General features: G+C 33.1%; 60 protein-coding genes, 1 pseudogene and 1 riboswitch (1 of these 62 only partly in view). Of the genes and pseudogenes, 56 read left to right on the top strand and 5 right to left on the bottom strand.

Annotation, left to right across the window (positions count from 1 at the left end):
• From FLY87_RS08450 to thiC, 5 genes and pseudogenes are all read left to right on the top strand, one after another.
• A pseudogene (locus FLY87_RS08450) lies at positions 1–233 on the top strand (methyl-accepting chemotaxis protein); the annotation flags it as partial.
• A gap of 59 nt (positions 234–292) precedes the next feature.
• Positions 293–398: riboswitch (TPP riboswitch) on the top strand.
• A 50-nt stretch (positions 399–448) separates the two neighbouring features.
• Entirely contained in the window at positions 449–646 is a 198-nt protein-coding gene (gene thiS, locus FLY87_RS08445; protein ID WP_012546191.1) for a sulfur carrier protein ThiS, read from the top strand.
• Between the two features lies 1 nt (position 647).
• On the top strand, positions 648–1,421 hold the full coding sequence (locus FLY87_RS08440; protein ID WP_141266918.1) for a thiazole synthase: 774 nt from the start codon (positions 648–650) through the stop codon (positions 1,419–1,421).
• Entirely contained in the window at positions 1,418–2,038 is a 621-nt protein-coding gene (thiE, locus tag FLY87_RS08435; protein ID WP_141266916.1) for a thiamine phosphate synthase, read from the top strand. The genes FLY87_RS08440 and thiE overlap by 4 nt, the downstream gene beginning before the upstream one ends.
• Complete coding sequence (gene thiC / locus FLY87_RS08430) at positions 2,035–3,315, top strand: phosphomethylpyrimidine synthase ThiC (RefSeq protein ID WP_012546777.1); 1,281 nt, start codon at positions 2,035–2,037, stop codon at positions 3,313–3,315. Before thiE ends, thiC begins: the two co-directional genes overlap by 4 nt.
• Here thiC and FLY87_RS08425 read toward each other — a convergent pair.
• On the bottom strand, positions 3,295–4,263 hold the full coding sequence (locus FLY87_RS08425; RefSeq protein ID WP_141266914.1) for an NAD(P)-binding domain-containing protein: 969 nt from the start codon (positions 4,261–4,263) through the stop codon (positions 3,295–3,297). The two genes, thiC and FLY87_RS08425, sit on opposite strands and share 21 nt — an antisense overlap.
• Before the next feature lie 407 nt (positions 4,264–4,670).
• Here FLY87_RS08425 and FLY87_RS08420 point away from each other — a divergent pair, with 407 nt between their 5' ends.
• The 11 genes from FLY87_RS08420 to FLY87_RS08370 are packed head-to-tail and all read left to right on the top strand — an operon-like array spanning position 4,671 to position 14,743.
• A complete protein-coding gene (locus FLY87_RS08420) occupies positions 4,671–5,231 on the top strand; it encodes a type I restriction enzyme HsdR N-terminal domain-containing protein (protein WP_012545918.1) in 561 nt (186 codons plus the stop codon).
• Positions 5,228–6,943, top strand: a complete 1,716-nt coding sequence (locus FLY87_RS08415) for an NAD+ synthase (protein ID WP_028842704.1) — start codon at positions 5,228–5,230, stop codon at positions 6,941–6,943. Before FLY87_RS08420 ends, FLY87_RS08415 begins: the two co-directional genes overlap by 4 nt.
• Position 6,944: 1 nt before the next feature.
• A complete protein-coding gene (locus FLY87_RS08410; RefSeq protein WP_012545223.1) occupies positions 6,945–8,561 on the top strand; it encodes a restriction endonuclease subunit M in 1,617 nt (538 codons plus the stop codon).
• A 2-nt stretch (positions 8,562–8,563) separates the two neighbouring features.
• Positions 8,564–9,337: a TdeIII family type II restriction endonuclease gene (locus tag FLY87_RS08405; protein ID WP_141266912.1), complete on the top strand. Its 774-nt coding sequence runs from the start codon at positions 8,564–8,566 to the stop codon at positions 9,335–9,337.
• A 9-nt stretch (positions 9,338–9,346) separates the two neighbouring features.
• Positions 9,347–10,198 carry a site-specific DNA-methyltransferase gene (locus tag FLY87_RS08400; protein WP_141266910.1) on the top strand — a complete coding sequence of 284 codons (852 nt, stop codon included), beginning with the start codon at positions 9,347–9,349 and terminating at the stop codon, positions 10,196–10,198.
• Positions 10,182–11,249, top strand: coding sequence for a hypothetical protein (locus FLY87_RS08395; protein ID WP_141266908.1), 1,068 nt, complete (start codon positions 10,182–10,184; stop codon positions 11,247–11,249). Before FLY87_RS08400 ends, FLY87_RS08395 begins: the two co-directional genes overlap by 17 nt.
• Positions 11,250–11,258: 9 nt before the next feature.
• Positions 11,259–11,519 carry a hypothetical protein gene (locus tag FLY87_RS08390; protein ID WP_141266906.1) on the top strand — a complete coding sequence of 87 codons (261 nt, stop codon included), beginning with the start codon at positions 11,259–11,261 and terminating at the stop codon, positions 11,517–11,519.
• Positions 11,519–12,349, top strand: coding sequence for a 16S rRNA (cytidine(1402)-2'-O)-methyltransferase (gene rsmI, locus FLY87_RS08385; protein WP_141266904.1), 831 nt, complete (start codon positions 11,519–11,521; stop codon positions 12,347–12,349). The genes FLY87_RS08390 and rsmI overlap by 1 nt, the downstream gene beginning before the upstream one ends.
• Positions 12,349–13,356 (top strand): zinc-binding dehydrogenase, encoded by a 1,008-nt coding sequence (locus FLY87_RS08380; RefSeq protein ID WP_141266902.1) that lies wholly within the window; start codon positions 12,349–12,351, stop codon positions 13,354–13,356. Before rsmI ends, FLY87_RS08380 begins: the two co-directional genes overlap by 1 nt.
• Positions 13,353–14,195 (top strand): fumarate hydratase, encoded by an 843-nt coding sequence (locus FLY87_RS08375; protein WP_141266900.1) that lies wholly within the window; start codon positions 13,353–13,355, stop codon positions 14,193–14,195. The genes FLY87_RS08380 and FLY87_RS08375 overlap by 4 nt, the downstream gene beginning before the upstream one ends.
• Positions 14,192–14,743, top strand: coding sequence for a Fe-S-containing hydro-lyase (locus FLY87_RS08370; protein ID WP_141266898.1), 552 nt, complete (start codon positions 14,192–14,194; stop codon positions 14,741–14,743). Before FLY87_RS08375 ends, FLY87_RS08370 begins: the two co-directional genes overlap by 4 nt.
• A gap of 38 nt (positions 14,744–14,781) precedes the next feature.
• Here the strand turns inward: FLY87_RS08370 and FLY87_RS08365 are convergent, their stop codons facing one another.
• Together FLY87_RS08365 and dtd are read right to left on the bottom strand one after the other, a co-directional pair.
• The gene (locus FLY87_RS08365) at positions 14,782–16,026 is read right to left on the bottom strand and encodes a CCA tRNA nucleotidyltransferase (protein ID WP_141266896.1); all 1,245 of its coding nucleotides are present in this window, start codon (positions 16,024–16,026) and stop codon (positions 14,782–14,784) included.
• A 3-nt stretch (positions 16,027–16,029) separates the two neighbouring features.
• Positions 16,030–16,470 (bottom strand): D-aminoacyl-tRNA deacylase, encoded by a 441-nt coding sequence (dtd, locus tag FLY87_RS08360; RefSeq protein ID WP_012545012.1) that lies wholly within the window; start codon positions 16,468–16,470, stop codon positions 16,030–16,032.
• A 21-nt stretch (positions 16,471–16,491) separates the two neighbouring features.
• On the opposite strand from dtd, the gene FLY87_RS08355 reads away from it, so the two are divergent.
• Positions 16,492–17,556 (top strand): HD domain-containing phosphohydrolase, encoded by a 1,065-nt coding sequence (locus tag FLY87_RS08355; RefSeq protein ID WP_141266894.1) that lies wholly within the window; start codon positions 16,492–16,494, stop codon positions 17,554–17,556.
• 3 nt (positions 17,557–17,559) lie between these two features.
• Here FLY87_RS08355 and panC read toward each other — a convergent pair whose 3' ends face one another.
• Positions 17,560–18,402 carry a pantoate--beta-alanine ligase gene (panC, locus tag FLY87_RS08350; RefSeq protein WP_012546748.1) on the bottom strand — a complete coding sequence of 281 codons (843 nt, stop codon included), beginning with the start codon at positions 18,400–18,402 and terminating at the stop codon, positions 17,560–17,562.
• A 58-nt stretch (positions 18,403–18,460) separates the two neighbouring features.
• Here panC and FLY87_RS08345 point away from each other — a divergent pair, with 58 nt between their 5' ends.
• Positions 18,461–19,168, top strand: coding sequence for a YdcF family protein (locus FLY87_RS08345; RefSeq protein WP_141266892.1), 708 nt, complete (start codon positions 18,461–18,463; stop codon positions 19,166–19,168).
• A 9-nt stretch (positions 19,169–19,177) separates the two neighbouring features.
• On the opposite strand, the gene FLY87_RS08340 is transcribed toward FLY87_RS08345, so the two are convergent.
• Positions 19,178–20,248, bottom strand: a complete 1,071-nt coding sequence (locus tag FLY87_RS08340) for a glycosyltransferase (protein ID WP_141266890.1) — start codon at positions 20,246–20,248, stop codon at positions 19,178–19,180.
• 704 nt (positions 20,249–20,952) lie between these two features.
• Between FLY87_RS08340 and FLY87_RS08335 the strand changes: the two genes are divergently transcribed.
• From FLY87_RS08335 to FLY87_RS08155, 38 genes are all read left to right on the top strand, one after another.
• Positions 20,953–21,531, top strand: coding sequence for a winged helix-turn-helix transcriptional regulator (locus FLY87_RS08335; protein WP_141266888.1), 579 nt, complete (start codon positions 20,953–20,955; stop codon positions 21,529–21,531).
• Positions 21,519–21,998, top strand: coding sequence for a UpxY family transcription antiterminator (locus FLY87_RS08330; protein ID WP_181406018.1), 480 nt, complete (start codon positions 21,519–21,521; stop codon positions 21,996–21,998). The genes FLY87_RS08335 and FLY87_RS08330 overlap by 13 nt, the downstream gene beginning before the upstream one ends.
• Positions 21,999–22,124: 126 nt before the next feature.
• Entirely contained in the window at positions 22,125–22,586 is a 462-nt protein-coding gene (locus FLY87_RS08325; protein WP_141266886.1) for a nucleotidyltransferase domain-containing protein, read from the top strand.
• Positions 22,564–22,968, top strand: a complete 405-nt coding sequence (locus FLY87_RS08320; RefSeq protein WP_141266884.1) for a HEPN domain-containing protein — start codon at positions 22,564–22,566, stop codon at positions 22,966–22,968. Before FLY87_RS08325 ends, FLY87_RS08320 begins: the two co-directional genes overlap by 23 nt.
• 129 nt (positions 22,969–23,097) lie before the next feature.
• A complete protein-coding gene (locus FLY87_RS08315) occupies positions 23,098–23,316 on the top strand; it encodes a type II toxin-antitoxin system HicB family antitoxin (RefSeq protein ID WP_012546684.1) in 219 nt (72 codons plus the stop codon).
• Entirely contained in the window at positions 23,317–23,535 is a 219-nt protein-coding gene (locus FLY87_RS08310; RefSeq protein ID WP_164924812.1) for a type II toxin-antitoxin system HicA family toxin, read from the top strand. It abuts the gene before it with no gap.
• Positions 23,532–24,518 carry a UDP-glucose 4-epimerase GalE gene (gene galE / locus FLY87_RS08305; RefSeq protein WP_141266882.1) on the top strand — a complete coding sequence of 329 codons (987 nt, stop codon included), beginning with the start codon at positions 23,532–23,534 and terminating at the stop codon, positions 24,516–24,518. The genes FLY87_RS08310 and galE overlap by 4 nt, the downstream gene beginning before the upstream one ends.
• A gap of 361 nt (positions 24,519–24,879) precedes the next feature.
• On the top strand, positions 24,880–26,022 hold the full coding sequence (gene gmd / locus FLY87_RS08300; RefSeq protein WP_141266880.1) for a GDP-mannose 4,6-dehydratase: 1,143 nt from the start codon (positions 24,880–24,882) through the stop codon (positions 26,020–26,022).
• An 808-nt stretch (positions 26,023–26,830) separates the two neighbouring features.
• Positions 26,831–27,955, top strand: a complete 1,125-nt coding sequence (locus tag FLY87_RS08295; RefSeq protein ID WP_141266878.1) for a GDP-L-fucose synthase — start codon at positions 26,831–26,833, stop codon at positions 27,953–27,955.
• Between the two features lie 45 nt (positions 27,956–28,000).
• The gene (locus FLY87_RS08290; RefSeq protein ID WP_141266876.1) at positions 28,001–28,207 is read left to right on the top strand and encodes a DUF2281 domain-containing protein; all 207 of its coding nucleotides are present in this window, start codon (positions 28,001–28,003) and stop codon (positions 28,205–28,207) included.
• Positions 28,207–28,602 (top strand): PIN domain-containing protein, encoded by a 396-nt coding sequence (locus tag FLY87_RS08285; protein ID WP_141266874.1) that lies wholly within the window; start codon positions 28,207–28,209, stop codon positions 28,600–28,602. Before FLY87_RS08290 ends, FLY87_RS08285 begins: the two co-directional genes overlap by 1 nt.
• 247 nt (positions 28,603–28,849) lie before the next feature.
• Entirely contained in the window at positions 28,850–29,410 is a 561-nt protein-coding gene (locus FLY87_RS08275; RefSeq protein WP_141266872.1) for a hypothetical protein, read from the top strand.
• Positions 29,411–29,786: 376 nt separating this feature from the next.
• Positions 29,787–30,059 carry a HEPN domain-containing protein gene (locus FLY87_RS08270; protein ID WP_141266870.1) on the top strand — a complete coding sequence of 91 codons (273 nt, stop codon included), beginning with the start codon at positions 29,787–29,789 and terminating at the stop codon, positions 30,057–30,059.
• On the top strand, positions 30,056–30,187 hold the full coding sequence (locus FLY87_RS08265) for a hypothetical protein (RefSeq protein WP_181406017.1): 132 nt from the start codon (positions 30,056–30,058) through the stop codon (positions 30,185–30,187). The genes FLY87_RS08270 and FLY87_RS08265 overlap by 4 nt, the downstream gene beginning before the upstream one ends.
• 91 nt (positions 30,188–30,278) lie before the next feature.
• Positions 30,279–31,649 (top strand): flippase, encoded by a 1,371-nt coding sequence (locus tag FLY87_RS08260; RefSeq protein WP_141266866.1) that lies wholly within the window; start codon positions 30,279–30,281, stop codon positions 31,647–31,649.
• A gap of 5 nt (positions 31,650–31,654) precedes the next feature.
• On the top strand, positions 31,655–33,145 hold the full coding sequence (locus tag FLY87_RS08255) for a hypothetical protein (RefSeq protein ID WP_141266864.1): 1,491 nt from the start codon (positions 31,655–31,657) through the stop codon (positions 33,143–33,145).
• Between the two features lie 44 nt (positions 33,146–33,189).
• Positions 33,190–33,633, top strand: a complete 444-nt coding sequence (locus FLY87_RS08250) for a hypothetical protein (protein WP_181406016.1) — start codon at positions 33,190–33,192, stop codon at positions 33,631–33,633.
• A 277-nt stretch (positions 33,634–33,910) separates the two neighbouring features.
• A complete protein-coding gene (locus FLY87_RS10440; protein WP_373920418.1) occupies positions 33,911–34,153 on the top strand; it encodes a helix-turn-helix domain-containing protein in 243 nt (80 codons plus the stop codon).
• Positions 34,154–34,166: 13 nt separating this feature from the next.
• Complete coding sequence (locus tag FLY87_RS10435; protein ID WP_373920417.1) at positions 34,167–34,355, top strand: hypothetical protein; 189 nt, start codon at positions 34,167–34,169, stop codon at positions 34,353–34,355.
• Positions 34,356–34,424: 69 nt separating this feature from the next.
• Positions 34,425–35,024: a transposase gene (locus FLY87_RS10430; protein ID WP_373920416.1), complete on the top strand. Its 600-nt coding sequence runs from the start codon at positions 34,425–34,427 to the stop codon at positions 35,022–35,024.
• A 99-nt stretch (positions 35,025–35,123) separates the two neighbouring features.
• Positions 35,124–36,524: a flippase gene (locus FLY87_RS08240; protein WP_141266860.1), complete on the top strand. Its 1,401-nt coding sequence runs from the start codon at positions 35,124–35,126 to the stop codon at positions 36,522–36,524.
• A 2-nt stretch (positions 36,525–36,526) separates the two neighbouring features.
• Positions 36,527–36,955, top strand: coding sequence for a bifunctional 2-polyprenyl-6-hydroxyphenol methylase/3-demethylubiquinol 3-O-methyltransferase UbiG (locus FLY87_RS08235; RefSeq protein WP_141266858.1), 429 nt, complete (start codon positions 36,527–36,529; stop codon positions 36,953–36,955).
• 274 nt (positions 36,956–37,229) lie between these two features.
• Positions 37,230–37,628 (top strand): class I SAM-dependent methyltransferase, encoded by a 399-nt coding sequence (locus tag FLY87_RS08230; RefSeq protein WP_141266856.1) that lies wholly within the window; start codon positions 37,230–37,232, stop codon positions 37,626–37,628.
• Positions 37,625–38,008 (top strand): methyltransferase domain-containing protein, encoded by a 384-nt coding sequence (locus tag FLY87_RS08225; protein WP_181406015.1) that lies wholly within the window; start codon positions 37,625–37,627, stop codon positions 38,006–38,008. The genes FLY87_RS08230 and FLY87_RS08225 overlap by 4 nt, the downstream gene beginning before the upstream one ends.
• 1 nt (position 38,009) lies before the next feature.
• Positions 38,010–38,402 carry a bifunctional 2-polyprenyl-6-hydroxyphenol methylase/3-demethylubiquinol 3-O-methyltransferase UbiG gene (locus FLY87_RS08220; RefSeq protein ID WP_141266852.1) on the top strand — a complete coding sequence of 131 codons (393 nt, stop codon included), beginning with the start codon at positions 38,010–38,012 and terminating at the stop codon, positions 38,400–38,402.
• 4 nt (positions 38,403–38,406) lie between these two features.
• Positions 38,407–38,712 (top strand): hypothetical protein, encoded by a 306-nt coding sequence (locus FLY87_RS08215; protein ID WP_141266850.1) that lies wholly within the window; start codon positions 38,407–38,409, stop codon positions 38,710–38,712.
• Positions 38,713–39,879 carry a glycosyltransferase family 9 protein gene (locus FLY87_RS08210; RefSeq protein ID WP_141266848.1) on the top strand — a complete coding sequence of 389 codons (1,167 nt, stop codon included), beginning with the start codon at positions 38,713–38,715 and terminating at the stop codon, positions 39,877–39,879.
• Between the two features lie 355 nt (positions 39,880–40,234).
• Positions 40,235–41,182, top strand: coding sequence for a glycosyltransferase family 2 protein (locus tag FLY87_RS08205; RefSeq protein ID WP_141266846.1), 948 nt, complete (start codon positions 40,235–40,237; stop codon positions 41,180–41,182).
• A 14-nt stretch (positions 41,183–41,196) separates the two neighbouring features.
• On the top strand, positions 41,197–41,616 hold the full coding sequence (locus FLY87_RS08200) for a GtrA family protein (RefSeq protein ID WP_141266844.1): 420 nt from the start codon (positions 41,197–41,199) through the stop codon (positions 41,614–41,616).
• Positions 41,603–43,228, top strand: coding sequence for a hypothetical protein (locus FLY87_RS08195; RefSeq protein ID WP_141266842.1), 1,626 nt, complete (start codon positions 41,603–41,605; stop codon positions 43,226–43,228). The genes FLY87_RS08200 and FLY87_RS08195 overlap by 14 nt, the downstream gene beginning before the upstream one ends.
• 12 nt (positions 43,229–43,240) lie before the next feature.
• Complete coding sequence (locus tag FLY87_RS08190; protein ID WP_219995008.1) at positions 43,241–44,278, top strand: glycosyltransferase family 2 protein; 1,038 nt, start codon at positions 43,241–43,243, stop codon at positions 44,276–44,278.
• A 215-nt stretch (positions 44,279–44,493) separates the two neighbouring features.
• The gene (locus FLY87_RS08185) at positions 44,494–45,471 is read left to right on the top strand and encodes a hypothetical protein (protein WP_181406014.1); all 978 of its coding nucleotides are present in this window, start codon (positions 44,494–44,496) and stop codon (positions 45,469–45,471) included.
• Between the two features lie 177 nt (positions 45,472–45,648).
• The gene (locus tag FLY87_RS08180) at positions 45,649–46,593 is read left to right on the top strand and encodes a UDP-glucuronic acid decarboxylase family protein (RefSeq protein WP_141266838.1); all 945 of its coding nucleotides are present in this window, start codon (positions 45,649–45,651) and stop codon (positions 46,591–46,593) included.
• 1 nt (position 46,594) lies between these two features.
• On the top strand, positions 46,595–47,536 hold the full coding sequence (locus tag FLY87_RS08175) for a glycosyltransferase (protein ID WP_141266836.1): 942 nt from the start codon (positions 46,595–46,597) through the stop codon (positions 47,534–47,536).
• The gene (locus FLY87_RS08170; RefSeq protein ID WP_141266834.1) at positions 47,533–48,096 is read left to right on the top strand and encodes a bifunctional 2-polyprenyl-6-hydroxyphenol methylase/3-demethylubiquinol 3-O-methyltransferase UbiG; all 564 of its coding nucleotides are present in this window, start codon (positions 47,533–47,535) and stop codon (positions 48,094–48,096) included. Before FLY87_RS08175 ends, FLY87_RS08170 begins: the two co-directional genes overlap by 4 nt.
• A gap of 256 nt (positions 48,097–48,352) precedes the next feature.
• The gene (locus FLY87_RS08165; protein ID WP_141266832.1) at positions 48,353–50,158 is read left to right on the top strand and encodes a hypothetical protein; all 1,806 of its coding nucleotides are present in this window, start codon (positions 48,353–48,355) and stop codon (positions 50,156–50,158) included.
• 9 nt (positions 50,159–50,167) lie between these two features.
• Positions 50,168–50,773, top strand: coding sequence for a hypothetical protein (locus FLY87_RS08160; protein WP_219995007.1), 606 nt, complete (start codon positions 50,168–50,170; stop codon positions 50,771–50,773).
• A gap of 148 nt (positions 50,774–50,921) precedes the next feature.
• A protein-coding gene (locus FLY87_RS08155; RefSeq protein ID WP_141266830.1) for a hypothetical protein crosses the window boundary here: on the top strand, positions 50,922–51,171 show its 5' portion. It continues 749 nt past the right edge of the window; 250 of the gene's 999 nt are visible here — the first part of the coding sequence; its start codon is at positions 50,922–50,924; the stop codon falls past the right edge of the window.

Genomic DNA, 51,171 nt, shown 5'->3' with positions numbered 1-51,171 from the left:
TACTTGGGCAGATATTAAGCAAAGCACAAGAACTTCAGTCAATGATACAGCAGATAGCATCTGCAACAGAGGAGATGTCTTCAGTAACAGACCATATAACACAGGATATAGGAAGCATAGCAGAGGGTTCAAAGGAGATATCCCTTGCAGTGGATCAGTCAGCTCAGACAGCAAGTGATATTGCAAGATTGGGTGGAGAATTAAATACAGCAATAGGAAGATTTAAGGTTTAGTAATTTAAAATCACAAGATTGAGAACATTGACAGATTATGTTCTAAATTTATAGAATTAACTAATCCCTGGGGGAGGTCAAAAGACCTGAGAGTTCCCGATAAGGGAAGACCCCTTGAACCTGATCCGGATAATACCGGCGGAGGGAAAGGGAGAGACTGAGTAAAAAACAGCCTCTATCCTTCAGGGATAGAGGTTTTTTATTTAGGAGGTTTTATGAAGCTAAAACTAAATGGCAATGACATAGATGTGAAAGCGAAAACAATAGAAGAACTTTTAAAAGAGCTTGATATAAACCCTCAGAGAGTTGTTGTTGAAGTGAATCTTGAAATTATAAAAAGAGATAGATTTGCTGACTATAAAATAAAAGAAGGCGATTCTATAGAAATCGTTAATTTTGTTGGAGGAGGATAAAATGAATGACTCATTAGTAATAAGAGGAATTGAATTTAAATCAAGGCTATGGGTAGGTACAGGCAAGTATAAAAGCTTTGAAGAAACTGCTCGTGCAATAGAAGCCTCTGGAACAGACGTAGTTACGGTCGCGGTAAGAAGAGTGAATATTATAGACCGTTCAAAGGGAAACCTTCTTGACTATATTGATCCCAAAAAATACAAAATTCTACCAAACACCGCGGGTTGCTACACGGTTGAAGATGCTTTAAGATATGCAAGATTAGCAAGAGAAGCAGGTGTTTCAGACATGGTTAAGCTTGAGGTTATTGGAGATGAAAAAACACTTTTTCCAGATGTATGTGGACTTCTTAAAGCAACAGAGATTCTTGCAAAGGAAGGGTTTATTGTATTTCCATATACAAATGATGACCCAATAACAGCAAAGAGACTCGTTGATGCAGGTGCTGCTGCTGTTATGCCTCTTGGCGCGCCAATTGGTTCAGGGCTTGGTATAAGAAATCCATATAATATAAAGATAATTCTTGAAACTGTTAACATACCTGTAATTGTTGATGCAGGAGTTGGAACAGCATCTGATGTATCAATTGCTATGGAACTTGGTTGCGATGCTGTATTGGTAAACACTGCAATTGCTGGTGCAAAAGACCCTATTATGATGGCTGAGGCATTGAAACATGCGTGCATTGCGGGTAGATTAGCATACAGAGCAGGTAGAATTCCTAAAAAACTTTATGCATCAGCAAGTTCACCTATTGAGGGAATGCTTACATGAATTTTAAGCTTTATCTTATAAGTGATAGGAAGATTTTTCCCAATAAAGAAACTTTTTTCCGAGCAGTAGAAATTGCTTTGAAGGCAGGTATTAAGGCTTTGCAGTTGAGGGAGAAGGATTTGACAGCAAAGGAGCTTTACAATCTTGCAAAAAAATTGAGAGAGATAACTAAAAGAAATGATGCCATGCTATTCATAAATGACAGAATTGATATAGCTTTGGCTGTTGAAGCTGATGGAGTTCATCTTCCACAGAGTGGGTTTCCTCCTCGTATTGTAAGAGAAGTATGGAAAGATAGATTTCTAATAGGTGTATCAACTCACTCTATTGATGAGGCAAAGGAGGCATCAGAATGGGCTGATTTTATTACCTTCAGTCCTATTTTCCATACTCCATCAAAGGCTCACTATGGAGAACCTCAGGGAGTGGAAAAATTAAAGGAGGTTAAAGAATCTGTAAAATGCGAAGTTTTTGCACTTGGAGGAATTAAGCTGGAAAATGTTCATGAGTTAATTCCCTACTGTGACGGAATTGCTCTGATAAGTGGTATACTTGCTCAAAGGAATATTGAAGGAACAGTCAAAAAATTTAAAGAAATTTTAGGAGAAAACATATGACAAGAATAGAAATGGCTAAAAAAGGAATAATCACTGAGGAAGTAAGGCAGGTGGCCCAAGAGGAAGGAGTTTTTCCTGAAGAGCTTTCACAGAATATTGCAGAGGGAAGGGTTGTTATAACAAGAAATATTTTAAGGAATATAAAACCTCTCGGAATTGGTAAAGGACTTAGAACCAAGATAAATGCCAACATAGGAACTTCAAGAGACAAGACAGATATACAGGAGGAGCTTGAAAAGCTTGATATTGCTGTAAAATACGGAGCAGATGCGGTAATGGACCTTTCCACAGGAGGTCCGCTCACAGAAATGAGGAGGGCAATACTTAAGCATTCATCCGTAAGTATCGGGACTGTTCCAATTTATGAAGTTGCTGTGAGAGCAATTGAAAAATATGGAAATATTGTAAAAATGACAGTTGATGATATATTTAATGTTATAGAGGAACATGCAAAGGATGGAGTAGATTTTGTAACTGTTCACTGCGGAGTTACAAAAAAGATTGTTGAAATGCTTAAATCTGGTGACAGAGTTTTGCCAATTGTTAGCAGAGGAGGTTCAATACTTGCAGACTGGATATGCTATCATGACAAGGAAAATCCTCTTTATGAATACTTTGATAGGCTTCTTGAGCTTGCTAAAAAGTATGATCTAACACTTAGTCTTGGAGATGGATTAAGACCTGGATGCCTTGCCGATGCAACAGATAGATATCAATTAATTGAACTTATAACTATTGGCAAATTAAAAGACATAGCTATTTCAGAAGGAGTTCAATGCATAATTGAAGGTCCTGGGCATCTTCCTTTAAATCATGTTGAGACAAATATTAAGCTTCAGAAAAGCATTTGTAAAGAAGCACCATTTTATGTTTTGGGTCCACTTGTAACAGATTGTGCGATGGGTTATGACCATATTGCAGCAGCAATAGGTGGCGCTTTAGCAGGCATGTATGGTGCGGATTTTCTATGTTATGTAACTCCGTCAGAGCATATAAGACTTCCTGATAAAGAAGATGTGAAAGAGGGAGTTATTGCTTCACGGATAGCAGCTCATGCTGCAGACATTGCAAAAGGTTATGCAAAAGCGTGGCAGAGAGACAACAAAATGGCAGAGGCAAGGAGAAATTTTGACTGGCAGAGTCAGATTTCTCTATCCTTTGATCCAGACAAAGTTCATTCAATGCGTTCAGAAAGACCACCTCTTGAAGATGAAAAAGTATGCAGTATGTGTGGTGAGTTTTGTGCAATAAAAATTTCAAGACGAGCTGTTGAATAGAATGTGATACTTTTGAAGAATTCTTTCTACAGCTCTGTGAGCGGAGTTAAATGCGTAAATTATACTGCCTCTTTTGACTGCTACATCACCGATAAGAAAAACTCTTTCAAGATTGCTTTCTCCAAATTCATCAATATCTGGAAGCGAGTCTTTAAATTTTATGCCCATTTTCTCAAGAAGGTTTCTTGGCGTGCTTCCTCCAAGACAGTAAAAAATTTTTGAGAATACTTCGGTATGTCCATCATGGAATATAACTTTTACCGCTTCTTTTTCAGGCTCTAATGCTTTTATCTCTGTGCCCAAAAAAAAGGTTATTTGGTCTTTTCTCTTTTCAAGTTCTCTGAGATTTTCTTCATTTATTCTAAAAAAGTCAGGTCTTCTGTAAGATAAGTATACATCGCATTTTCCTGATAGAATACAGGCAAGTTCAGCAGCTGTATTTCCTCCTCCAACAATTAGTATTTTTTCTCCTTCTGGTAATTCTTTAGGAAGTTCAAAAAAAACTCTATTTTTTATTTCTTCAGGAATGGGATAGGATGGCTTTCTGGGTCTATCAAAAACTCCTGTAGCAATAACTACAACATATGCCTGGGCAACCGTATATGTTCCAGCTTTAATAATATAATATTGTCCAGACCTTTCAAGCCCGTTAATTTCCGTATTGTAAAAAATTTCTATTTTATAGTCGTTAATATATTTTTCAATTCTTTCAAGAAATTGTTCCTTTGTTTCTGTTTCAAAGGAACACACTCCCTCCGAAGTCATATTTATACCTTTGTAGTTTCTGTCCACTCTTTTACCTTCAGGATAGAGTCTTCTTATTGTATAACAAAAATTACCAGTCTTTTCAAAAATAGCGATATCTTTTATGCCCGCTGTTTTTAACTCTACTGCTGTAGCAATACCAGCAGGGCCTGCACCAATTATTGCAACGGATAGCTTTCTCATAAGTTTTTATTATACTTACAAAACCTGATTCTTTACAAACCCTTAATCTGACCTTTTATTTTGTTTATATTCAGAGATTCCTCGTCGCTAACGCTCCTCCAATGATACCTAAGCTGTCACTCTGAGGGGCGAAGTCCTGAAGAGTCTCCTTCCTTTTTCTATCACCCCGAGCCAAGCGAGGGCTCTACTCCTTTTGGAGGAGGAGATCCCTAGGCATAACATAAAAAATGCAAAGTTAGATGTACACCTAAGCTTGCGAAAGAGAGCATGAAAAAACAGGAAAAGGTTTTTTAGATTTCTATCGTCAAATTGTCCTGCGATGTTTGATTTTTTATCTGCTGTTGTTTAAAAATATTGAATAAATAACTTTGATATAATGTTAAAAAATTTCTCAGTAGGAGGCATTGATGGAAATACAACTCAATAAAACACCTGAGTCTCCAGAAGAGAGGAAAAAACTTATTGGGGATATTATCAAGGAAGAGGAGGAACTTTTTGCACAAAGTATTGGATATATTCAGAGGTTAATGATAGAAAGGTTAATAAATTGTGGCTATAAACTTAGTGATATGGAAATCAATAAAGGCTACGAAGTTATTGTATCAGATAAGGAAAAGTTTGTTACATCTGTTGATATTCTCTTAATCCTTGAAGGAAAGGTTGTATTTGCAATTAAATGTACTCCTGCTTCCATTGATTCATGGGAAAGATTCATGATTGCATTTTGTAGAGTAGTTGAACCCTATCAGATTCCTTTTGCTATGGTTACTGATGGGAAGGAGGGAAGGGTTATAGATGTGCTTACGGGCGAGGTTAAGGAAACAATGGATATTCCCTCAAAGCAAGAGTTTTTGAAAGTTTTGCCAGATATAAAATTCATTCCCTACAGTGAGGAAAGACTTCCAAAGGAAAGAAGAATACTTTATGCTTTTGATGCCATAAAGTGCTGTCCAACCTGTAATATATGAAAAAAATTAGATTAGCTCTATGTCAGATAAATCCTATAGTAGGTGATATAGAGGGTAATTTTAGTAAAATTCTATCATTTAAAGAAAAAGCTGTTAAAGAAAAGGCTGATATAATTGTTTTTCCAGAATTAATCCTCACAGGATATACTCCAGAAGATCTTCTTTTCTATCCATCCTTTATAAAAAAAGCAAATGAAGCCTTGAACAAATTGATTGAGAATGTAAAAGATTTTGTAATGATTCTTGGATTACCTGTAAAAGAAGAAGACCTCTATAACTCCGCAGTTATTTTAGCTGAACAAAAAGTAATAGATACCTACCATAAGATTTATCTTCCCAACTACAGTGTTTTTGATGAGATGCGATACTTCAAATCAGGCAAAAGAGCTCCTGTTTATGAATACAGCGGAGTTTTATTTGGAGTTAATATTTGTGAAGATATATTCCATCCTACATTACCAAGTCCTATTCAGGCATCCTCAGGAGCAGAGTTGATAATTAATATATCTGCTTCACCCTTTTATGCAGGCAAATTTGAAAAAAAACTAAGGATGCTTTCAACAAGAGCCTATGACATGGGAGTGTTTATTGCCTATTTAAATACAGTGGGTGGACAGGATGAGATTGTTTTTGATGGAAGAAGCATGGTTATTTCTCCTTCAGGAGAGATAATTACAATGGGCAAAGCCTTTGAAGAAGACTTTATAGTTGTTGACCTTGACCTTGAAGAGGTAACAAGGGTAAGAATGAGAGAACCTAAAATAAGATGGGAATCTGAATTTGAAAGGGCAGAGATAATAAAAATTTCAGGTGAGCAAAAAAAATCTTTAGCGGTACAGTCTCTTCAGCCTTCAGCCTTCAGCCTAAAGATTCTTAGCGAAGAAGAAGAAATATTCAAGGCTTTGAAAACAGGCTTAAGGGACTATGTAGAGAAAAACGGCTTTAGCAGAGTATGTCTTGGCTTAAGCGGAGGAATTGACTCTTCCTTTGTTGCTTTGGTTGCAACCGATGCATTGGGAAGTGATAGAGTTACAGGAGTTTTCATGCCTTCAAGATATACTTCAAGGGAAAGCAGAGAAGATGTTTATGAACTTGTAAAAAATCTCGGGATTGAGCTTATAGAGATTTCCATAGATGAGATTTTTGAGGAGTATCTCAGAAGGCTTGCGGATACTTTTAAAGGCTTGCCAGAAGATACAACTGAAGAGAATATTCAAAGCAGAATTCGCGGAAACATTCTTATGGCGCTTTCAAACAAATTCAGTTGGCTTGTAATTACAACAGGAAATAAATCAGAGATGGCAGTTGGCTATGCCACATTGTATGGTGACATGGCTGGTGGATTTGCAGTTATAAAAGATGTTTATAAAACACAGGTTTACACAGTGGCAAAATGGGCATCACGGGATAGAATTCCAGAAAGAATATTTAAAAAACCACCGTCAGCAGAGCTAAGACCTGGCCAGACTGATCAGGATACTTTACCACCCTATGAGATTCTTGATGAGATACTAAAAAGGCATATTGAAAAATGTATGAGTGAAGAAGAAATAGTGGAACAAGGATTTGACAGAGACACTGTGAGAAAAGTTTTAAGGATGGTTAAGAAAGCTGAATTTAAGCGTAGACAGTCACCTCCTGGAATAAAAATATCTCCTGTCTCCCTTGGCAAAGATTGGAGATTTCCGATTACGAATAGATTTGGAGAATGAGATGGAAAGTTATAAACAGCAAGTTTTGGATATTATAGAACAGAATATAAAATTAATCACTCCAAAAGAAGCCGCCCGATGGGCTACAGAATATCTTAAGAAAAATATTACTGTTTCAAATATAGCATATTTAATTCAATACGGAAGGCTCAAAAACTATGGAAGCAATGGAAATCCTCTCATAGATAAAGATGAATTAAAAGACTATTATGACTCCTTCAGAAACGAACTTTATCAAAAAAGTTCAATTTTTAAGGATATAAATTGGCATTTGTCTTTCAGTGAGTATAAAGAATCTGAAAGAACAAAACATGTTCACAGATTACATCCCTATAAGGGTAAATTCATTCCTCAGTTAGTGGAATATTTTCTTGATTCTCACACAGATGAGTTTAAAAAAGAAGTTTATTTCAAAAAAGATGATATTGTTTTAGACCCTTTTTGTGGGAGTGGAACAACGCTTGTTCAAGCAAATGAATTAGGAATTCATGCTGTTGGAATTGATGTTTCTTACTTTAATTCACTCATTAGCAACATAAAAATAAAAAAGCATGAAATTTCAAAAATATACAATGAAATAAAAAGATTGACTGATGAAATTGAAGATTTTAATAAGAATAGTAAAGTATCATCTTTTGAAAATGAACTAAACGAAGAACTTTCAAAATTTAACAACAAATATTTTCCATTTTCAGATTTTAAAATAGCAATTAGAAATAAAGAGATTGACGAGAACAAATACGCAAATGAAAGATTAAAAGATTTTCTTCCACTTTACTACAAATTAGTTAATAAATACAGTATAAAACTCAAACAGGATAGGGAAGATGCATTCATTGATAAGTGGTTTCTATCTACTGTAAGAGATGAAATAGAGTTTATGAAAGAGAAAGTTTTAGAAATAAATGATAAAGATGTTAAAAATGTAATCATGATAATTTTGAGTAGAACTGTTCGTTCCTGTAGAGCCACAACTCATTCAGATTTAGCAACTTTAAAAGAGCCTGTATTTGAACCCTATTATTGTAAAAAACATGGTAAGATTTGTAAGCCTATTTTTTCAATTATAAACTGGTGGAAAACATATACAGTAGATACCATTAAAAGATTGAGAGAGTTTGAAAAAATAAGAACCGATACTTTTCAGATATGTTTAACAGGAGATAGTAAAGCAATTGATATATTTGAACAAATTAAGAACATTAATCCTGATTTTGCTAACATACTAATAAATAAAAAATTCAGAGGTATATTTTCAAGCCCTCCCTATGTGGGATTGATTGATTACCATGAACAGCATGCATATGCCTATGAGATGTTCGGTTTTGAAAGAAGAGACGAATTGGAAATAGGACCTCTTTATAAGGGACAAGGAGAGGAAGCTAAAATGTCTTATATTAAAGGAATTGCTGATGTTTTAAAAAATTGCAAAAGATTTCTTCAAAAAAATTACGATATTTTCCTTGTTGCAAACGATAAATTTAATCTCTATCCCAAAATTGCTGAATTAGCAGGGATGCGAATAGTTGAAGAATTTAAAAGACCTGTTCTTAACAGGGTGGAAAAAAACAGAGAAACTCTATATTCAGAGTCAATTTTTCATTTAAAGGAAAAATAAATATGGAAATAGGTAGTGATATAAATGAAACAATTGAAAAAGTAATAATCAACAGTTTAAGAAAAAAATTTCAATCTTATAATCCAGAAACCTCTCATATGCCTTTCCATTACAGACTGCTTGGAAAAGACAGGATGACTTTATTTTCTTTCATCCAATCTTTAAATACCACTTTTGGCACATCAATTTTTGAACCAGTTGCAGAGACTTTAGCCAAGTTAAAACATAAACAAGCAAAAAGAAGGTATGTATTAGGCAATAAAATAAGCAAGGAAGCTCAAAAAGAAATCCAAAATATAATAAATGAATTAACAATTGGAAAAAATCCAGATAAAAAAGAAGAAATTGAGCGAATTAGAAGAGTCTGTCAAGAAGGAGAAATTGTCAAACTAAAAACAACGTTGGTTGATTTCTGTGTCATAAGCTATGACGATAATATTCATCTTTTTGATATTAAAACTGCAAAACCAAATATTGGTGAATTTAAGAGTTATAAAAGAACTCTTCTTGAGTGGCTCGCTATCTTTTTCTACGAAAATCCTGAGGCAAAGGTCAATTCATATATAGCAATTCCTTATAATCCCTATGAACCCAAACCCTATGAGCGTTGGACACTGAAAGGAATGCTTGATTTAGAAAATGAGTTGATGGTTGCGGAGGAATTCTGGAACTTTCTTGGTGGTGAAGGGGCTTATGAGGAAGTTTTAAATTGTTTTGAAAGGGCTGGAATAAAATTGAGACCAGAGATAGATGAATATTTTGCAAAATTTAAGTAGGAGAATGAGATGGGAACCTATCATAAACTGATAATTGGTGATGCTACCAGCATGAAAGAGATTGAAGATGAATCTGTTCATTTAATGATTACCTCTCCACCATACTTTAATGCTCCTTTTGATTATAAGGGACTGTTTAAAAGTTATGAGGCTTATCTTGAAATGATTCAAAAAGTTGCAGAAGAAACATACAGAGTTTTAAAGAAAGGCAGAGTAGCAGTTATAAATATTGACGACATGTTGATAGATGGTGAAAAATTTACAATTGTTGCTGATGTGACAAAGATTTTTCAGTCTGCAGGCTTTAAATATAGAGACAGAATCATCTGGAAAAAACCAGATGGCTACCTACGAATAAGCAGACGAAGTGGGGTGCTCCTTCAGAATCCTTATCCTATGTATTTTTATCCTGATAACCTTCTTGAAAGTATACTCATATTTCAGAAAGGCAAATTTAATTATAGTTCAGTGCCGAAGGATTTAAAGGAAGAGTCAAAAATTGATAAAAAAGAATTTTTAGAGAATAAATGGTATTCAACATTATGGGAGATGGTTAATGTTTTACCCAATTCTTCTTTGGAAAAGGATATAGCAGCATTTCCAGAGGAGTTACCTTATAGGATTATTAAACTGTTTTCTTATATAGGAGAAACAGTGTTGGATCCCTTTGCAGGTTCGGGAACAACAATGAAAGTAGCAAGAAAACTTGGTAGAAATAGTATAGGTATTGAAATAAATAAATCTTTGTTATCTGTGATAAAGAAAAAGCTTGGTTTTGAGGGACAACTTTCGCTGGGTGAACACGGGGATAGATTGGAAATTATAATTAGAGAGGAAGAAAAAGTTGAATATTTTTGCTGAAATAGAAGGGATACAATATACTCCTTTTGCATGTCGTACTTTAAAGGAATATAACCTCTCAAATTTAGAGGATGCTTTCAAGAAAAATGCTACTTTTATTTTAAATTTTGATAAAAATAATAAGTTCGCGCTAAGCTGGTGGGTATCACCAAAAAGAACCAGATCATATCCTTATGCAAGAGTTTATGATTCATTGGCTTTTCAGGGCAAAAGAGTAACTGTAATCCCTGTTCTAAAGGATGAGGGTAAGGATGGAGATCGTGATTTTATTCAATGGGACACAATTTCTTTAATGAGTTTGTTGGGTGTTTATGTAATCATATCCTATTACAAAGAAGCACAGAAAAATTTAAAATTTGAAAATAAAATTACCAATCAAAAGTTTGATTTTGAACACATAAAGCAAGAATTAAGAGCGATTTCTTCTTATCAGTCCGATGCCCTACACTGGAATATTACTCAAATTGAAAAAATAAGAGAGATTACTGAGAAGGCATTACAAAGTTACAGGAGAATTTCTAAAAAACTCAAAGTTAAATTACACTCTAAAAAAGAGATAGAAAAAAGAATCAAAGAAGTTCTTACTGAAAAAAATTCATTTATCAATTATTCCAGAGATTTAGCGGAAAAAGCTCAAATTAGAGAAATCAGAACCATTCAGCCTAAGGAGAGCGTAGAAGGACAAAAAGTTCAAATAACAATAAAAAACTATCTTGGGGGATATTATTTTTTTACATGTGATGAGGTTATTATTCAAGATGATAAAATTTATCTTATAGAATGCAAGCACAGCAAAAGATCTATACTACCATCAAAAGCGGACATTAAAGATGGACTTGTAAAAATGATACTTTATACAAATCTAAAAGATTTAAGGATAAATAATGAGAAATTTCAACATCGTTCAATATTAAAATTAACAACTTCACAAAATTTTGATATTGATAAGGTCAAAGAATTGAATTTTTTAAAGCAACTTCACAGGGAAAGCAGGCAGAACAATTTTTTAGTGTTCATAAAGGATACGGATCTGGAAAATCTTATTAAGTAGGAGGTTACAGTGAAGAGATTTTTAATTATTTTTCTGACTGTTTTATTTTTCTCATCCTGTATTTTTATTGACTATTCCTTTTCCCAGCCTCAGCCTCAGATTCAGGCAAGTAAAGACAAACTGCTTCAGTATGCAAAACCTAAAAAACCTGTTAAAATAAAGCTTCATAGGGATAAAAAGGGGGAATACAGTTGGGACATTACGGGCGAAAATGCTGATGAGATTATTAGGGCTGACAAGCGCCTCAGACAACTTCTTAAGGAGGAGTGATGCCGAGAGGCAGACTTTATATTGTTTCAACGCCAATTGGAAATCTTGAAGATATAACATTGAGGGCACTGGATACTTTAAAAAAAGTTGACTATATTGCCTGCGAAGATACTGAACATAGCCTCAAACTTCTCAACTACTACGAAATTAAAAAGCCTCTTATAAGTTACTGGTCTGAAAAAGAAAAGGTTCGGGCTGAGGAGATAATTCAAAAAATTAAAGCTGGTCACAATGTAGCCTTGATAACTGATGCGGGAACACCTGGAATATCAGACCCTGGAGCAGTTATTATATCAAGAGCAATTGAAGAAGACATAGAGATAATTCCTGTGCCAGGACCAACAGCCTTGATTGCTGCTTTAAGTATTTCAGGACTTAACACAGAAGAATTTACATTCATAGGTTTTCTTCCTGTAAAACAAACACAAAGAAGAAAGAAACTTCTTGAGCTTAGTTCTGAAAGAAGAACCCTTGTTTTTTATGAAGCTCCTCACAGGATACTCCAAAGTCTGGATGATATGCTTGAAGTATTTGGAGACAGAAGAATATGTGTAGCGAGGGAACTCACCAAAATGTTTGAGGAAGTACAGAGAGGAAGACTTTCTGAGGTATTAGAAAGACTTGAGGAGTCAAAAATAGCGGGTGAGTATGTTATAGTGATTGAGGGGGCTTTAGAAAAAGATAGAAGTATTGAGGAGGCTTTGAAAGAAGTCAGAGAACTAATGAAAAAAGGAAAAGGTAGAAAAGAAGCTGTTAAAATAGTATCAGAGTTGTACGGTTTAAGTAAAAAAGAGCTTTACGAGGAAAGCTTAAAAAAGGATGAAATATAATGAAAACAGCTTACTTAGTAAGCCCAAATAAAATAGAGATAGTTGAAAAACCGTTATCAATCTTAAAAGAAGGAGAAGTTTTAGTCCGAGTAAAAGCTGCACTTACTTGTGGAACAGATTTAAAAGCCTATTTGAGAGGACATCCTTTAATACCCATGCCAGGACCTTTTGGGCATGAATTTTCAGGAATTATTGAGAAAGTAGGAGATGCTGTAAACGGTTTCAAGGCAGGAGATGCGGTTATGCTTGTTCACACAGCACCGTGTGGAGAATGTTCTTACTGTAAGCATGGACTTTTTAATTTATGTGAGATTCTCACAAAAGACATGATGCTTGGAGCTTTTTCAGAATATATGGTGGTAAAGAAAAGAGTTGTTGAGATTAACATGTTTCACAAGCCTGAAGAGATATCCTTTGAAGAAGCAGCTTTTCTTGAACCTCTTTCATGTATAGTTCATGGAGTAAAGGCTCTTTCACCTTTAAAGAAAGATAAAGTTCTTGTAATTGGAACAGGTCCTGTAGGGCTACTTTTCCTTCAGGTTTTAAAAAGCATGAGTATTAGTGTAGCAGTTATGGGAAGGAATAAAAATAAGCTTAGTTTAGCTGAAAGCTTAGGTGCTGATAGAATTTATTATTCTGGAGAAGAACCTCTGGATTTTACAGATGGTTTTGGTTATGACAGAGTTGTTGAATGCACAGGACAGAAGGAAATTTGGCTACGCTCCATTGATTATGTTAGAAAAGGTGGCACTGTTCTGCTATTCGGTGGGCTTAAAACAGGCACTGAGGTTTGCTATGATGCTGGAAGAATTCATTATGATGAAATAACACTCAAAGGGGCTTTTCATTATAATCCTCAGGATGTTCGTGAAGCCTATGAATTGATTAAATCAAAAAAATTGAAACTAAAAGAGCTCATCTCAGGTAAAATATCTCTTTCAGAGATTTCTATTGCTTTTGAAAAACTATCAAGAGGAGAGGGTATTAAATATCTAATTGAGCCATGAGAAAGATAAAAAAAGAAGACATTGTAAACACAGTAAAGAAACTTTACATGGATGCGGTTATTTCTCTTCCAGAGGATGTCTCTAAGTGTTTGTTAGAAACTTATAAAAAAGAAGAGGGATTGGCTAAGGAAATCCTGAATCAACTTATTGAAAATCAAAAAATTGCTCTGCAAGATAGAGTTCCACTTTGTCAGGATACTGGAATAGCGGTGCTTTTTGTTGAATGGGGTTTCGAGGCGATATACGAAGATGGTGACCTAATGGAAGCTTTTAATGAAGGTATCCGGCTTGCTGTAAAAGAAGGGTATCTTAGAGCAAGCGTTGTTGATGACCCTGTTTTTGAAAGGAAAAATACAAAGGATAACACTCCATGCATAATTCATTTTGAGCCAGTCATGGGCGATAGAGTAAAAATAACTCTTGCTCCAAAAGGTGCTGGAAGTGAAAATATGTCTGCTCTGAGAATGCTTAAACCTGCACAGGGATTGAAGGGCGTGAAAGATTTTGTCATTGAAACAGTTAAAAATGCAGGAGGCAATCCCTGCCCACCAATTATTGTTGGAGTAGGAATTGGAGGCAACTTTGAAAAGTGCGCAATCTTGGCAAAAAAGGCTCTATTAAGAAAGGTGGGAGAGTCAAACAGAAATCCTGCCTATGCACAGCTTGAAAAAAAACTTCTTGAGGAAATAAATTCACTAAACATAGGTCCAATGGGCATAGGAGGTAAGATTACAGCCTTAGCTGTTCATATTGAGTATGCTCCATGCCACATTGCATCTCTTCCTGTAGCAGTAAACATACAGTGTCACTCTGCAAGGCATAAGGAGGCAGAGATATGAGCAGGCTAAAAACTGAAGGCATAAAGATAAAAATTGAAACACCCCTTACAGATGAAGTAATTGAGCAATTAAAAGCAGGTGACTTGGTTCTGATAAACGGATATGTGTATACAGCAAGAGATGCTGCACATAAAAGGCTCGTAGAGTTGATAAATAATAATACACCTCTACCCTTTGACTTAAAAGGACAGATTATCTACTATGTGGGACCAACACCTGCACCTCCAGGAAAAGCAATAGGCTCAGCAGGACCTACCACATCATCAAGAATGGATAGTTACACTCCGCTTCTGCTCTCATTAGGAATTAAAGGAATGATTGGTAAAGGTCAACGAAGTGAAGAAGTTATAAGAGCAATCAAAAAATACAAAGCTGTTTATTTTCTTGCCACAGGAGGAGCTGGAGCACTTCTTAGCAGACATATAGTTTCAGCAGAGGAAATAGCCTTTCCTGAACTGGGGACAGAGTCTATAAAAAAGTTACTTTTAAAGGACTTTCCTGCAATTGTAGCGATAGATTGTCATGGAGGAAATATTTTCAGGGAATAAGATTAAATCATATTTCCTGTTATTCTATCCTTTTTCTGTCATTCCGACAACCTGTTTTGCCCATATCTTCTCTTTATCTCCTCCAAAGCTTCCTCTTTTTTTGAAATTTTGCCCGCAAGAACAAGAGTTTCTATTCTTTCAATTATTTCGCCAACCAGAGGAGAGGGTTCAAATCCGAGAGAAAGGATGTCTTCTCCTTTAATGAGTGGAAGCTTTTTTTTGTTTTTGAGATAGACTTTTTTATAAAAGTTTTCAATTTCTCTGTAGAACCATGCTCTTGCCATTCCAAGAGGGTCTGTGCTTATACTATAAATAAGAACAGGATATAAAATATTTTCATAATTTCTGACAAATCTTACTTTGTCTAAAAGAGTTTCTACTTTTTTAATACTAACCCCAGCTTCTATTAGTTTTTCTACAAATCTTTCTTCCTTTTTTGATGGCTTAATCTGTTTTATGAAAGATAAAGCATGATGCTCAAAGATTCCTGTGAATTTAAGACAGGCTATAATGTTTGGATTAAAGGTAATTTTGTGATGAGTAAAGATTTTTTCTGGATTTCTTATCGCTTCCTCAATTATTATCAGTGCTTGAAGATTTGGTCTGATTTGTAATAAATCAGGCATTTTTAAAAATGCTTTGAATATCTCATCTCCTACCATCATTTCAACTGTTCTTACACTATTGTCCACTGAGAGAATTTTCCAGAGTTCCTCTTTAATTCTTTCTCTTGCTGTCACTTTCATGAGAAAGGCATTTTTTTTCAAGGCTTCACGAGTATTATTCTCTATGTCAAAGTTGACAGTAGCGTGAAATCTGTAAGCTCTCAGAATTCTCAGAGGGTCTGCTTTTAGATTTTCTTCCTTTACCATTTTTATTAATCTACTTTTTAAATCATCCATTCCCCCAAAGGGATCAATGAGGCTTTTAAGAGATAAGTCTGTAGCCATTGCATTTATTGTGAAATCTCGTTCGCTCAGGTCTGCTTCAATTGATTCTCCACTTAATTGAGCAAAGTCAATTGTTACATTATCTTTAACGACTCTACCTATTGAAAATACTTCATCAAGAAGAACAAAGGTTCCTCCTATTTTTCTTGAAAATTCTTTTGCGAGTTCTATTGAGTCACCTTTGATTGCAAAATCAATATCTTTTAAATCCCTCTTTAATAGCAAATCTCTCACAGAACCGCCCACAAGATAAGAGTTTTTGTAAAGTTTTTTTTCTTGTAAAAATTTCACTACTTCGTTAAAGTATTTATTCTCTCTCAGAGTTTCAAACATATCTCACCTCGTGTTTAATATAAATGTTACAGGACCTTCATTTATAAGGGAAACATGCATGAAACTTCTGAAAACGCCTTCTTTCACTGGAATACCTTTACTTCTAAGGCTGTCTATGAAATCCCTATAAAGTTTTTCTGCTTCTTCTGGTGGCATTGCTTTATCAAAGGAAGGGCGATTTCCTTTTTTGCAGTCTCCTGCAAGAGTAAACTCTGATACTACCATTATTTCTCCACCAACATCTTTTATGGAGAGGTTCATTTTAGAGTTGTTATCCTCAAAGATCCTTAGATTAACAACCTTGTCCGCAAGATATTCAACATCCTTTTTACTGTCTTTTTTGTCTATCCCCAAAAAAATAAGGATACCTTTTCCAATCTCTGATATTGTTTCCCCTCCAACTTCTACAGACGCTTTGTTTACTCTCTGCAACAGTGCAATCATTTTATGTTAATATATCATACCATGTTTGAAGAAGTCTCCAAAATTTTAGTAGTTGATGATGAAAGTATAAATTTAGAATTAATATCTGCTATTTTTGTAGATTCTCCACATATTAAGGTTCTTACTGCAAAAGACGGACTTGAAGCAATAGAAATTCTTAAAATACATACTCCAGATGTAATTGTTCTTGATATAAGAATGCCAAGAATGAACGGAATAGAAGTTTTAAATGTTTTAAAATCTGATCCTCACACATCTCATATTCCTGTTGTTGTTCTTTCTGGAGATGACAAAGAAAGAAAAAATGCTTTAAAAAATGGTGCCAATGATTTTATCCCGAAACCATTTGATGCAGAAGAGTTAAAACTCAGAGTTATTAATAATCTACAGGTCAAAAAATATCATGATTTAATAAAAAATATAAATGACGTATTACAGAAAGAAGTAATGAAAAAAACAAAAGAACTCCGTGAAGCTCTGGAACTCGCAAGAGAGGCAGAATATGAAATGGTTGTAAAACTTGGTATGATTTCTGAGTTTAGAGACGAAGAAACAGGGCAGCACATTAGAAGAATAAGTTATTACTCAAAATTACTTGCTCACTTAGCTGGTTTACCAGAATCGGAACAGAGTGTTATATTTTATGCATCTCCCTTGCATGATGTGGGAAAGGTTGGAATTCCGGATAATATCTTGAGAAAGCCAGGACCTTTAACCCATGAAGAGTTTGAAGTAATGAAACTTCATACTATTATAGGCGCTAAAATTCTGGATACAGATCCAAGATTTATTACCCTTCAAGCAGGAAAAATAATAGCAGAACAGCATCATGAAAAATGGGATGGTTCAGGATATCCTTATGGACTAAAAAAAGAGGAAATACATATTTATGCGAGAGTTGTTGTAGTATGTGATGTCTTTGATGCAATGACATCAGATAGGGTCTACAGACCAGCTTTTACTGTTGACCAAGCAATTGATATTATGAAAAAAAATATAGGAACTCACTTTGACCCGAATCTTTTTGATATTTTTATTAGCAATCTTGATGAATTTTTAAAAATAAAAGAAACATTTAAAGATTAAAAATTATTCAACAATAAGATTATCAATTAATCTCGTATCTCCAATTTTTAAAGCAACTGCAAGCAAATATTTATTTTGCCTTTCTTTAACTTCTTCAAGTGTTAACGGATCATAAACTCCTGCATATTGAATTTCTCTGATAAGTGGTTCATTTTTAAATATTTCATGCATTTTTAATTTTACATCTAAAGGCTTTTCCCCTTCGTTTAGAAGTCTTTCCCCCTCTTTTAAGGCTTTATATATAACAGTAGCTGATTGTCTTTCTTTCTCATTTAAATATAAATTTCTTGAACTCATTGCAAGACCGTCTTGTTCTCTTACAGTTGGGCATACAATTATTTCAACATCAAAATTCAAATCCTCAACCATTCTTCTAATTATCAATGATTGTTGATAATCTTTTTGTCCAAAATATGCTCTCAAAGGCTTTACTATGTTGAATAACTTACAGACAATTGTGGCAACACCGCGAAAATGCCCAGGTCTGAAGATGCCGCAGAGTTTATCGCTCAATCCTTCAACTACAACATATGTGCTATAGCCTTCTGGATAAAGAGAATTAACATCAGGCAAGAACAAATAATCAATTGCAAGAGCTTCAAGTTTTTCTTTATCTAATTCTACATCTCTTGGATATTTTTCATAGTCTTCGCCTTGAGCAAACTGTGTTGGATTTACAAAGATACTTACAATAACTATATCATTTTCTTCCTTTGCTCTTCTGATCAAAGATAAATGTCCTTCATGCAATGCTCCCATTGTTGGAATGAAACCTATGGATTTGCCTTTAAATCTTAATTCTTTACTTATTTCCCTCATTATTCTTGGAATTCTTATTACTTCCATAATGGTTTAATTATAACTTAATTTTGGATGTAATAGACAATTCTGGTATACTTAATTCATGTTTTTTCTGAAAAAAGTTATTACCTCTTTGATTTTGCCACCTGGTATTTTAATAATTATTTTTCTTTTAATTGCACTGTTAGAGAAAAGAAGAAATTTTATCCGTTATTTGGCTATTTTCTCGGCCTTATTGGTTTATCTAATCTCTATTGAACCTGTGAAAGATTTATTATTGTATCCTCTGGAAAAAAGTTACAGCGTTTCGGAAAAATTAGATGCTGATGCTATTGTTATACTTGGAGGAGGTGTTTATAGCTGGGCTTCCTTTCCAGAAGATTCGTCAAACAGGCTATTTACAGGATACTTGGTTTATAGGAAAACAAAACTTCCTATTATTGTGTCTGGAGGAGCTGTTGAAGGGAAAATTTCAGAAAGCGCAGCTATGGCTGCAATGTTAAAAGAATTTGGAGTTGAAGATAGCAAAATTATTGAGGAAAATAAAAGCAGAGATACTGCTCAGAATGCTTTATATGTTGCTAAGATATGCAAAGAAAAATCTTTTAAAAAGGTGATACTGGTTACATCAGCCTACCACATGAAAAGATCAGTTAAGTTTTTTAAGCAAGCAGGGCTTGAAGTTTTACCATATCCAGCAGATTTTAAACAAAGCAATCATTATAGTATTTATAGTTTTTTACCGAAATTCGGTAACTTTGCTCTTTCATCAAAAGCTATAAGAGAGTATATAGCTTTAATAGTATATTAAAACACTAATTCATTTAAGTTTTAGAATTTTTGGGGTTTTAAATTTTACAATTTTAAAGTAAAGCCATGCATAGAAAATCATAAAAATAATGCATGATAAAATCAGAAGCAGCTTATACTTCCAGAAAAGCAAAGCAGGAATTGTGCATAATATCTGCATTATCCATAAATAGGGTGAGGTTAATGAATTTCTGAGCCTTCTTTTTATTTTTCTGAATTTAGGTTTTACAATTCTTCTGTATATTAGTGTATGCAGATGTATGCTATCTGGGTTAAAAGGACTGAATGAGCGAGCAAATTTTCTTCTCCATATTGAAAAAACGGTTTCCCATATGGGATACATAAGAAGAAGAAAAGGAAACCATGCAGAAACCTGAGGGTGGTTATTAACTATTAAAACTCCGTTAAGTCCTGCAAGAAATCCTATAGTATAGGCACCTCCATCACCTAAAAAGATATTTCCAAAGGGATAGTTCCATAGAAAAAATCCCATTAAAGAGGCAAAAATACATAAATTAAGATAAAGCAAAAAAATATCACCAACTAAAAAAGAGACATAAGCATAAGATAAAAAAACAAGAATACCCACACCTGATGCAAGTCCATTAAATCCATCTATGATATTTACAGCATTTGAAACCCCAGCAAGAGCAAAAGATGTAAAGATGACTGAAAAGATGAAAATTGATTTAAGAGCATCATCAAAATATGGGATATCAACCCTTAGAAGATTTGCTTCAAGAAGAAAACAGGCAACCATACCAGATAAAAAGGCACAGGCAAGTCTCATTTTTGCACCAACTTTTTTTGTTATATCCTCTGCAATGCCTCCTAAAAATACAGGTATACAGGAAAGAATAATAAAAAGAAATTTATTTGAAAAATCTTTTTTAGCAATAAAAAAGGCAATACAAACAAAAATCAGAGATAAAAATATTGCAACACCTCCTGTTCTTGGAACTTGCCAATTATGAAACTTCTGTATTCCCTCAAACTTATCAAGATGGCTTTTATGTTTAATTCTTAGAAGAATGAGGCATAAAAGAAAGGATGACATAAAAGCAATAAGCAAATAAGGCATAAAACCTCCACATGCTTAATGAGCTTGTTCAAAAACTTGCAAGTTATTTAAAATCAATTTTGACAAGCCCTGTTATTTTTCATTTAGCTTCATCTGTCATTCCGAGCCGAAGGCGAGGAATCTCTTCTTCTTAAACGAAGGAGATCCCTCAGGCAAAGCCCTCGGGATGACCCTTTCGGGTCAGATTCCTCTGGGTCATTGAGACCCCTCAGAATGACAGTTAGTAATTGAATAACCTTTCTAAATATAATAGCATAATAGGTTATTATAGAAAATAATGTTCCAAAGCAAAAAGTTGCTTATTACAATCATAATTATATGCGATTATTCAATAAAAAGATGAAAGTCGCATTTGTTGGTAATTTTTTTCTGCCACCCGAGCGATTTTACTGTCACCTGAGCGATTTTACTGTCACCCCGAGCGTAAGCGAGGGGTCTACTCCTTCTATCATTTTGAGTGGTCTCAATGTTTTTCTTGTCATTCCGAACACCCTCAATGGGTGTGAGGAATCTCTGTCCTGTTTTCCCCTTGCAGAAAAAAGAGAAGGAGATTCCTCGTCGCTAACGCTATGAAGGTAAATCACTAAATAACGAGGCTTGTAGTTTAATGATTTTGTGTAAATTACAATTTTTTGAACAGTTTTTTATTAGATAAAGAGATAGTTTATTGACATGAAAATACATTTCATGTTATTGTTCAAATAATGAACAAATCATCAATAAACGATGAAATCTCCCTTCGTATTCTTGAACATATTCATGAAAGTCCATCAATAACCCAGAGAGACTTAGCATCAAAGCTTGGGATAGCTCTTGGACTTACAAATTCTTACATAAAGAGGCTATATAAAAAAGGCTATATAAAGATTAAAAACCTTACAGGTAAAAGGATAATCTACATGCTTACTCCAAAGGGTTTTACGGAAAAAGCTCGGCTTACGCTAAACTATATGGCAAGGTCTTTTAACTATTTTAAGGAAATAAAACAGCGAATAGATAAAACCTATGACCTGATGGTGTCATTGGGTATTAAAGATGTGGTTATCTGGGGAAATGATGAACTGGCAGAGCTCTGTTATATTGCATCAATAGGGCTTCCTATTAAAATAGTTGGAGTAGTAAGTCTAAATGGAGCTAAAAAATTTCATAATTTACCTGTCTATTCAAAGGCAGAAATAAGAAATACCCAATTTGATGCCATTCTTGTGGCAACTTTTGATGAAAAGGAGATTGCCGAACTAAAAAATATAGATGCTGAGGTTTATTATCTATGGCAGACTTAGCATTTAATTGGTATTGCATATATGTAAAATCAAGACATGAGTTTAAAGTATTTGATAGACTCACAAAGGCTGGCATAGAGGCATTTCTGCCTGCTGTTGAAAGGCTTAGAAGATGGAAGGACAGAAAAAAGCTCATTAAATTCCCGCTTTTCCCCGGCTATCTTTTTGTATGTATAGAGAAAAGCTATGAATTGATGCTTAAAGTGCTTAAAACTCCGGGGGTTGTCACTTTCATAAAAAATCCTTCTGGAGAGCCAGAGCTTGTGCCAGAGGAGGAAATAGTCCCACTTAGAAAAGCAATAGAAAACGGAAGAGAAATAGACCCGTATCCTTATCTCAAGGAAGGACAGAGGGTAAAAATAAAGAGCGGACCCCTTGCAGGAGCAACGGGAATACTGAAGAAAAAAGAGAAGCAGCATTTTTTTTATTCTCTCGATACATATGCTTCAGAGGTCTGTAAGTGTTAAAATAGATGCCTCTGAAGTAGAACTGGCTTAATACGTTTTTAGCCTGCTCGGTTACTACGGCTTTATCTTAATGCCCATGTAACTGAGGAGGCGGAGCATTGGGGAAAGAGGAGATTTGCCGATAAGATGAAAAAAATAAGGGGTTATAAAAAAAAATACATGAAAATCATAGAGCAGCTAAAAAACTTATGCTTAAATTACTACAAAGATAGATTGATCGCTGTTGTTGTTTTTGGTTCGGTAGCAAAGGGAATGTTTAGTCCTGTTTCAGATGTTGATTTACTGATAATTTTAAAAAACAGGAAGAGTCAGTATAGAGAATATTCGGATTATTATGATAACGTTGAAAGTAAAATATCGGTCGGAGATTTAATGGTTGAAATTAATCCAATTTTTAAATCTATCAGAGAACTAAGCATCAGAATCCCTTATCTGTGGAATACAGAATTCTTAATACTTTATGATAAAGAGAATTTTTTCAGAGATTTCTTAAAAAAACTTCAAGAATTCAAGGAAAAATTTTTAGTTTTTCATACCAATCCTTTTGACTATATAAAGGTATTAAATGATAAACAGGGAACTTTTTGAAGATCATATAAAAAGAGCAAAATTAAGATTCAGAATTTTAGGAGAATATCTGCAAGAAAAAGACTATGCGGATGTTATAAGAACATCTCAGGAAATCGTAGAACTCATTCAGAAGGCTATACTGATAAAAATCGGTATAAAACCTCCCAAATGGCATGAGGTAATAGATGTTATTCTTGAGAACAAAGAAAAATTATCAGATGATGTTAATCGTGAGTTAATGAAATTAAGAAAAGATTCAAAATGGCTAAGAAGTCAGAGAGAAATTGCTTTCTATGGTGATGTGGACTTTATACCAATTAAAGACTATACTTTGAAAGATGCCAGAAAAGCCATTTCAACTGCAGAAAAATTTTTAGAAATTATTGAAAAAATTAAGTAGAAAAGAAAGAAATCTCTTAAAGTTTTGTCTGACTCCACTTTGTTACGGCTTGGACAAAAAAGTGTCATTCCGAAAGGCTTGATGCCCCGAGGAATCTCTGTCATGATAAAATAAAAACGAGGAGATAAAATGAGATTTAAAGTGGTGATAATATATGATCCAGAATACGATGGCTATGTTGTTGATGTTCCAGAGCTTGTAGGATGCATGAGTCAGGGGAAAACAATAGATGAAGCTCTTGAGAATATAAAAGATGCAATTAGAGGATGGATAGAAGTAGAAAAAAAACACGGAAGATTTGACATTTTTGAAGAAAAGGAAGTGTTTCTTGGCGAGGTTACTGTTTAATTGGGGGCTTTGTCCAATATCTCAGGCAAAGAAGCAGTAAGAATTTTTCAAAAATTTGGTTATATACTTGATCATCAAACTGAAAGTCATATGATTCTTTATCACGAATCAAGGCCAACGCTTTCAATTCCAAATCATAAAGAATTAGCTCCAGGACTGTTAAGAGCTTTAATTAGAAAAAGCGGATTAACAGTGGAAGAATTTTTAAAGAACAAATGAACTCAAAGATTAAAATCCTTGTCACAGGTGGAGCAGGGTATATAGGAAGCCATGTAGTGAAGGCACTTGGTGAGAGAGGCTATCAGGTGCTCACCTATGACAATCTCTCATACGGATGCAGAGATTCAGTGCTTTATGGAGACCTTGTAGTTGCTGATTTGGCAGATAAAGAAAAGTTGAGGAGAGTATTTGAAGAATTCAAACCCGATGCGGTGATACACTTTGCTGCATCAATAGTAGTGCCAGAGTCTGTGAGAGAGCCAATTAAATATTACAGAAACAACTTTTGCAATACCCTTAACCTCATCGAGACATGCATAGAAAAGGGAGTGAAAAACTTTCTATTCTCATCTTCTGCTGCTGTTTACGGTATACCTGAAAAGTCTCCTGTTGATGAGACTGCGTCACTCGCTCCTATAAATCCCTACGGAAGGACAAAAGCAATGGTAGAGCATCTACTTGCTGACCTCTCTCAAGCAGAGGATTTCAGATACGTATCCCTTCGCTACTTCAACGTTGCAGGTGCTGACATTAGCGGAAGATTAGGGCAGAGAAGGCCAGATGCAACCCATCTTATCACGCTCGCTGTAAAAACTGCACTCGGTAAAAGACCCTTTCTTGAAATATATGGCACTGATTATCCTACAAGAGACGGAACATGTATCAGAGACTACATCCACGTAGATGATCTTGCCGAGGCACACTTATTGGCTTTGGAGTATTTGATACAGAATGGCAAAAGCGATATCTTCAACTGTGGATATGGTCATGGATACTCTGTTAGGGAAGTAGTGGATGCTACAAAGAGAGTTTCAGGCGTTGATTTCAAAGTAATAGAGACTACCCGTAGAGAAGGAGACCCTCCTGAACTTGTGGCAGACAGCAGAAAGATAAAGAACACTCTTAACTGGATGCCTAAATACGACGATATTCAATACATAGTAAAAACAGCCCTTGAATGGGAAAGAAAGCTGCCAAGATAAAAAGTCTTCCTTTGTCAGCCCGAGCGTTAGCGAGGGATCTCAGTAAAGGATGAGATTCCTCGTCGATTACGCTTCTCGGAATGACAAGTAAAGAAAGTCTCGGAAGGACAGGAATAGAGAAATGATAGTAATGGAGAAAAGTGAAGGCGCCCCTATTCTGTCACCCTGAGGCGAAGCCGAAGGGTCTCCTCCTTTTAAAAAAATGAGGAGATTCCTCGCTCCGCTTCGCTACTTCCGGAATGACAAAAAGAGTGTTCAGATTGATACAAATATAGGCGGAATGATAAGAAGAGGACACAGAATGACAAAGAGGAAAGTCTCAGAGTTAAAAAAGTTAAATTATTCCATGGGTGGATGATAGATGAAAAAAGCACTTATAACAGGCATAACAGGCCAGGACGGAAGCTATCTTGCAGAGTTTTTACTTTCAAAGGGCTATGAAGTTCATGGACTTATACGAAGGGCAAGCACCTTCAACACCCAGCGGATAGACCATATATACATTGACCCCCACCTGCCTGAAGCAAGACTATTTCTTCATTACGGAGACCTTTCTGATTCGGGACAGCTCGTGCATATTATATACAACATTCAACCCGATGAGATATATCATCTCGGAGCTCAGAGCCATGTACGCGTTAGTTTTGACATGCCTGAGTATACTGGTGACATTACTGCCCTTGGCACAACAAGACTTCTTGAGGCAATACGAAGAAGTGGTATAAAGACAAAGTTCTATCAGGCCTCCTCCTCAGAGATGTTTGGTGCATCTCCACCACCTCAGAACGAAAAAACACCTTTTTATCCAAGAAGTCCCTATGCGGCTGCAAAAGTATATGCCTACTGGATGACAGTAAATTACAGAGAGGCTTATAAACTTTTTGCCTGTAATGGCATTCTTTTTAATCATGAAAGCCCAAGAAGGGGAGAAACCTTTGTCACAAGAAAGATCACCAGAGCTCTTGCCCGTATTCTTGCGAGCAAACAGGATAAACTCTACCTTGGAAACCTTGAGGCAAAGAGAGACTGGGGTTTTGCCCCTGAATATGTGGAGATGATGTGGCTCATGCTCCAGCAGGATGAGCCCGATGACTATGTGGTGGGAACAGGAGAGAGTCATTCTGTGAGGGAATTTGTTGAAAAGGCTTTTTCTTATGCAGGGATTGAAATTGAATGGAGAGGCAAGGGCGTTGAAGAAAAGGGTATAATTGCCTCTGTTGATTATTCTATAAACTCAAATCTAAAGCCCGGTGATATAGTAATTGAAATAGACCCTAAATATTTTCGACCCACAGAAGTTGAACATCTTCAGGCAGATATTACGAAGGCAAAAGAGAGACTTGGCTGGCAACCAAGAACAACCTTTGATGAGCTTGTGAAAATAATGGTTGATTATGACATGAAGCTTGCAGGGATTGAACCAGTTGGAGAAGGTATTAAAATCTGTATTGAAAAAGGTTTTTGCTATACAAATCATGAATATTCAAAGGAAGGGAAAATCTGAAAGTATGCGGTGGAGATTCTTCATCGCTATCGCTCCTCAGAATGACAATGAAGAAACGTGCCTCAGAATGACGCCCATGGCGTTATCCTTGACATTTTTTGTAACCCTGATTCTTCTATTTGTCATCCCGAGAGTTAGCGAGGGCTCTCATCCTGAGGGCTTTGCCCGAAGGGTTTCAAAGAAGAGGAATTCTTCGCCTTCGGCTCAGAATGACAGCTCGGCTGTCACCCTGAGCGATAGCGAAGGGTCTCTTAAGGTTGAAATTATTCAACACTTTGTGACTTAGAATGACAGTTATGCCATCATACCAAGTAACCTCAGCGGTTGTGAGGAGTCTCTCACTTAGTTTATCTCTGAAAAAAGAGGAGGAGATTCCTCACTTCGTTCGGAATGACACTATTGTTACCCTGAGTGAAAGCAAAGGCTCTCCAAAAGATAGGATTTTTAGTCTCCAGCTCAGAACGGCAGGGAAAGGGAGGTCCTTTAACTTTTTTCAGGACTGCTTCGCTTTGGCTCGGAATGGTCGTTTCCACTTTGTCATTCCGAATTTTTTTGTATTCAGAACTTTTTCATCCGATTTTTTTGTCGTCTGGATTTTTTCATTCGGTTTTTTTTGTCATCTGGATTTTTTCATCCCGTTTTTTTTGTCATCCCGAGCGAAAGCGAGGGATCTCATCCTGAGGGCTTTGCCTGAAGGGGCTCAAAGAAGAAGGGATTCTTCGCCTTCGGCTCAGAATGACAGCTAGGCTGTCACCCTGAGCGATAGCGAAGGGTCTCCTACTAAATAGGAGCGAAAGGTTTAGAGAAAATGCACATAAACAGTAAAATAGCAGTTCTTGGAGCAAGTGGATTAGTAGGTTCTGCAATACTGAGAAAGCTTCTTGAAAGGGGCTACAAAAACATAATCGGAACCTACAAAAGCAGAAAACCTGCTTTAAAGGAAACTCCCCTCTTTCAGGTTAACCTTACTTCCCAGAGAGCTACAGAAGTGTTCTTTGAAACTCAGAGACCTGATTATGTTTTTTTATCAGCTGCAAAGGTTGGTGGCATTCTTGCAAACAATACCTACAGGGCAGACTTTATCTATGAAAACTTAGCCATAGCCATGAATGTGATTCATAGTTCCTATAAATACAGAGTAAAAAAACTCCTCAATCTTGGCTCCTCCTGTATCTATCCAAAACATGCCTCCCAGCCTATGAAAGAAGAATATCTTCTTACGGGCTCTCTTGAGCCAACAAATGAACCTTATGCTTTAGCAAAGATTTCAGCTATAAAGCTTTGCAGATACTATAATGAGCAGTATGGAACAAATTTCATCTCTCTGATGCCGACAAATCTTTATGGACCAAATGACAATTTCAATCTTGAGACATCCCATGCTTTACCTGCGCTTATAAGAAGGTTTCATCTGGCAAAAATGTTAGAAGAGGATAGCTTTGAAAAGATAAGGAGAGACTTTAAGAAGTATCCAATAGGTTTTGGCTTAGATAACAAAATAAACTTTGCAGACAAAGACTCATTATTAACCGTCCTTTCAGAGCTTGGAATTAACAGTTCTACATCCAAAGCAACTGTTACCCTCTGGGGATCTGGAGAGGTTTTCAGGGAGTTTCTTCATGTAGATGACCTTGCAGATGCCTGTCTGTATGTTATTGAAAAGGTGGATGCAGAAGAGATGAAATCTCACTGTGCAGATTATTTTTTAAATGTAGGAACAGGTGAGGATTTAAAAATAAGGGAGCTTGCAGAAATAATCAAGGGGATTGTGGGCTTTAAAGGGGAAATACACTTTGACCGCACAAAACCTGATGGCATGCCAAGAAAGCTTCTTGATGTAAGTAAAATCCGAAAACTTGGCTGGACCCATAAGATAAGTCTGGAAGATGGAATAAAAGGGACATATGAGTGGTATAAAGATTTTGTCATATAATTGTAATTTAATAGAAAGCTTTGATAAAATTTTAAGGTGAATAAAATGGATACTTTAATAGATATGATCAAAAAATTACCTCCAGAATATGAACAAGAGGTTCGTGACTTTATTGAGTTTTTATTAGAAAAAAAGAGAATCAAACAAAAAAAAGAGTTAACACTCTCATGGCGTGGGGCTTTACAGAATATTAAAGACAAATATACATCAGTGCAACTCCAACATAAAATATTAGAATTGTGGAATGATTAGTGTATCTAATTGATACCAATATAATCCTTGAATTGCTCTTAAACCAAACAAGAGCAGATGAAGTAGATAAATTTTTTCGCAATATCCAATTAGAAAAACTTAACTTAACTGATTTCTCACTTTTCTCACTTGGAATAATCTTAATAAAGAAAAGACAGTCTGTGATTTTTACTGAAATTATAAATGACCTTTTATTGAATGGTGGTATCCAATTATTAAGGCTTTCTTTGGAGGATTTTAAAGATATAGCAAAATTTGCAGATATTTTCAATCTTGACTTTGATGATGCTTATCAGTATACCACGGCTGAAAAATATAACTTAACAATTATCAGTTTTGATTCAGATTTTGATAGGACTGTAAGAGGTAGAAAAACCCCTGCAGACTTAGTTTAAAAAACCTGAAGGAACACCAAGAAAGCTTCTTGATGTCGGCAGGATACAAAAACTTGGCTGGACACATAAAGATAAGTCTGGAAGATGGAATAAAAGGGACATATGAGTGGTACAGAAAATTAAAAAGAGGTTTATGAGGAGAAATGAAACTGACTGTGATTTATTTTTGAGCTACAATTTAAGCCATAAGAATGTTTATGATAAAATTATAGGCAGATACCATTAAATATAAAAGGAGAGCAATGAGATGGAGTGGGAAAAGATAGCAGAAAAGATAAGGGATTTGGTATTAGGTGAGATAAAGAATGAGTTTAAGGATTTTAGAGCATCTGTAACAGGAGAGCTTTCTGGATTCAGGCTTGCAATAGAATCCCTAAATGCAAGGATGAGCTCAATAGAGTCAAGGCAGTCTAATATGGAGAATGAACTGAGAGATATCAGGCGGGCAATTGATGAAACAAATAGGAAGATAGACGAGGTGAGGGCTGAGCTAAAGGCTGAGATTATGGCAAACACTGCAAGGATAGATGAGACAAACAAGAGAATAGACGAGACGAACAAAAGGATAGATGAAACAAACAAGAGGATAGATGAGACAAACAGGAAGATAGATGAGACAAGGGCTGAGCTAAAGGCAGAGATTATGGCAAACACTGCAAGGATAGACGAGACGAATAAACGGATTGATGCCTTATATTTAGAGACATCTGAGATCAGGGGAGATTTAAAGAAGGCATTAACAGATAAAGAAATCATAAATGACCTCATCCTTAGAATTGAAAGACTTGAGACAAAGATTACTGTTTAAGCAAGTAACTAAATATATCTGCAAAAATAAGGAATGAGAAATCATTAATGGGACTTGAAAAAATTATAATGATATAAAATTTGAGGAAAGACTTAAAAAACCACATCCAGTTAACCCCCAACATTCAACATTGAGCTTTGAACTTTTAGCCTTGAACATGGATACTTCGGTTAAAAAATATAGATGGCTTAAAGACTGTTTAAATTTGATTGTATTAGCCAAGATTGACATTTGGTAAACAAAAAGTATGATTTTATATGAAGAGAGACTTTCCTAAAATTAAAGGCTATAAAAAAGCATACATGGGAGTTTTAAGGCAACTCAAAGACCTATGCTTAGCCTACTATAAGGATCCAAGAATATATAGAGATATTAAATGCTTAATAAAGAGCTTTCTGAAGACCGTTTAAAGAGAGCGAAATTGAGATTTAGAATTCTTAATGAATTCCTGAAAGAAAAAGATTATGCAGATGTAATAAGGACATGTCAGGAGATTGTGGAGATCATACAAAAGTCAATTCTCATTAAAATAGGTATAAACCCACCCAAATGGCAAGATGTAATTGATATTATTTTAGAAAACAAGGATAGATTGCCGTCCGACATTGCCATTGCCTTAAACAGACAGAAAAAGACTCCAAGTGGTTGAGAAGCCAGAGGGAAATTGCCTTTTATGGTGCAGCGGATTTTATTCCAGCAAAGGACTACACATTGAAAGAAGCCAAAAAAGCAATCTCTGTAGCAGAAAAAATTCTTAAGATTTCAGAGAGATTTTAAAAAGTAGGAGATAATTGGAAGCACATTACAAGTTTAAAAGAGAAGGATAAAAAGCCATATGAACGGTATAAGGGTTGAGGTCTTTTGACTCATGAATTTAATTTCAAGCAAAACATTGCAATTAAAATCTAAGATTTACAGTTTACTAACCCACACTGGCTTTCGTAAATACTTTGCCAACACAAGCTGGCTGATGGCAGAAAAGGTCTTTCGGATGGCGGTAGGCCTTTTTGTTGGTGTATGGATAGCGAGATATCTTGGACCGGAGCAATTTGGTTTGTTAAGTTATGCACAGGCATTTGTAGCTTTATTCAGTGCAATAGCAGGATTGGGATTGGATGGGATTGTGGTGAGGGAGCTTGTAAAAACACCTGAAAGAAGAGATGAGCTTCTTGGCACAGCCTTCTGGCTAAAAGTGCTAGGTGCTTTTGCTACATTGATAGTGATTGGAATTGCAGTCCAATTTACCTCCAATGATTCATTTACCAATCTCCTTATTTTTATCATAGCTTCATCCACAATATTTCAAGCTTTTAATGTAATTGATTTCTATTTTCAGGCGACTGTGCAGGGAAAGTATATAGCCTATGCAAATAGTATTAGCCTTTTTATTTCGAGTGTAGTTAAAATCGCACTGATATTATATAAAGCTCCATTGATTGCCTTTGCAATGTTAGCGTTATTTGATAATTTGATTTTAGCTCTGGGGTATGTTTATTTTTACATTAAACAAACCAGAGCATTAAGCATCCAATATCTCAAAATATCTACTGCTAAAAACTTATTACGAGATTCTTGGCCATTGATTTTTGGAAGTATTACTGCACTTATTTATATGAAAATCGATGTTCTACTGGTAAAAGAATTTCTTGGGAATAAAGAAGTTGGTTATTATATTGTGTCTCAAAGAATAAGTGAATCTTTTCTTTTTATAACAACTTCTATAACACAAGTAGCTTTTCCTGCTATTGTTAAAGCAAGACAAACTAATCTCAATTCATATATAGAAAAGATATATACAGTATATAAGATACTGGTAGCAATAGCTTTTCTTGTTTGCATGATTATAACATTATTTTCTAAATGGATAATTCTCTTCTTATTCAGTCCGATGTATGAACCTTCAATTAACGTTTTAAAATTATATGTGTGGACTACAATTTTTGTATTTCTAAGTAATGGTAGTTGGTTGTTTTATTGGAATGAAAACCTTCAATTTCTTGCATCTTTGCGCCTAATGATAGGAGCTATTTTGAATGTAATTTTGAATTTTATTTTGATACAAAAATATGGTCTTGCAGGAGCAGCGATTTCTTCGCTCATTTCATACTCAATCTCTTCATATTTTTTTAATGCTTTTAATAAAAGGCTAATTATTAACTTTAGACTTCAGACTTTAGCTTTATTCCATTTGTTAACTTTAACATTATGTTGTAAGAATTTTAATATAAAGAAAAGGTGAATGTCATGGAAAAATTTAAAATTCTAAAACTTAAAAGATATGAACTAGAGAAACAAAATGATTTTAGTGTAGATTATTTAACTTGCTATAGTTTAAAAAATGAGAATAGTTACATTTTAAAAATATATAATCAACCTAATTATTATAATGAACTTTATGAGAACAATTTGTTAGAAAAACTCAATAAAGCTAAATTAATTCCGCCTACAGAGTATGTGAAAGTCGAATTTGATAATGGTCAAATTCATTACGGATTTTTGCAAAAGAGAATATTTCCCATGACATATCCTTTTGAGTGGACACCATCTATGCTCAAAGATGCAGCTAATAAAATTTTAGAAATTGTTGAGTTAACCAATACTTTTGGCTTTACTTTAAAAGATGCCCATCCTTATAATTTAGTTTTTGATGAGTCTTTTTTACCATTATGGATAGATTTGGGTAGTTTTATTAGAATAGACATTAATAGTTCGAAAGAAAAAATTATTTTTCCTTCCTATCCAGAATTTTATGCACTGTTTTATGCACCTCTATTATTGGCTCAAGAAGGTTTGGTTAATATATCTAAAACTCTATATTCTGTTATTAATTACGATGTAAAGGAAATATTAATATTGGTGGAAAAAAAATTACGTTATTTTAGTGTATTTCCAAATAAGATAAAAGATAAATTAGTGCGTTATTATCTTAATTATAAATACGTAAATATGGTAAATGATTCAGAAATATTAAAAAAGCTAGATACTTTGAAATTTAGGTATCTATTAAAAACTTTTTTCTATATTTTAAAAATGTTTAAGTTTCCGTTTGCATTGAAATTTCATAAACTAAGAAAAGAAATAGAAGAGATTAACTTTAGTTTTGATACAGCATGGTTTAATTATTATGATAAAAATAAACTAGATCACGAGATTGTAAGTAACCCTATAGCTTTAATGAAGATACTTCCTCCACGTTTTATAATTATTTCGGATATCATTAAAAAAATTGGTGTAAAAGAAGTTATAGACTTAGGTGGTAATATAGGGCTTTTGGGATTTTATTTAATGAAACAAGGAATAGTAAAGAAATACATTAATATAGACACAGATGTTGGAGCTATAGACTTTTGTTATAATATTATAAAAAAGTTAGCATTTAAAAACTTTTATTGTGTTAATAGTAATTATTTTATTCCAAGTTCTCCATCTTTATTTAAATCTATTGAAGAAAGATTTAGAAGCGAATGTGTAGTTGTACTTGCTCTCACACATCATCTTATTCTTTCACAGAAGTTAAATATATCCTATATTCTTGATAAGATTTCAAAATTAACTGAAAAGTATGTTTTAATAGAGTTTATGCCTTTAGGGTTATGGGATGGGAAACAGGCACCACCTACTCCAGATTTTTACAATATTAATTGGTTTAGATCTAATTTTTTAAATTACTTTAAAGTACTTGAGGAAAGAGTATTAGAGGAAAATCGGATTCTTTTTGTTGGTTATAAAAAATAGAATTGATACATGTTCCCGACTTTTTTATTTAGAATGGACTAACTTTGGGTTGGGCTACATGGGCTAATCGCTGGAGATATTTTGATTTAAATATGAATAGCATGGATTCCACAGATTTTATTGATGAACTCATAACATATAAACCTTCCAATAAATATTGGAAAGATATATTTAAAAAAATGAAAGAAAATAAGATTGACTCATGGGGTTACATTTGGACATTTTATTTGTGGAAGAACAAAAAGATTAGCATAATTCCAAATGTTAATCTTGTTTCAAATATTGGCTTTGGGACCGATGGAACACATACATTAGATCCAACCTCAAAATTTTCCAACATGCCTAAGGCTGAAATGGTTTTAACTACACATCCAAATAAAATAGAGATAGATTTAGAAGCGGATGAATATACATCGAAAAAACAATTCAGCTACAAGCCTTTTCTTGTAAGAGCTTTTAATAAGTTGAAGAGAATATTGACAATATAAGATTTAGGAGGTTATTAAAATGCTCTCCCCACTATGTGAGAGTATACATATAAATAAGCTAACAAAAATTGATAAAAACCAATTGCTATATAGTTATAAGAAATTAACTAACATAGATTTTGGCTATTTAATTACTCAAGATATTTATACTTAACCCATTAAATAGTGGACACGATCAATTAGTAGAGTTTAAACTTTCTCAGATGAACAGAGGAAAAAAATTAAGAAAGGGGGGCAGTATAGATGAAACAAAGGAAATGGTCAGCAGAAGAAAAAAATGGCAATTGTTTTGGAAGGAATTAAAGGAACTAAATCTGTGGCTGATATTTGCAGAGAGCATAAAATCAGTCAGGCTCTTTATTATCGGTGGAGGGACAAATTTCTTGAAGGAGGCAAGAAAGCTTTAAACAATGCTCAAGTAGATGATAATGTTTACAGAGCAGAGAGAGAGAAACTTCAAAAAATCATAGGTAAGCAGGCAATCCAGATAGAGATATTAAAAAAACAGAAGAACTGTTAGGAAAAAAATAGAGATGGTCAAAAAGCTTAGTGGGGAGGGTTATTCAGTAAAAAACTGTTGTGAAGCAGTTGGGATATCAAGAAGCAGGTATTACAGCTTTCAGAAGCATAAGGAAAAAGAAAAATCTCAGAAAGTGGGCGGGGATGTATTAATACTGCAGAAGATAAAAACAATAAAGACGGAGCATCCATTTTGGGGTTAAAGAACAGTAACAGCATGGTTAAGGCAAAGGGAGGGTTTATTAATAAATCACAAGGCAGTAAGGAAAATAATGAAAGACACGGGATTACTTGCCATACAAACAGTTCACAAAGCAAAGAGAAAGGCAATCCAGAGAAAACCTCAGGCTATAAGAGCAAAACAAATCTGGGGAATAGACATGACAAAGTTCATGCTTATAGGTTGGGCATATTTAGTGATAGTGCTTGACTGGTATACAAAGAAAATAGTTGGATGGAATTTATCTTTAAGGAGCAGGAGTTTACAGTGGAAAGAAGCTATGGATATGGCTATACAGAGGGAATTTCCAGAAGGGGTAAGGGGCAAGGGATTAAAACTTGTAAGTGACAATGGCAGTCAGCCCACTTCAACATCTTTCATAAGAGAGATGGCATTGCTTGGGATTGAACAAATATTTACGTCTTATGATAATCCAAAGGGAAATGCAGAAACAGAGAGGATAATGCGAACGATCAAAGAGGAGTTAATATGGCTTAATGAGTTTTCAAACTTTGAAGAAGCCAGAGACAGAATAAGAGAGTGGATAACGAATGATTACAACAAGTTATATGTTCACAGTAAGCTCGGATATTTATCTGCTGAGGAATTTGAGTTAAAATATTATCTTGAGAGGGAAAGAAATGTTGCATAGAACTCTACAAATTGAAACACTAAAAAGTGTCCTCAAAAACGGGGTGCAGTACAGATAAAAAGCCATATGAACGGTATAAGGGTTGAGGTCTTTTGACTCATGAATTTAATTTCAAGCAAAACATTGCAATTAAAATCTAAGATTTACAGTTTACTAACCCACACTGGCTTTCGTAAATACTTTGCCAACACAAGCTGGCTGATGGCAGAAAAGGTCTTCCGAACAGGGGTAACTCTTTTTGTAGGCGTATGGGTTGCAAGATATCTTGGTCCTGAGCAATTTGGATTACTTTCCTATGCACAAAGCTTTGTCGCTCTTTTCACTGCCTTTGCCACTCTTGGACTTGATGGTATTGTAGTTAGAGAGCTTGTGAAAGACGAAAGTAGAAGAGAAGAACTTCTTGGAACTGCTTTTTGGTTAAAAGTCATTGGCTCCGTTGCCGTTCTGCTTATTCTCGCAGTAGCGGTTAATTTTACATCTAACGATAAATATACCAACATGCTTGTATTCATAATTGCGAGTGCAACCATATTTCAGAGTTTCAATGTGATTGATATGTATTTTCAGGCAAAAGTTTTAGGTAAATACATTGCCTTTGCTAACAGCTTAGCCTTATTTTTAGGTTCTTCAGTAAAGGTTGCATTGATTTTGAATCACGCTCCCCTTGAAGCATTTGCCTTGGCTGTAGTTTTTGACGGATTCATTTTGGCTATTGGATATGTGTATTTTTATGGACTGTCATTACGAGCGAAGCGAAGCAATCTTCACTCAGACATTCAAAATGCAAAGTTTTCCATTATCCCTTTAAAATTTAAAAGACAAACTGCTGTTTCACTTTTAAAAGATTCATGGCCCCTCATACTGAGCGGAATAGTTATAATGATATATATGAGAATTGATCAGGTCATGATCAAAGAGATGCTTGGTGCCGAAGCAGTTGGTCAGTATGCAGCAGCTGTCAGGATAAGTGAGGCTGTATTCTTTTTATTTCCTGTGATGATTAATTCTATGGCACCGGCTTTCTATAATTCTCTAAAAATTGATAATAAGACTATTTCTGAAAAAAGAATTAAAATTTTTTATAGCACAATTTTCTATTTGTGTTTAATTTGGTCAATATTTATCTTTATAATTAGCGATAAACTGATTTTATTATTGTATGGGCATAAATTTTCAGAGTCGATTAGCATTTTTAAAGTGCATGTTTTTTCAAATATTTTAGCTTTCATTGGCGGTGTGACAAATTTATGGTATTTGGCTAATGGGTATTCAAATCTTACATTCTATAGAACTTTACAAGGAGCAATCCTGAATATTATTTTAAATTGTATACTTATTAATAAATTAGGAACTATTGGAGCAGCAATAGCTACAGTTCTTAGTTACTTTCATGTTGCTGTGATAACGATGTTTCTAAGCAAAAAGACTAGAAAAAATGGTAATCTTTTTATTTTATCTCTGATTTATCCATTTAAAGTAATCACTTTCAAGGAGAGTTAAAAATGAAAGAAATATTTGATTCATACATTGAAAACGCCTTTGGTGAGGAGAAACAGGCAGAATTTAAATTTAAGCAATTTGAGATTAATTACAAGAGATATTTCCCAGCGAATAAAAATGCAAAAGTTCTGGATATAGGAATAGGACGAGGTGAAATGCTCACGTGTTTTAAAAATTGGGGTTATGAAAATTATATTGGAGTAGATATTAGCCCAAGCACAGTGAAATTTTGCCAGTCATTAGGCTTAAATTGTATTTTAGTTGAGAGCACCGAACAATTTTTAAGAGACAATCCTAATACATTTGATTTAATAACTTTGATAGATGTTTTAGAACACATACCGAGGAAAAATGTCATTACCTTATTAAAACTAATAAGGAATTCTCTAAAAGAGGGGGGGGGGAACTCATCATTCAAGTCCCTAATTTAAGCGCTCCTGACTCAAATTTACACATGTATAATGATTTTACGCATTTAGTAGGATTTACAGAAAAGAGTTTAAGTCAAGTTCTCATTGCCTCTGGATTTCGAGATTTTCATTTTCAACCATTTGAGGAAATATACTCTGTTAGTTTTAAAAGCTTGTTAAAAAAAGTATTAAGGAGGATGTATTGGAATATAGTAAGATTTAATCGGAAGATTAATTGTAACATCGATGCAAAAATTTTAACGCCAATATTTTCAGCAATTGTTAAAAAATAAGAATGAAATGTAAAATTTGTGGACAATCTTACTTGGAGGAAATATTTAATGCAAAGATTCTTAAAAAATATAGTATAACTTACTTTTTTTGCCATCAATGTGGCTTCCTACAAACTGAAGAACCCTTTTGGCTTGAGGAGGCTTATGCTGAACCAATCAATACCTCTGATACTGGATATATTCAGAGAAATATAACTTTATCTCAAAAAACAACGATTTTGCTTAGTTTGTTCTTTAATAGAGAGGGAAAATTTTTAGATTATGCTGGCGGATATGGAATGTTCGTTCGATTAATGAGAGATATAGGATTTGATTTTTATTGGTATGACAAATATACACCTAATTTATTTGCAAGAGGTTTTGAAGCGACAAACTGGGGGGGGGGAAGTACGAGGCAGTGACAGCATTTGAATGTTTTGAGCACTTTGAACATCCAATGGATGAATTTGATAACATGTTGAAATTTTCAAATAATATAATTTTTTCTACTGAACTTTTGCCTGATCCAATTCCAAGACCTGAAGAATGGTGGTATTATGGTTTAGATCATGGACAGCACATTTCTTTTTATAGTCGGGGGACCTTTGCGTTCATAGCTAATAAATATGGACTAAACTATGAAAATTTAGGTGGATTGCATCTTTTAACTAAGAGAAAAATTAAAAGTGCTTATCTTAAAATTTTGAAATTAAGTAAGTTTGGATTGCATAAGTTATTTCAAATAATGCTAAAAAGTAAGACATGGGAGGATTATTTAAATCTAAGTAGCAGGGGGTTTTGATATGGATCATAATATAGATTATTTTAAACTCCGAAATGTATCCTTTGAAAATTATGCTAATTTTAAGCTACCTAAATGGATTGAACAAGAGATTACCAGCAAGGACTTATTCATTCTTGACTATGGTTGCGGACTTGGTCAATTACTTAATGCATTAAGAGATTTTGGATGCAAAAATATATATGGAGTTGATATTGATGACAAGGCAATTGCATTTTGTAAGAAAAAGGGACTTGCTGTTGAAAAAGTCAACCAAGAGAACTTGTTAAATCCGTTCCATTTTAAATTTGACGTTGTGATTATGTCTCATGTTTTAGAACATATTCCGAAAGATCAGATAATTAGCACTCTAACTTGTATCAAAGACAGATTTCTCAAGGGGGGGGGGGGGTAAAATCTTGATTGCTGTACCAAATGCTCAGTCTAATACAGGTTGTTACTGGGCATATGAAGATTGGACTCATACTACTTTATTTACAAGTGGCTCAATCTACTACGTTCTAAAAGCTGCAGGTTTTGAAAAGGTAGAGTTTTTAGATATTGATTGCATATTAGGTTGTCCGGTTGTAAAATCAATAATTAGGAAGATTTTCCTAAATATCTACAAAATCAATAAAAGTTTTTGGAATAAAATAACATGTAGTTCATATCATCAGCCATCACCTGAAATTTTTAGTTTTGAAATCAAAGTAAAAGCTGAGTAGATGGGACTAAAGGTTTTAGCAAAAGATATAGTTAAATTATCCATACATACTGTAATAAACTCTCTAATCAAACCATCTCAAAAAGTAGAACATAAATCCATGCTTATCATACGTCTTGATGCCATAGGAGATTACATACTTTTTAGGAACTTTATAAAAATTTTAAAGGATAGCGACAAATTCAAAGGTTATAAAATTACTTTACTGGGAAATATAGCATGGAAAGAATTAGCTGAAACTTTAGATTCAAAAGAAATATCACATTTTATTTGGTTAGACAGAAAAAAATTTGCCAAAAATCCGTACTATAGATTAAAAAAACTTAAGGAAATAACTGCAAAAGGTTACGAATTAGTCATATCTCCAGTATATAGTAGAGAGTTTTATTACTGTGATACAATAATTAAACTCATTTCTGCAGGTCAAAAGATAGGAAGTTCAGGAAATTTATCAAACATAAAAAAGTGGCAAAAGAGAATTAGTGATAAATTCTATACAAAATTGATTCCAGCTAAAGATGAAATTATTTTTGAGTTTTATAGGAATAAAGAGTTTTTTGAGTATCTGTTGCAGCAACAAATAACATTGAGAAAACCCTTCATTCAAATTCCTGATGTTAATTTATCCTTTGAACTTCCTAAAAAATATGCGGTTTTATTTATAGGTGGAAGTGCGAGTTTTAGAAAATGGAGTATTGAAAACTTCGCAAAAGTAGGATTATATTTAAAAGATACATATGGGTATAATATAGTTCTTTGTGGTTCAAAAACTGATTTGATAGACTCTGAGAGCTTCAGGAGATCTTTTAAGAAGTCATATGTTGACCTTGTTGGTAAAACCAATTTAATTGAACTCTTGCAAGTGATAAATAGTGCTGAAATAATAATTTCCAATGAAACAGTAGCCTCTCACATGGCAGTTGCGTTAGATAAGAGAGTAATTGTAATATCCAATGGCAACCATTTTGGTAGATTTACACCATATCCAAAAGAAATAACCTCAAATTATTTTGCTGTCTATCACTCAGAGATAGAGAAAAATTTGGATGATTATAAAAAATTGAGCAACACTTATGGATTTATTAGTAAATTAAACATAAATGAAATAACCTTTGAGATGGTAAAAGTAAAGATAGATGAATTATTAAACGATTTGAAGAAGTGTTAATGAAAGGATTGATTACTTAGATAGGAGAAAAACTTGAGCATGACCAATTACAGAAAAATTATATCTAAGGACAGTGCTGTTATTATCAACCATCCCGAAGACAAATTCGAAACTCTCTTATTTCTTCCTCCAACAGAAAGCAGAAAAGGAGAGGGGGGATTAAGGAAAAAGTGTTCTCTTGATTTGAAAAATCTGGGGATTCCTCGCAGACCCTTCGCCCAAGGCTCAGGGCTCGCTTCGCTACGCTCGGGATGACAGACGGAGGTAATTGAGAAGTTTTAGAGCTTATAATTCATTGAATTTCGATAGGTTACAAGTTTTTGAACAGTCTCATACTATAATCAGGAGGTTTTTGATGCAAACTCCTAAATTAGTAATTGTAGTGCCCTGTTACAATGAGGAGGAGGTTTTGCCTGAGACTATCGTTAGGTTGACTAATGTGATGAATGAATTGATGGAAAAGCAAAAAATTTCACGGGATAGTTTTATTTTATTTGTTGACGATGGAAGTAGAGACAGGACATGGGAAATAATAGAAAATACAGCAAAAATTAACTCTACAATAAGAGGACTTAAATTAACAAGAAACTTCGGGCATCAAAATGCTTTGATTGCTGGAATGGAGTATGTTGTTGATAAATGTGATTGTCTTATAACAATTGATGCTGATTTACAGCAAGATGAGAATGCTATTGGAGATTTTTTAGATAAATACTCATCTGGGGCTGAAATTGTATTAGGAATAAGAAAAGATAGAAAAAAAGACGGTTTTTTTAAAAAAATGACTGCATTAGGATTTTATGAGCTAATGAAGATATTTGGGGTTAGAATTTTAAAGAATCATGCAGATTACAGATTATTAAGTAATAGAGTTAATAAAGAATTATTAAAATTTGCTGAAGTAAACCTTTTTCTTAGAGGTTTAATCACTTATTTAGGATTTAAGACTGAGGTTGTATACTTCGATGTAAAGGAGCGTTTTGCAGGTAAATCGAAGTATTCATTTAAAAAAATGCTTGCCTTTGCATGGGATGGTATAACATCTTTTAGTGTTGTACCTCTAAGATTCATTACTTTGACAGGTTTTTTAATTTTCCTTGCAACTATTTTTATGAGTTTTTATGTTTTATATGTTGTCTTTTTTACTGATAGAGCTGTTCCAGGATGGGCTTCTACTGTTTTACCAATGTATTTCTTGGGTGGAGTTCAGCTTTTATCTCTTGGTATTATAGGAGAATATATCGGGAAAATATATAAAGAAACTAAGAGAAGACCGAGATATCTGATTGAAAAAGAGTTATAGTTGAGACTATGCATATGAAATATTTTGATTTGTATCTGAAAAAAACAATAGATAGAAATTTTTTACTTTACTTACTTATTGGAGTAGTTAATACCATTGTCGGATTTGGACTCATATTCTTTTTGATGTATATTAATTTTAAGCCAGAATTAGCTAACTTTTTGGGATACTGCGTAGGTATAATTGTATCTTTTTTCTTGAATAGGAAATTTAATTTTAAATCAAGAGGACATGTAATAAGAGAGATAAAAAAATTCGTAGTTGCCATGGGAATAGCTTACTCAGTCAATCTTTTAACTCTTATTGCTGCTTTAAGAGTTTTTCAATTTGATAAATATATCGCTCAAATTATTGCCGGCAGCTTTTATGTAGGAGTAGGATATTTATTGTCAAAATTCTGGGTTTTTGAGGCTGGACAAAGTGAAAAAAATTAAAAAATTTTCAATATTACATGGTTTTTTCTATTTTGTTGTTATTATTTATGGAGTTATGATTGTTATTTGCTCAAATTTTGGCGTTATAGACGATCACGGACTTCTTGATACATTACTTGTGGGCAAAAATATGCCACTGTTTATTAGTCCTGAAATCGGTAGATTTTATCCTCTTAACGGATTTGAATATAATTTAATTTCCAAATTATCTATCTCCCCTACAATTTTTTATGCATATAATTCACTCCAATTTTTTTTGGTTATTTTTCTTCTTTATAGAATTTTAACTGAAGTCATAGGAGAAAAATATAAGAGATGGGTAATTTTTTCTATTCTTATACTAATTTTTTTACCCGGATTTGTAACAGCTTTTTATAGATTATTTGTTCCAGAGAGAAATGTATTCTTTTTTTTGGTAATATTTCTATTTTTATTTCTCAAGTTTCAAAGAGAACAAAAAGTCTTATATATGATAGCCGGTTTGATAGCCTCAAATATTGCTCTTTATTATAAAGAGCCGGTTTTTATAATGCTCGGTAGCTTTGCTTTTCTTCATTTTACATTTGGATGGAAAGAGCTAAACTTAAAGCAAAAAATATTTGACTTTCTAATTTTAGCTTCGTCATTTTTATTCGCTGTTGTTTATTATTTCTTGGTTTATTTGAATAGAGGGGCATCTCTTTATGGACAGACTACAATATCTTGGATTTTAGCCTTTGCTAAAAATATCCTCAATTATTTTATTAGTGAACCAATTATCTTTTTCTTTATATTCCCACTTATTTTGTGGAGAGTTTACTTTGTCTTCAAAAATAAAAAATCTGATATTTTATTAGATTCCCTGCTTTTTTCCTCTTTTGCCTACGTTCTTGTTTTTTTAAAACTAAATATTTTTTCGTATCACTATTTATTGCCAGCTTATGTGTTTGCGATTATACCAAGTGTGTATTACTTTTTTAATGAGAGGATGTATAGGAAATCAGTATTTAAGTTTTTGGGATTTTTTACTCTATTTATGATAATTTGTTCTAATCTCCCAACATCTTTGCATCTTATATCTCATTACAAAAACGTGCCTCATAATTTTCAGAACACATTGAATTTCTTATCAGAGTATATAAGAGAAAATTCAAAGGATGGCAAAAGGGTATCATTATTTCTATATTCAGTGGATAAAAATACTGGTGTCGAAATTTATCATAGTTTCATAAAATATCTTGAATTTAATGGACTAAATCATAATAAGTTTGATGTGAAAACTGATACTGAAGATAGTGGGATATTACAATTTGTAGGAGAAAAACATAGTCCCTACAGCGTATTTAATCAAAGGACTCCATCTAATGTTGTGGTTGGTGATTTGATAGTAATTACTCCATATACTTTAGGATATATTGACATTAAACACAAGAAAATTAACGAATTATTCTTATCTTACCAACTTCTTTATCATGCCAAATCTTTTATGGAAATTCCTAATTTAAGCGTAAAAGCCTTAATAAAATATATAGCCTCTCAAAAAAAGGAAAGATTAAGAGACGGCAAAGTTGTTGTGTCAGAAAATATCTATGGTTTGCCCTTAGATTTTTATGTTTTTAAAAAAGTTAGATGAGATGTAAGTAATATGAGTCTTAAAACTAAGGAAAAATCTCTCATAATCAACCATCCCGAAGACAAATTCGAAACTCTCTTATTTCTTCCTCCAACAGAAAGCAGAAAAGGAGAGGGTGGATTAAGGACAAAGGGATATTTTAAACACAATTATAAGCTTAATCCTGAGGATAATCTCTGGTATATTTGCGACACAGCGGGTGATTTAGTAAAACCAGCACCTGAGGAGATTCAGAGGGAGATAGTTGATTTTATAGCTTCCATGAAGAGTTCAGAGCCTGAGATGGCGAATATATCGGATATAACTGAGCTACCACTAATTACAGTTATAACCGTTGTCTTAAATGGAGAAAAATATTTAGAACAAACCATCCAGAGCGTCATAAACCAGACCTATCCGAATGTAGAATACATAATTATTGACGGCGGCTCTACTGATGGAACACTGGATATCATAAAAAAGTATGAAGATTATATAGACTACTGGGTAAGTGAAAAAGATAGGGGAATCTATGACGCAATGAATAAGGGAGTAAAGGTTGCTTTGGGAAGTTGGATTGGTTTCTTAGGAAGTGGAGATTTTTATTTTTCCTCTGCTTTAGTTGATTATGTCATGTCTGATATTAATAGTGAATTAAAAGATTGTGAATATTTATCATCAAGGATTGGTTTAATGAAAAATAACAAAATTGTAAGAATAATTGGGCAGGAATGGAATTGGAGAGTATTTAAGAAATATATGAATGTTGCTCATGTAGGTTCTTTACATTCTATAAATTTATTTAAAAAATATGGTCTCTTTGATAACAGTTTTAAAATTGCAGGAGACTATGAATTTCTCTTGAGACCTAAATCTGAATTGAAAGCGAGATATATAGATAAAATAACTGCAACCATGAATATAGAGGGAATAAGTAATAGAAATATTAAAGTCTTTTACGAAACTGAATTAGCTAAAATAATTCATACTGGAAGAAATAAATTGCCAATAAAGTTAGAAAAATATTTAGTTATTTTAAAATGGTTAATAAGAAAAGCAATCATTTATTAAATTTTAAATTAACTCTTTTTCTTTTAACATTTTCAATTTCAGGAATAGTCTCTAAATTTACGATTTCTTACCGGGGCAGTGTAGCATTTCAAATATTTTTGTTGATTTTTATATCATTTGTAAGTTTGTTTTATTATTCTATAAATAGAAAATATTTTATTTTTATTTTATTTGTTTTTAGTTTTATTAGTTTACATCTTTTGATTGCTACATTCATGTATGGATTTGAAAGCATTGAGAAATCTATTTATTCCTTATTTTTTCTTTTAGTTGTAATCTTGTCTGCTCCTATCTTTGTTAAAATTATAGAAAAAGCAAATCAAATTATAATAAAGAGATTAATATCAATTCTATTTTTATTTTTTATCATAAATGGATACCTATCGGTATTTTTACAACAAAAACAAATTGTTCTTAATAAAAATATGATTCTTTTCCATGAGCCGTCCCATTATGCATTAGCATTAATTCCAATAGCGATAATATTTTTATATCAATCAAAAATTATCATTAAGTCCATTTCAATATTTTTTATAATACTTTTATCTTTGCTTTTACAAAATTTGACATTATTATTAGGTTCTTTCTTTATATCTTTGTTAGCAATTATAAGAATTAAAAACCTTAATTTAAAAAGAGTTTTCTCTTTAGTGATTTTTATATTTTTATTAGTATCATTTTTAGCCTATATCATATTGAATAATCCTTACTTTCAAGAAAGAGTTCTCTTTGTTCAAGAAAACTCTTCTGTATTGGTTTATCTTTCTGGATGGGAAAGAGCATATTTTGCATTAGTTGATAGTAATTTAATAGGATATGGTTTTAATAGAATGGGATATATTGAAACCAGAAGCAAGTATCAGGATATATTAGATAGTCTTAATTTAGGAGATTTGAATCTATATGATGGAGGGACTACTGCTTCAAAAATTATCTATGAGTTTGGAATATTTGGTTTTATTGTAATTCTTATTTATTTATTAAACTTTTTTAAGTTAACTAAAAAACTAATTAGTAGCAGAATATCCTCTTATAATGAAGTTCTTTTTATCTCCTACTTCTTAAGTTATTTTTTTGAACTTTTTATTAGAGGAGTAGGTTACTTTTCCATAAATTGTTTACTTTTTGCAAGCTCCTTTTACTGGATATTTACGAAGTATTTTATCTATGAACATAGCCCTAAATACTCTTAGTGCTCGTGCTGGTGCAGGTATTAGTGTTTTTCAAACACTAATGAAAGCACCGAATATGGTAAAATCATATATTTGTTAAGATTTTAAGAATAAAATTTTCTTCAAATATAAAATTATAAACAGATAAAGGATAAATTAAAAATAAAAGCAAAATTATCCAGACGGAGGGCTTAATTTATGTTAAAAAAGAGAGTTTTAGTCACAGGCGGGGCAGGTTTTATAGGTAGTCATCTATGTGAGAGACTTTTAAAAGAGGGTAACGAAGTTATTTGTGTTGATAATTTTTATACAGGAACTAAGGAGAATATAAAACATCTGCTTTCAAATCCATATTTTGAAATTCTTCGTCACGATATTACCTTTCCCCTGTATGTGGAAGTTGATGAAATATATAATTTAGCCTGTCCGGCTTCACCTGTGCATTATCAATTTGATCCTGTTCAGACTGTCAAAACCTGTGTGCATGGCGCTATAAATATGTTGGGACTTGCTAAGAGGTTGAAGGTAAAAATTTTACAAGCTTCAACATCTGAAGTATATGGAGACCCCGAGGTTCATCCTCAATCAGAAAGTTATTGGGGGAATGTAAATCCTATCGGACTAAGAGCCTGCTATGACGAAGGTAAAAGATGTGCTGAAACATTATTTTTTGCTTATCATAGGCAACATAACTTGAAGATAAAAGTTGCAAGAATATTTAATACTTATGGTCCAAGAATGCATCTAAACGATGGTAGAGTTGTAAGTAATTTTATTGTTCAAGCCCTTAAAGGTGAAGATATTACTGTCTATGGTGATGGCAGCCAAACAAGGAGTTTTTGTTATATAGAAGACTTAATTGATGGGATTATAAAATTGATGAATAGCGATGACAGTATTACAGGACCTCTTAACTTAGGTAATCCTGATGAGTGGACAATTTTAGAATTAGCTGAAAAAGTTTTAAAATTAACTAAGTCAAAATCAAAGATAGTTTTCAAACCCTTGCCTGAGGATGATCCAAAACAAAGAAGACCCGATATTGAAAAAGCAAAAAAAATATTGAACTGGCAGCCTAAAATTGATATAGATTATGGATTAAAAGAAACTATAGCTTATTTTAAGAAAATCCTAAATTTGTAGAATGAATTTAAAAAATTTTAAAATCGCAATTGTTACACCCGTTTATGAAGACAGAGAGTCTCTTAAAATGTTGCTTGAAGATATTGAAAAGCTCACATTTGATGTTACAGTATTCGCTGTTGATGATGGCTCTGTAAATAAGCCTTTGCAAAGAGAGGATATTAGTCAATTTAGAAAAGTCAGTATTAAAATAATAAAGTTAACAAGAAATTTAGGACATCAGAAAGCTATTGCTGTAGGATTAAATTATGTATATCATAATTATAAAAATGAGTTTGACTTTGTCGTCACAATGGATTCAGATGGCGAAGATATACCAGCACAAATATCAAACTTAATAGAATCTCTTCTGAGAGAAAAAAAGGATATCGCTGTTGCTTCAAGAAAGAAAAGAAAGGAGACAATTAGTTTTAAAATTTTTTATTTTTTTTATAAATTGATATTTGCGATTTTGACGGGAAAAAAAATAAATTTTGGTAATTTTATAGTATTTCAGTCAAAACTATTAAAAAGAATAATTTCAATGAATGAAATATGGCTTCATTTAGCCGCTTCAGTATTGTTATCAAAATTAAGAATAGCCTATGTTCCAACAGATAGGGGGAGTAGATATAGAGATAAGAGCAAAATGAACTTTGTTGGACTTGTTTTACACGGTTTTAGAGCATTGATGGTATTTGCTGAAGATGTTTTAGTCAGAATTGGTATATTTTCTACTTTCGTAGCATGTTTATCCGTAATTGGTATAATAATCGCTTTTATTCTCAAATTTTGGGGCAATGCAACCCCTGGATGGTTTTCTATTGTAGTCGGTGTGTTGTTTGTTGTTTTTTTGTTGACAGGTATTCTTTCCTTAATATCATTAATGTTAACGGGGGTTTTGAAAAACAATACAGTTTCAAATAGAAATTATGAATTTTTAATAGATGAGGTTTATGAATGACAGTTTTAAAAGATTATAAGATAATTGATGGCATAAAAGTATTTGATTCAGAAATACCAGAAAACCATCCAGATTTTGATGCTTCTACGCTTGATGAAATTTTTGAGAGAGAAGAAAAACATTTTTGGTTTATAACAAGGAGAAAAATAATTTTAAGAGTTATGAGGAATTTTATAGATACTGAACAAAGAATTATAGAGGTTGGTGCTGGTACTGGCAATATTTCCAAGTATCTTTTTGAAAATGGGTATAAAAACATTTGCGTTGGGGATATCCATATGAAAGGTCTAAAGTATGCTAAGAAATATGGTATAAGCGAATGTTATCAATTTGATCTGCTTCAATCTCCTTTTGAAAATGAGTTTGACGCAATCTGCATGTTTGATGTATTAGAACACCTATCTGATGAAGATTTAGCCCTTAAAAATATATACAAGATGTTAAATTATAATGGCAAAGTAATTCTAACAGTCCCTGCACATATGTGGTTATGGAATAGAATGGATGATATTTTAGGGCACAAAAGAAGATATACTAAAACACAAATAATACTCAGATAATACTCAGATTAAAGGAAAATAGATTTAGAGTATTATGGGCTAGATATTTTTTTAAAAGTATAGTCCCTTTTCTCTTTTTGAGAAAATTTATTTACCCAGACGACATAGTTAAATTAAAAAAGGCAAATTTTGAAATAAATCCTTTAATTAACAGGATTCTCTTATTAATAACTGAAACTGAGTACAGAATGGAAAAATTTTTACCAGATTTATTTGGAGGTAGTTTGATAGTAGTAGGGGAGAAGGAATAGGATAGATGCCTTTTTTTAAGTTGTACATAAACTATAATATTTTTTTTAATGTAATAGTTGGCTTTTTTTATTTTTTAGGAGTTTATTGGCTGGGATATTTAACAAATAAATGGATAATTTTTAGACAAGCCTATAAAGTTTGGATACCTTATTATCCCGTACTTGGCACATTAATTGTTTCGCTATTAGTTCAATTACCTGGTTTTTATAGTGTATATTGGTTTAGAGAGTGGATAACATTCTTGTTTTATTTTCTATTTAGCTTGGGTTTTTTCTTTTTTGTTTTTCTTATTAAGAATTTAATTCTTAAAAATTTTAGCCAAATAAGATTGATTAATTTAGATTTTTATTTTTTACTACTCATCTTCGTTTTTATAAGTAGCTTTTTAATATCTCTTACGCCTCTATCGAAGCACGATGAACTCTACTATCATGCAGTGTTACCCGGAAGAGTTGTATTGGACAATGGAATAAACTTCTATAGATATCCAATAGAAGCTGCTGTATTACCACATATGCTTTTTCATTTTAGTATCGTACCGCTTTTTAATGTGGGCTTTCCAAATGCATCAAACTTATATGCTTATTTTTTTTCAATTCTACTCTTCTATTTATTTTATGAGAAATTAAAAGAAAAAACTTGGGGAAAAATAGATAAAAAATATATTTTTTTATTAACTTTGTTGACTTTAATTGGAATGCATCATTTAGTTTTTCATACAACTTTAGGTGGACATGCATTTAATGAATTCTGTATGTTCTCACTTTTATGTATGATTTTGAATAGGGAAAAAATAGGAGATGAGAAGGTTTATTATTTCTATATAGGTGTTTTAAGTACTGGTGTTGTAGGAAGTAAGATTTCGTATGCACCCGTGATTATTGTAATTTTAATTTACTTTACAATTTCAATAATAAAATCTGGAAGATTATCCTCTTTAGTTTACATGTATATACCATTTTTAATTTTCTTATTACCTATTATAGTATTTACATACGTTAAAAGTGGTTCTCCTTTTGGCCCTTTTTTCATAGAATTCTTTGGTTCTAAAATTTATACTATTGATGAAGTAAAGAATTTCATCTTTAATTACTCCATTAAGCTTCCTTATTTAAATTTAGAATTTTCTTATTTTATCAAGAGTATTCTGTTTGATTACTCTATTTTAGTTGTTTTATCGCTTATTTTATTTTTGTTTGCTGGATTTAAAATGAACAAAATTATATGGTTATTAAGCATTTTAATGTTAATAGCAATATACGTTAAACTACCCCATGATATAAGATTTTGGGGGGGTTTTCTATATTGCTTTGTTATTTTAAACATAAATTACATGACTAAAAATTTAAATGTGTTAGAAATTTTTAAGAGTAAAATTACATATAAGATAGTAAAATCATATATTCTATTTTTTTTATTTGTTATATTTGTCTATAGCTTAAATTTTTATAATTTCTATTTTACAGATGATAAGAAAAAATGGATGTTTGAGAATATAGGACTTTATGAAGAGTACTTAAAAATAGATAAATTAGTTGATAGTGATTCTGTAATTTTATTATTAGGAACTCGTGGAAATGGTGCTTACTCTCCGAGATTAATTGTTTATGATTGGAAAGACCTTGAATTACATAAAGAAAAAACTAAATACTTGCTATACGTTGGAAATACTGGAGAATTAGAGAATAGATTTAGAGATTACAATTTGATAAAAATTTATGAAAATAACTCAGCAATGATAACTTCTTATAGAACACCTTTTAAATCAAAAGATATAGGACAATTAACTCTATATAGATTAGAAAGGTAGAAATGACCAATGGCAAAAGGAATGGTTAAAAAATTTAAAATTTTTATTCTTTACCTGTTTATTTTCTCTGTTTTATTGATAAGTATTCATTATATTCATATGAGATTTTTCAAGGTGAATGTAGTTCTTTATAGTGCTCTTATGGATGTTTTAATCGGAGTTATTATTACCTCTTTTTTTCTATTTAGAGTAAAAATTTATGACTTTTTTGAAAAATTCCTAATTTTGTTTTTATTTTTATTGGCCGGATACGCTTTTGCTATTTCAATTCCCACTGTAATTGATAGGTCTTTATCCTTTTATATATTAGAAAAGTTAGACCAGCGTGGTGGCGGAATTCAAAAAGAAAGATTTAAAGATGTTTTTATCAACGAATACTTAAATGAACATAGATTAATTGATGTAAGATTAACTGAACAACTTGAATCAGGAACAATAATAATAGAAAAAAATTGCGTAAAATTAACAAATAAGGGTTACATAATAGCAAAAATAAGCAGATTTTATAGAAAAAATTTTCTCCCACCCAAAAGATTGTTAATGGGTGAGTATTCTGATGATCTTGTTGATCCATTTAGAAACAGTAAACCTAATGTAGACTATTTATGTAAGTAATTAAGAGCGATATATGTTATTGGGATTTGCCTATTTTACTTTATTGATTTTTTCAATATTAAGAATAATAAGGTCTTTTTTCCCTAAATTAACCAATTTTCAGAAAGTATTAGTTTTCTTTTTATTCTTTTTTCTCTTTCATGGTATCATGATTCAATTACTATCAATTTTTAATTGGCTCAATATGTTAGGTATTTTCATATTTATATCAATTTTTAGTTTAATTTCAATTTCTCTAACAGTCAAATCTTATGATAAATTCAAATTTAAAAAATTATCTTTAATAGATTTATCAAGTAATTTTATGAAAATGAACAAATTTTTAATATGGCTGATAATTTCATATTCTATAACTTTAATTACAATTGCTGCTACTGCGTGGCTTAATTTTCCAATGG

Source organism: Thermodesulfovibrio sp. Kuro-1 (assembly GCF_006538445.1).
GTDB classification, from domain to species: domain Bacteria; phylum Nitrospirota; class Thermodesulfovibrionia; order Thermodesulfovibrionales; family Thermodesulfovibrionaceae; genus Thermodesulfovibrio; species Thermodesulfovibrio yellowstonii.
This window is presented reverse-complemented; position numbering and strand designations above follow the sequence as displayed.

Excerpts from the sequence above, each read along its gene's own strand:
- FLY87_RS08365 (WP_141266896.1), bottom strand. The coding sequence starts at position 16,026 with ATGTTTGAAACTCTGAGAGAGAATAAATACTTTAACGAAGTAGTGAAA.
- FLY87_RS08315 (WP_012546684.1), top strand. The coding sequence starts at position 23,098 with ATGAGATTTAAAGTGGTGATAATATATGATCCAGAATACGATGGCTAT.
- FLY87_RS08165 (WP_141266832.1), top strand. The coding sequence starts at position 48,353 with ATGCCTTTTTTTAAGTTGTACATAAACTATAATATTTTTTTTAATGTA.
- FLY87_RS08440 (WP_141266918.1), top strand. The coding sequence starts at position 648 with ATGAATGACTCATTAGTAATAAGAGGAATTGAATTTAAATCAAGGCTA.
- FLY87_RS08295 (WP_141266878.1), top strand. The coding sequence starts at position 26,831 with ATGCACATAAACAGTAAAATAGCAGTTCTTGGAGCAAGTGGATTAGTA.
- FLY87_RS08175 (WP_141266836.1), top strand. The coding sequence starts at position 46,595 with ATGAATTTAAAAAATTTTAAAATCGCAATTGTTACACCCGTTTATGAA.
- FLY87_RS08340 (WP_141266890.1), bottom strand. The coding sequence starts at position 20,248 with ATGCCTTATTTGCTTATTGCTTTTATGTCATCCTTTCTTTTATGCCTC.
- FLY87_RS08180 (WP_141266838.1), top strand. The coding sequence starts at position 45,649 with ATGTTAAAAAAGAGAGTTTTAGTCACAGGCGGGGCAGGTTTTATAGGT.
- galE (WP_141266882.1), top strand. The coding sequence starts at position 23,532 with ATGAACTCAAAGATTAAAATCCTTGTCACAGGTGGAGCAGGGTATATA.
- FLY87_RS08200 (WP_141266844.1), top strand. The coding sequence starts at position 41,197 with ATGAAATATTTTGATTTGTATCTGAAAAAAACAATAGATAGAAATTTT.
- rsmI (WP_141266904.1), top strand. The coding sequence starts at position 11,519 with ATGCCGAGAGGCAGACTTTATATTGTTTCAACGCCAATTGGAAATCTT.
- FLY87_RS08375 (WP_141266900.1), top strand. The coding sequence starts at position 13,353 with ATGAGAAAGATAAAAAAAGAAGACATTGTAAACACAGTAAAGAAACTT.
- FLY87_RS08290 (WP_141266876.1), top strand. The coding sequence starts at position 28,001 with ATGGATACTTTAATAGATATGATCAAAAAATTACCTCCAGAATATGAA.
- dtd (WP_012545012.1), bottom strand. The coding sequence starts at position 16,470 with ATGATTGCACTGTTGCAGAGAGTAAACAAAGCGTCTGTAGAAGTTGGA.
- FLY87_RS08345 (WP_141266892.1), top strand. The coding sequence starts at position 18,461 with ATGTTTTTTCTGAAAAAAGTTATTACCTCTTTGATTTTGCCACCTGGT.
- FLY87_RS08220 (WP_141266852.1), top strand. The coding sequence starts at position 38,010 with ATGGATCATAATATAGATTATTTTAAACTCCGAAATGTATCCTTTGAA.
- FLY87_RS10435 (WP_373920417.1), top strand. The coding sequence starts at position 34,167 with ATGGTCAAAAAGCTTAGTGGGGAGGGTTATTCAGTAAAAAACTGTTGT.
- FLY87_RS08355 (WP_141266894.1), top strand. The coding sequence starts at position 16,492 with ATGTTTGAAGAAGTCTCCAAAATTTTAGTAGTTGATGATGAAAGTATA.
- FLY87_RS08230 (WP_141266856.1), top strand. The coding sequence starts at position 37,230 with ATGAAATGTAAAATTTGTGGACAATCTTACTTGGAGGAAATATTTAAT.
- FLY87_RS08170 (WP_141266834.1), top strand. The coding sequence starts at position 47,533 with ATGACAGTTTTAAAAGATTATAAGATAATTGATGGCATAAAAGTATTT.
- FLY87_RS08255 (WP_141266864.1), top strand. The coding sequence starts at position 31,655 with ATGGAAAAATTTAAAATTCTAAAACTTAAAAGATATGAACTAGAGAAA.
- FLY87_RS08330 (WP_181406018.1), top strand. The coding sequence starts at position 21,519 with ATGGCAGACTTAGCATTTAATTGGTATTGCATATATGTAAAATCAAGA.
- FLY87_RS08410 (WP_012545223.1), top strand. The coding sequence starts at position 6,945 with ATGGAAAGTTATAAACAGCAAGTTTTGGATATTATAGAACAGAATATA.
- FLY87_RS08370 (WP_141266898.1), top strand. The coding sequence starts at position 14,192 with ATGAGCAGGCTAAAAACTGAAGGCATAAAGATAAAAATTGAAACACCC.
- FLY87_RS08400 (WP_141266910.1), top strand. The coding sequence starts at position 9,347 with ATGGGAACCTATCATAAACTGATAATTGGTGATGCTACCAGCATGAAA.
- FLY87_RS08425 (WP_141266914.1), bottom strand. The coding sequence starts at position 4,263 with ATGAGAAAGCTATCCGTTGCAATAATTGGTGCAGGCCCTGCTGGTATT.
- thiC (WP_012546777.1), top strand. The coding sequence starts at position 2,035 with ATGACAAGAATAGAAATGGCTAAAAAAGGAATAATCACTGAGGAAGTA.
- FLY87_RS08325 (WP_141266886.1), top strand. The coding sequence starts at position 22,125 with ATGAAAAAAATAAGGGGTTATAAAAAAAAATACATGAAAATCATAGAG.
- thiE (WP_141266916.1), top strand. The coding sequence starts at position 1,418 with ATGAATTTTAAGCTTTATCTTATAAGTGATAGGAAGATTTTTCCCAAT.
- FLY87_RS08185 (WP_181406014.1), top strand. The coding sequence starts at position 44,494 with ATGTATGGATTTGAAAGCATTGAGAAATCTATTTATTCCTTATTTTTT.
- FLY87_RS08420 (WP_012545918.1), top strand. The coding sequence starts at position 4,671 with ATGGAAATACAACTCAATAAAACACCTGAGTCTCCAGAAGAGAGGAAA.
- FLY87_RS08380 (WP_141266902.1), top strand. The coding sequence starts at position 12,349 with ATGAAAACAGCTTACTTAGTAAGCCCAAATAAAATAGAGATAGTTGAA.
- FLY87_RS08320 (WP_141266884.1), top strand. The coding sequence starts at position 22,564 with ATGATAAACAGGGAACTTTTTGAAGATCATATAAAAAGAGCAAAATTA.
- FLY87_RS10430 (WP_373920416.1), top strand. The coding sequence starts at position 34,425 with ATGAAAGACACGGGATTACTTGCCATACAAACAGTTCACAAAGCAAAG.
- FLY87_RS08235 (WP_141266858.1), top strand. The coding sequence starts at position 36,527 with ATGAAAGAAATATTTGATTCATACATTGAAAACGCCTTTGGTGAGGAG.
- FLY87_RS08205 (WP_141266846.1), top strand. The coding sequence starts at position 40,235 with ATGCAAACTCCTAAATTAGTAATTGTAGTGCCCTGTTACAATGAGGAG.
- FLY87_RS08415 (WP_028842704.1), top strand. The coding sequence starts at position 5,228 with ATGAAAAAAATTAGATTAGCTCTATGTCAGATAAATCCTATAGTAGGT.
- FLY87_RS08335 (WP_141266888.1), top strand. The coding sequence starts at position 20,953 with ATGAACAAATCATCAATAAACGATGAAATCTCCCTTCGTATTCTTGAA.
- FLY87_RS08210 (WP_141266848.1), top strand. The coding sequence starts at position 38,713 with ATGGGACTAAAGGTTTTAGCAAAAGATATAGTTAAATTATCCATACAT.
- thiS (WP_012546191.1), top strand. The coding sequence starts at position 449 with ATGAAGCTAAAACTAAATGGCAATGACATAGATGTGAAAGCGAAAACA.
- gmd (WP_141266880.1), top strand. The coding sequence starts at position 24,880 with ATGAAAAAAGCACTTATAACAGGCATAACAGGCCAGGACGGAAGCTAT.
- FLY87_RS08270 (WP_141266870.1), top strand. The coding sequence starts at position 29,787 with ATGCTTAATAAAGAGCTTTCTGAAGACCGTTTAAAGAGAGCGAAATTG.
- FLY87_RS08405 (WP_141266912.1), top strand. The coding sequence starts at position 8,564 with ATGGAAATAGGTAGTGATATAAATGAAACAATTGAAAAAGTAATAATC.
- FLY87_RS08260 (WP_141266866.1), top strand. The coding sequence starts at position 30,279 with ATGAATTTAATTTCAAGCAAAACATTGCAATTAAAATCTAAGATTTAC.
- FLY87_RS08160 (WP_219995007.1), top strand. The coding sequence starts at position 50,168 with ATGGCAAAAGGAATGGTTAAAAAATTTAAAATTTTTATTCTTTACCTG.
- FLY87_RS08190 (WP_219995008.1), top strand. The coding sequence starts at position 43,241 with ATGAGTCTTAAAACTAAGGAAAAATCTCTCATAATCAACCATCCCGAA.
- FLY87_RS08275 (WP_141266872.1), top strand. The coding sequence starts at position 28,850 with ATGGAGTGGGAAAAGATAGCAGAAAAGATAAGGGATTTGGTATTAGGT.
- FLY87_RS10440 (WP_373920418.1), top strand. The coding sequence starts at position 33,911 with ATGGCAATTGTTTTGGAAGGAATTAAAGGAACTAAATCTGTGGCTGAT.
- FLY87_RS08240 (WP_141266860.1), top strand. The coding sequence starts at position 35,124 with ATGAATTTAATTTCAAGCAAAACATTGCAATTAAAATCTAAGATTTAC.
- panC (WP_012546748.1), bottom strand. The coding sequence starts at position 18,402 with ATGGAAGTAATAAGAATTCCAAGAATAATGAGGGAAATAAGTAAAGAA.